Origin of the sequence: Actinomadura hibisca NBRC 15177 (genome assembly GCF_001552635.1) — a bacterium.
GTDB classification, from domain to species: Bacteria; Actinomycetota; Actinomycetes; order Streptosporangiales; family Streptosporangiaceae; genus Spirillospora; species Spirillospora hibisca.
In genome coordinates, this window is the sequence record NZ_BCRO01000026.1 from 1 (window position 1) to 56,168 (window position 56,168).

Consider the following 56,168-nt stretch of genomic DNA (forward strand, 5'->3'; position numbering starts at 1 on the left):
TCTACAGCCGACCAACCTACCCCAGCCCCGCGCTCCGCGCCCGATCACCTACCCCAGCCCCGCGCCCCGCGCTCGACCACCTACCCCAGCCCCGCGCTCCGCGCCCGATCACCTACCCCAGCCCCGCGCCCCGCACTCAATCAACAACCCCAGCCCGTGCGGGGTTGGTGCAGGAGCTCAACAACCCCACCCCCGCGCCCGACCACCAACCCCAGCCCCGCGCCCAACCACCAACCCACCTCGCACGGCGTTGGTCCAGATATCCAGCACCCCCAACCCGCGCGGCTTTTCTCACAAGCCCACCACTCAGCTCTCTGTGCCAGGGGTGCCCGCCCACGCGGTCAGTTCCCGCGCGCGCTCGGCCCGCCGTTCGGCCGTGTCTCTGCTCCGGCTTGCCCAGGCGATATGGCCGTCGGGGCGCACCAGGATCTCGGACACGCCCGCCAGTTCGGGGTGGTGGTCCCACCCGGTCACCGTCACGGCCTCGACGCGTCGGCTCCACCCCGTCTCGACGGCGGGTGGGAGCGTCTTGTCCGCGGCGAAGTCCAGCAGCACGAAACGGCCGTGGTCGGTCAGCTCGTAGACCCGGGTGGCGGACGATCCCTCGGCGGTCAGGCCGATGTCCGGCATGCGCCGTCCCTCCAGCGGGTCGGCGTCCGGGCGGCGGGCAGGGTAGGTGGTGCCGAGGGCGGACACCTGCGCGGCCAGGTTCCGGTTGACCTCGGCCGTCCTCAGGAACCCGTCGAGCATCCCGCGCAGCGCGGCGGCGGGGCCCGCGTACTGCGGGACGAGCACCAGTTCCGCCAGCAGCGTTTGGACCTCGGTGTTCTCGACGACCGCCGCGCCGACCGGTCGGCGCTCGGCGTCGTAGCCGTCCAGCAGCCCGGGTGGCGCCCAGCCGTTGATCTGGGCCGCCAGCTTCCAGCCCAGGTTGGCTGCGTCCTGCAATCCGGTGTTGAGGCCCTGCCCGCCTGCGGGGAAGTGGATGTGGGCGGCGTCGCCCGCCAGCAGGATCCGGCCCGCGCGGTACCGGTCGGCGAGGCGGCTGGCGTTGCCGAAGCGGGACAACCAGCGCGGTCGGCCGACGCCGCAGTCGGACCCGCAGATGTTGGTCAGGGAGGTCCGAAACTCCTCCAGCGTCACCGGCTCCCGGGAGGGGACGCGCATCCGCGCGGGGTCGAGGTAGACGATTCGGGTGGCCCCGTCTTCCAGCGGTGCGATCAGCACGCCGCGGGCCTGCGCGCGCTGGAGTCCCGGATCGGTCCGGTCCACCGTCTCGAAGTCGCCGAGGACGCCGGTCATCGTCTCGTCCGTCCCCGGGAAGCCGATCCCCGCGGCCGTGCGCACCAGGCTGCGTCCGCCGTCGCACCCCACCGCGTATGCGGCGCGAAGGGTCCGCCGTCCGCCGGGGCCGCGCACGTCCACCTCGACACCGGCGGAGTCCTGGCGCACGTCGACGGTCTCGTGCCCTCGCAGGATCTCGACGTCGAGCTCACCGGCCCGCTCCGCCAGCAGCGCCTCGGTGCGGGCCTGGGCGATGAACAGCGTGTAGGCGTGGCGGCTGTCGAGGGCGGTGAAGTCGAGCCGGGTCTCCAGGCCCGCGAAGTGCCAGCCCGGCATGGTGGTGCCGGCCGCGAGGAAGCGGGGGGCCAGCCCCCGCAGGTCCATCAGCTCGACGCTGCGCGGATGCAGCGTCAGGGCCCGGGAGTCGCGCTGCGGTTCCGGGCGGCGTTCGACGACCAACGGCCGGACGCCCGCCAGCGCCAGCTCGCAGGCGAGCATCAGCCCGGTCGGGCCCGCTCCGACGACGATCACATCGGGGGTCACGGCTTCCTCCATATTAGTGAACAACGTTCACGTGAACGTTGTTCACTATAATCGCCGCCATGAGCGACGTGTCAACCTCCCGCCCGGCCCGCGGCCGCCCGCCCCGCCTCGACCAGGCGCGCACCGTCGAGACCGCGCTGGCGCTGCTGAACGACTCCGGTCTCGACGCGCTGACCATGCGGCGGCTGGCGGACGCGATGGGCGTGCAGGCCGGGGCGCTCTACAGGTACTTCCGGACCAAGGACGACCTGCTGACCGCGATGGCCGAGCGCATGATGGCCGGCGTCGGCGCCCCGGTGAGCGGCGCGGACTGGAGCGACCGCCTCTCCGACCTGGCCAGGGCGCTGCGGCACGCCCTGCTGGCCCACCGCGACGGTGCCCGCGTGTTCGCCGGGACGCACTCCACCGGGCCGGGCACCCTGGGCTTTTCGGAAGTCTGCACAGGCGTCCTGCGCGACGCCGGATTCAGCGACGCGGACGCGGCGCGGGCCCTGATGGCGGTGGTCCACTTCACCGTCGGGCACACCCTGGAAGAGCAAGCCGCACTACGGCCGGATGGCGGTTCCCCGGCCGACCCGGAGGTCCTGCGCGAGGCGGTCTCCTCTGGCGGATATCCCCACCTCACCGCCGCTTTGCCCACCCTTGCCGAACCGGATTATGCGCCCCACTTCGAGTTCGGCCTCGCCCTGCTCGTGGCGGGTCTCAAAGCGCTGCGGCAGTGATAAGGCATCTTGGAGGCTCAATTCGCGGCCTGTGCACCTGTTCCGCGGCGGCGCTTGTAATAGGCGACGGTCAGCACGGCCAGCAGCGGTCCCCACAGGATCAGAGGTGTGTAGCAGAGGTAGAACCAGGCGGCTTCCCAGCCACCGGCCTCGCTGGGGAAGTCAGCGGGTAGGTCGTCGCCGCGGATCGTGGTGCCCTGGATCTCGTTGACGATGACCAGGACGGTGAACGCGAGCGTGAGGATCGTGGCTCCGAGGGCGGCTGGGATGACCGCCGCCTTCGTCGGGACCCGGCTACCGCCCAGGCCGGGGATCCAGCGCGGGAACACCTCGCCCCAGCGGGCGATCAGCCCGATCGCGGCGAAGGCGAGAAGCTCGGAGACGACGGAGAGGGAGAGGATGTACAACCCCTCTCCCCAACTGCTCCCTTGGTCGAACGCCGCTGGAAGCCGCCACAGGCTTGAGGGCAGAACGACGAAAGGCACGGCATAGGCGGCGAGTCGTAGGCGTCGGGACACGCCGGGGGCGGGCTGATGGGCCGCCTGCCAGGCGGCACGGAACCGACCGGGCCGAGCGGCAACGGATTCATCGCGGTATGCGGCTGACGGCATGTGTGACCCCCGGGTTCGGCAGGCCGCTGGCGGGCCCGTTCGGTCATGACGATCGCAACCACCGGTGGGACGGTGGATCCCTCTCTGGAGGGAACCCGCTACGCCGCTCGGGTGATGGGTCGTACGACCGGAACGCGGCAGGGGCTTCGCCGAAGACGATCGTCTTCGGCGAAGCCCCTGGTCACAAGCAGAGGATCGGGGTGACCCCGGACCGCCTCAGTAGTGCGGGTTGTTGGTCTGCGGGATGTCGATGCTGATCGGCAGGTCCCCACCGGACAGCACCACCAGGATCCCCAGACGCAGGATCTCGTCGAACGCCCAGTACGCCTTCTGCAGCGCCCCCGGCGCCTTCTCCAGCGACAGCAGGCCCTCGCGGACCGCGATGAACGGCTCCCACGCCGTCTCGAAGATCGGGTCCCAGAACGGGTCCTTGGGGATCTTCATCCAGTCGGCGATCTCGTCGCCGAGCACGTAGCGGCTCAGCGCGCCGAGGACGGGCTTGCTGAGGATGCCGCCGTCCAGGAAGGACGCCAGGTTCAGCAGGATGTCGGCCAGCTTGACGCCCTCGGGCGTCGGGGCCAGGATCGGCGTCAGCACCTGCGCGGCCTGCGCGTTCGCCTCGGTCCACGAGTCGGGGATGTACTCGTCCTTGATCCCGAGCATGTGCGCGGCCACCTGCCAGGTGTGCAGGAACGCCTCGGACTCGGCGGCGGGGATCGGCACCTTCCACTTGGTCAGGTTCTGCATGACGGTCGTGGGCAGGCTGTGCCAGGTGACCATCATGTCCGCCTGGCTGATCGGGACGCGCTCGTCGGCGACCTTGCCCCAGGCCGCCGACTTCGGCAGCAGGTTGCGCACCCCCGCGTGCGCCAGCCGCGTCTTGACGCAGGTCACGATCATCTCGCCGTCCGGCTTGAACGCGTTGGACGAGCCGATGTCGTAGCCGAGCTTGGCGGTCTTGGTGATGCGGTCGCGCATGTCCGCGCCGCCCTTGGAGTAGTAGACCGCGCGCGCCTCGTGCGGGATGGCGGTGCTCATCATCCCGCTGGCGAAGCCGTAGGTCACCCCGAGGTAGAGCCCGCGCTTCTCGTTGAAGTTCACGGCGGCGGCGAGCTTGCCCTGGTCCACCCACGACGGCAGTCGCCGGGCCCGCTCGATGAAGTCGCGCAGGTCGGCGGGCAGCCCCGACGGCAGGGTCTGGCCGTTCTTGGTCCACTTTCGCAGCAGCGTGTTGACCCTGGTGACCTCTCCCCGTTCGAGCAGCGAGGCCACCAGCTGGTCGGCCTCGGCGTCCCACACCTGCCGGGGGTCGACGCCGGCGCCCGCGCCCGCCACCGAGCCCTTGGGCGACCACGTCCACAGTGCCGACGCCTGCGCGGGCGACGCCGCGCTCAGGGCACCGAGCGCGCCGAGCGTCCCGCCCGCCACCAACACGTTGCGCCTGCTGGGTTTGTCCATGCCTTCGCTCCTCCTCGGGGCCGCGCGCCGCGCTGATACGGTGATACACAACCTGCATCTGCGTATCATCGACGGCAGCCCTATGAGAGCACACTGTGTCGGGCGTCACAAGACCTATCCTGACGGCGAGTGCCGGCGGCTGAGCGAAGCGGTCGCCGCAGGAGGAGACCATGGAACCCGCGCTGCCCTTCCTCGCGAAGGCCCCCGACGCCGAGTCGCTGCTCGAACGCGCCTACACCGACGCCGTCGAGCAGGTCGACGACACCGACGAGACGCGCGCGTGCGTGCTCGACGCGGCCTACGAGCAGTTCTGCCGGATGGGCATCCAGCGCTCCACCATGGAGGACGTGGCGCGCCGGGCCGGGGTCTCGCGGATCACCGTCTACCGGCGGTTCGCCACCAAGGACGCGCTGGTCGAGCAGGTGGTGCGCCGGGAGTTCCGCCGCTACTTCGACCGGTTCCTCACCGACATAGCGCGGGCCGGGACCGCCGCCGACCGGGTGGTGCTGGGCTTCGTCAGCTCGCTGCGCGCCATCCGCGGCAACCCGCTGATCGGCGGCCTGATCGCCACCGAGACGGATCTCCTGGTGGCCTCGATGATCGGCGACGGCGGGCGGACCGTCGCGACCGTGCGGCGGTTCGTCGCGGGCCAGCTCCGGCAGGAGCAGCGCGCGGGCAACGTGCCGGACGCCCTGGACACCGACCTCGTGGCCGAGATGATGGTCCGGGTCTCCGCCTCCTTCCTGGCGATTCCCAGCCACCTCGTGGACCTCGACGACGACGAGCAGCTGGCCGAGGTGGCCCGGCGTTTCCTGGTGCCGATGCTGGAACCGCCCGCCGCCGCGGACTGATCGTCCATTCCGCCGGCCCGGAAAACGCGAAACGCGATTACCGGGCTGATCTTGAATGGCGGCGATCTTCGTATTCCGTTGTCCGGAAACGGTCATCTTCGATCACATCAGCGCGGGTACAGTTCCTTGAGTCCGACTGAGGTTGTCTCGGGTTGTCGAAATGCAGTCAAGAAGACACCGCGGTGGGCACGGGGCGGACAACGGGGAACGGGCGGGGGCCCGTTAAGAGGAGTCGTGGACGACGATGCTCGACATTCCTTTGCTGCATGCCCTGCACGCAGTGCACGAACACGGGTCGCTGAGCGGGGCGGCCGAGACCCTGCACATCACCACCTCGGCGGTGTCCCAGCGCATCACCAAGCTGGAGCGCGAGACCGGCCAGCGCATGATCGAACGGCTCGGCCGCGGCGTGCGGCTCACCGACGCGGCGGTCCTGCTCGTCGGGTACGCCGACCGCATCCTGTCGCTGGTCAACGAGGCCGAGGCGACGCTCGACGGGCACCGCGGCGCGATCGCCGGGCGGTTGTCCATCGCCGGGTTCTCCACCGCCGTCCGGGGGCTGCTGCCCCCGGCGATCGTCGCACTGCGCGAGCGGCACCCGAGCCTGCGCCTGGAGGTCTGCGAGCACGAGCCGGACGTGTCGCTCCCGCGCCTGGTGCGCGGCGACGTCGACATCGCGGTGGTCCAGGACTGGTTCAACGCCCCGCTCGACCTGCCCGACGGGCTGATGAAGGCGCCGCTGCTCGACGACGTCGCCGACGTCGCGCTGCCCGCCGGGCACCCGCTCGCCCAGCGCCACACGCTGGAGCTGGACGAGCTGGCCGGCGAGAACTGGATCACCTGGACGCCGGGCTCGGTCTGCCACGACTGGCTGATGCAGACGTTGCGGGCGCGCGGCGTCGAGCCCCGCGTGGTGCACACCGCCGCCGACTACTCCACCCAGCTCGCGCTGGTCGCCTCCGGCCTCGGCATCTGCGTCATCCCGCGGCTCGGCCGCGACATGGTGCCGCCCGGCGTGGCGGTCAGCGGCGTCCGGCCGCTGCTCAGCCGGCACGTGTACGCGGTGTGGCGGCGCGAGTCGGCGCGGCGGCCCGCGATCCGCGCCGCCGTCGACGCGCTGGTCACCACGGCCCTGCCCACCGAGCTGGACTACAGCACCAAGACCAGCTTCCCCGCCGAGGAACCGGTCTCCAGCATCTGATGGGCGACGTGCGCGTCGGTGAGCGGGAGGTCCCGCCGGACGCAGACCTCCAGCTTCCCTCCGGCCAGCCACCGGAACAGGTCGCCGCTGCGCGCGCGCAGCTCGGCGGGGTCGGCGATGTGGTGCGAGAGGTTCGGCCGGGTGAGGAAGACCGACCCGGCCGCGTTCAGCCGTTGCGGGTCCACCGGCGGCACGGGCCCGCCCGCCTGGCCGTAGAGGGCGAGCACCCCGCGCGGCCGCAACGACGCGAGGCTCGCCTCGAACGTCGGCCCGCCGACGCCGTCGTAGACGGCCGCGACGCCGCGCCCGGCGGTCAGCTCGCGCACGCGCGCGGCCACGTCGGCGTCCCGGTACCGGATGACGTGGTCGGCGCCCGCCTCCTCCGCCAGCCGCTGCTTCGCCGCCGTCGAGACGGTGCCGATCACGTGCCCGCCCAGCAGCTTGACCAGCCGGGTGAGCATCAGCCCCATCCCGCCCGCCGCCGCGTGGACCAGCACGGTGTCGCCGGGCCGCACGCGGTGGGTGTCGTGGGTGAGGTAGTGCGCGGTCATGCCCTGGAGCAGCACGGACGCGGCGGCCGTCAGGTCGAGGCCGTCCGGGATCGGGACGAGCCGGTCGGCGGGGACGACCGCGCGCTCGGCGTACGCGCCGGGCAGGTTGACCCATCCGACCCGATCGCCGACCCGGAACCCGGCTCCGCCGCCCCGGTCGTCGACCCGAAGCTCGTTCCCGCCGCCCCGGTCGTCGGCCCGGAGCTCGTTCCCGCCGACCCGATCGCCGGTTCCGGGCTCGTCCCCGCTCACCCCGGGGCCGACGGCCGTGACGGTGCCCGCGGCCTCCACCCCGGCGACGTAGGGCAGCGGCACCGGGTAGGCACCGCTGCGCTGGTACACGTCGATGAAGTTGACCCCGGCCGCGGCGACGTCCACCAGCACCTCGCCCGGCCCGGGACGCGGGTCGGGGACGTCGGCGGGCCGCAGCACCTCGGGCGGGCCGTACTCGGTGACGAGGATCGCGCGCACGGTCAGCCGATCTCCGACAGCCGCCGGAACTGCTCGTCCGACAGCTCCAGCCCGGCCGCCGCGACGTTCTCGGCCAGGTGGTCGGCCGACCCGGTGCCCGGGATGGGGATCACCACCGGCGACCGGCGCAACAGCCAGGCCAGGCACACCTGCGCCGGGGTCGCGCCCAGCTCGGCGGCGATCCCGGCGACCGGCCCGGACGGGTCGGCCAGCGCGCCCGAGGCGATCGGCACCCACGGGATGAACGCGATGCCCTCGCGCTCGCAGTGGTCGAGCACCGGCTCGTGCCCCCGGTCGGTCAGGTTGTAGAGGTTCTGCACGCTGACCACCTCGATCTGGCGGCGTGCCCGCTCGATCTGCTCGACCGTCACCTCCGACAGCCCGATGTGCCGGATCTTCCCCTCGTCCTGCAGTTGCTTGAGCGCGCCGAACTGCTCGTCCTCGGGGACCTTCGGGTCGATGCGGTGCAGCTGATAGAGGTCGATGCGCTCCAGGCGGAGGCGGCGCAGGCTCAGCTCGGCCTGCTGGCGGATGTACTCGGGACGGCCGAGCGGCCGCCACTCGCGGGCGCTCGGCCGGCTCTGCCCGACCTTGGTGCCGATGACCAGGCCCTCGGGGTAGGGGTGCAGCGCGTCGGCGAGCAGGTCCTCGTTGCTGCCGGGGCCGTAGGAGTCGGCGGTGTCGACGAAGTCCACGCCGAGCTCGACGGCCCGCCGCGCGACCTTGACCGCGGCCTCGCGGTCGGCGGGCGGCCCCCACACGCCGGGGCCGGTCAGGTGCATCGCGCCGAAACCGAGCCGGTGAACGACCAGATCGCCGCCGATCGCGAAGGTGGAAGCGTGCATCAGGGTCTCCTCCTGACGGGGAGTGTCGGCCGGGCTGTCATTGTGCCAAAGAAAGCGACTTTCGCAGGAGGGCGAAGTCGGCCCCGAGGGATGAAAGCTTCTTAAGGGGCACTTCCGGTGCCGCTTAACTCTGGCCTGCGAGCACAATATCGGCGCCTTCGCAAGCCTTTTGTGTTCCTTCAGGAGCGCTGGAGTCCGCCTGGCGCAGCCCTGGAAGAACGAAGCAACGGCTGTAGTGACGCAATATTCTCCGTCACGATTCCAGCGGTGCGCGCCGAAGTCGTCACGCTCCGTCGAAAAACGCCGCCAAGTGGATCGGTTAGACGCGCTATACCTGACCCTTAAAACCTTCTGGGCGCCAGCCGGGAACTCGGTACCAACCGCGTTGACGTCGGCAATGTCCGCTGTGTATCAATCATTCATCCCCCCGCGACAAGGCCGAAAAAACGGCGCCCGCCGCCATGCGCGGACGCCGGGCCCACCTCCGAATCACGGGAGAGAGAATGGCTGCTCGAAAGCTCACCATCGGCGATCACATCGTTTCGGACGACACCGACGCCTACGTCATCGCCGAAATCGGGCACAACCACGAAGGCGATCTCGACAAGGCGAAGGAACTGGTCGTGCGCGCCGCGGAAGCGGGCGCCAGCGCCGCCAAGCTCCAGAAGCGCGACAACCGCTCGTTGTTCACCGCCAGCATGTACGACGAGCCGTACACCGGCCGCAACAGCTACGGCCCCACCTACGGCGCGCACCGCGAGGCGCTGGAATTCGGCCTGCACGAATACACCGAGCTGGCCAAGGTCGCCAAGGACGCGGGGATCGACTTCATCTCCACCGCCTTCGACTTCGCCAGCGTGGACTTCCTGGCCGACCTGGACGTGCCCGCCATCAAGATGGCCTCGGCCGACCTCACCAACACGCCGCTGCTGGCGTACGCCGCCAAGACCGGCAAGCCGCTGGTCATCTCCACCGGCGGCGCGAACATGGAGGACGTCCGGCGCGCGGTCGAAACGATCCTGCCCATCAACCCCGAGCTGGCGGTGCTCCAGTGCACCGCCGTGTACCCGGCGGGCGCGGCCGACCTGCACCTGTCGGTCATCGAGACGTTCCGCCGGGAGTTCCCCGAGGTCGTGGTCGGTTTCTCCGGCCACGACCTCGGGACCGAGCTGAGCATGGTCGCCTACACGCTCGGCGCCCGCGTCGTGGAGAAGCACTTCACCCTCGACCGCACCCGGCCGGGCAGCGACCATCACTTCTCGCTGGAGCCGGCGCAGCTCGCCCGGCTGGTGGCGGGGCTGCGCGAGGCCCGCCGGGCGCTCGGCCGCCCGGAGAAGCGGCAGATGCCGTCGGAGGCCTCGGCGCTGCGCAAGATGGGCAAGAAGCTGGTGGCCGCCCGCGACCTGCCCGCGGGCCAGGTGCTCAGCGAGCGCGACATCGCGATCAAGTCGCCGGGCGACGGGTTGCGGCCCTACCTGATCGGGGAGCTGGTCGGCCGGACGCTGGCCGAGCCGCTGGCCGCCGACGCCGACCTCACCTTCGAGGTCGTCGCCTGACATGGCCGCCCAGAAGACGGACGACACCGCCGCCCCAGGCACCGCGCCGGGCGCTGCCCCGGACGTCGCTCCCGGCGTCGACCTGACCGGCCGGACCGCCGTCGTCACCGGCGCGCTCGGCCGGCTCGGGCCGGTCTGGGCGGGCGCGCTGCTCGGCGCGGGCGCCCGCGTCGTCGGCCTCGATCTGAGCGCCGACGTCCCCGCCCCGCTGGACGCGGCCCTGGACCGCCACGGCCACGACCGGTTCCTGCTGCTCAAGGCCGACGTCACCGAACGCGCGGACCTCGCGGCGGCGCTCGCCGAATGCCTCAGCACCTTCGGCCCCCCGACCGTCCTCGTCAACAACGCCGGCATCGACCAGCCGCCCAGCGCCGACGGCGAGAGCTGGCGCTTCGGCGACATCCCCGGCGAGGTCAGCGCGGGCATCCTCGACGTCAACGCCCTCGGCACCCTGCGCGCCTGCCAGGTGTTCGGCACCGACATGGCCGAGCGCGGACACGGCTCCATCGTCAACATCGGGTCGTTGTACGCGGGCATGGCGCCCGACCCGCGCCTCTACGAACACCTCGCGCAGGACCCGCCGTTCCTCAAGCCCCCCGCCTACGGCATGTCCAAGGCCGGGGTGTGCGCCCTGTCCCGCTACCTGGCCGCCCTGTGGGGACGGCGCGGCGTGCGCGTCAACACGCTCTCGCCCGGCGGCGTGCTCGGCGGCCAGGACCGGCGCTTCCGCGAGCTGTTCGGCGCGCGCACGCCCATGGGCCGGATGGCCGACACGACCGAGCTGACCGGCCCGCTGCTGTTCCTGGCCTCGGACCTCAGCGGCTACGTGACGGGCACCGAACTGCTCGTGGACGGCGGCTACTCGTGCTGGTGACGACATCTCCGGAGGACAATTTGCACTGGTTGCCGACCGCCGAGTTCGAGCGCGTGCTCGGCGGCATCACCGACCGCCACGACCGGCTGCGCGCGTTCTCGGCGCTCAGCCGGATCAACACCCTCTACATGGTCATGCGGGCCGGGTCGGGCCACCTCGGGTCCAGCTTCAGCGCCGCCGACCTCGTGACCTGGCTGCTGCTGGAGGAGACCGGCGGCGACGACGTGTTCTTCTCGTCCAAGGGCCACGACGCGCCGGGCCTGTACGCCGCGCTCATCGGGCTCGGCAAGCTCGACGAGAGCCTGGTCCACCGCCTGCGACGGCTCGGCGGCCTGCCCGGCCACCCCGACGTCCGCACCCCGCACATGCCGTTCAACACCGGGTCGCTCGGCATGGGCATCTCCAAGGCCAAGGGCCTCGTCCTGGCCAACCGCCTGCTCGGCCGCGACCAGCGCGTGTTCGTGCTGACCGGCGACGGCGAGCTCCAGGAGGGCCAGAACTACGAGGCCCTGGGCGGCGCGGCCAACGCGGGCATGGGCGAGCTGACCGTCATCGTCGACCACAACAAGATCCAGTCGGACACCTGGGTCGGCGACGTCAACGACCTGGGCGACCTAGAGGCCCGGTTCGCCGGGTTCGGCTGGGGCGTGCTGCGTTGCGACGGGCACGACTTCGGCCAGATCGAGAAGGCGTTCCGGCGGCGCGCCGAGCAGTACGCGGGCCGCCCGGCCGTCATCATCGCCGACACCGTGAAAGGCGGCGGCTGCCCGACGTTCGCCGCGACGTCCATGCCGCTGGGGGAGTGGCGCTACCGCTTCCACAGCGGCGCGCCCGCGCCCGACGTCTACGCGCAGGCGCACGCCGAGCTGCTCCACACGGCCGACACGATCGTCACCCGCAACGGGCTGACGAAGCTCGCGCCGCGCGCCTCGGACGCCCGCCCGCCCGTCAAGGCGACCGGCCCATCCCTGCCCGAGGTCTACGGCCGCGCCCTGCTCGACGCCGCGCTCCGCGACGAGCGGATCGTCGCGATGGACGCCGACCTCGTCCTCGACACCGGGCTCATCCCGTTCACGGAGAAGCTGCCCGAGCGGTTCATCGAGTGCGGGATCGCCGAGCAGGACATGGTGTCGATGGCCTCCGGGCTGGCGGCGCGCGGGCTGGTCCCGTTCGTCCACTCGTTCTCGTGCTTCCTGCACGCGCGGCCGAACGAGCACATCTACAACAACGCCACCGAGGGCCGCCGCGTGATCTACGTCGGGTCGCTCGCCGGGGTGCTGCCCGCCGCGCCCGGCCACTCGCACCAGGCGGTGCGGGACGTGTCGGCGGTCGGGGCCGTGCCGGGCCTGGTCGTCCTCGAACCGGCCGGGCCGGTGCAGGTGGGCGCGGCCGTCGAGTACTGCGCGTCCACGACCGACAGCGTCTACCTGCGGCTGGTCAGCGCGCCCGTGCCGCCTGAGGTCGTCGCGATGGACGCCGGACCGTCCGGCGCGGCCCCGCTGGAGGTCGGCCGGGGGACGGTCGTCCGCCAGGGCGGGTCCACCGTCGCGATCGGCGCGGGCCCGGTCGTTCTCGGCGAGCTGCTGCGCGCCGCCGAGACGGCCGACCTGACCGTGGTCAACCTGCCCTGGCTGAACCGGGTGGACCCCGCCTGGCTGGCCGACCTGGCGTCCGGCGCCGAACGGATCGTCGTCGTGGAGAACCACTACACGCGCGGCGGCCAGGCCGATCTGGTCGCCCGCGCCCTGCTCGAACTCGACCTGCCCGCCACGCCGCGCTTCCGCGGCGTCGGCCTCACCGGCGTGCCCGTCTGCGGCACCGCCGACGAAGTCCTCGACGCCCACGGCCTCAGCGCCGCGCGGCTCGCCGCCACCCTCGCCCTCCCCGAGGCCCGCCCCGAAGGAGAAACCACGTGGAAACCGTCCGCAACGAGCTGAACCGTCCGCCGCAGGAGCTGGTGGACGCGTTCCGCGACGTGCTCAAGGAGTACAGCCCGAGCTGCCTGGTGACCGACGCCCGCCGCCGCGTGGGCGCGATCGGCGGGCTGCTGCCGGTCAGCCCGCACCACAAGATCGCCGGTCCGGCGCTGACGGTGAACCTGTCGGTGGACGACCTGGTCGACTGCATGCCGGTGCTGGCGAGCGCGCAGGCCGGCGACGTGATCATCGTCGCCTGCCGGGGCGCGTGGGAGACCGCGATGTGGGGCGGCCTGATGTCCACCCTGTCGAAGAAGGCGGGCGTGGCGGGCGGCGTCGTGGACGGCGCGATCCGCGACGTGGACGAGATCCGCGACCTCGACTTCCCCGTCTGGTACCGCGGCACCGTGCCCCGGCCGTCGCCGACCGCCGTGCACGACCGCACCGAACCCGTCCAGGTGAACGTGCCGGTCGTGGTCCGGGGCCAGGTCATCAACCCCGGCGACATCATCGTGGCGGACGAGAACGGCATCGCCGTCGTCCCGCCCGCGCTCGGCGCGGAGGTCCTGGAGCGCACCCGCGTCCAGATCGACAAGGAGCGGGTCATCCGGGAGAAGATCGCCTCCGGCGCGAGCGTGGCCCAGCTCCTCGCCGAGTTCGGGCACCTGTGATGCGCGTCTACGTCACCGGCGCGAACGGCATGCTCGGCAGCGCCCTGCTCGGGGCGCTGCCGGGCGGCTGGCCCGCGCTCGGGGTGTCCCGCGAGGACTTCGACGTCGCCGACGCCGACGCCGTCGCCAAGTCCGTCGAGGCGTTCGCGCCCGACGTCGTGGTGCACGCCGCCGCCAACGCCATCGTGGACGACTGCGAGGCCCGTCCCGCCGACGCCTTCCGGGTGAACCTCGGCGGCACCCGCAACGTGGCCGCCGCCTGCCGGGACAACGGCTGCCGCCTGGTCTACATCTCCAGCGACTACGTCTTCGACGGCGCGGAGACCCCGGCGGGCGGCTACCGCGAGACCGACGTGCCCAACCCGCTGAGCGTCTACGGGGTGACCAAGCTGGCGGGCGAGCGCATCGGCGCGGCGGTCGAGGAACACCTGTCGGTGCGCACGTCGTGGCTGTTCGGCGGCCGGGACGAGTGCACCGACCACGTGCTGGCGCTGGTGCGCCGGGTGGCGCGCGGCGAACGCGTGCAGCTCATCGACGACCAGTTCAGCGCGCCCACCTACACCGAGGACCTCGCCCGCGCGCTGGTCTTCCTGCTGGAACGCCGGACGACCGGCACCGTCCATGTCGCCAACCGGGGTCGCGCGAGCTGGTACGAGGTCGCCGCCGAGGCGCTCGGCTCAGACCATGGGGGCCGGGTCGCGCCGATGCCGCTGGACGAGTGCGGGTTCCGCGGCGAGCGCCCCCGCGACTCCACGCTCGCGGCCGACCGGCTCGCGGCCCTGGGATTCACCATGCCGGACTGGCAGGACGCGGTGCGCCGGTTCACCGGCCGCCTGGCCGCCGGGCACGGCTGACGGGGAAGGAAACCGATGACCGAACGACGACACATCTGGCAGACCTGGTCGCGGACCGTGCGCTGCCGCCCGGCCCAATGGGTCGCGCCCCGCGTCGAGGGGCAGATCGCGGAGGCCGTCCGCGCCGCCGCCGAAGGGGGCCTGGGCGTCCGCGTCGCGGGCGCGGGCCACTCGTTCAACCAGCTCGCCTGCACCGAGGACGTGCTGCTCGACCTGTCCCGCTACACCGGCGTGCTCGACATCGACCGGCACGCCATGACGGTGACCGTGCGCGGGGGCACGCGGCTCGCCGAGATCAGCGCCGCGCTGGACGGGGCGGGCCTCGCGCTGGCCAACATCGGCACGCTCGACGCCCAGTCGGTGGCGGGCGCGATCTCGACCGGCAACCACGGCACCGGCATCGCACACCGCCCGTTCTCCGCGCAGGTGGCGGCGCTGCGGCTGATCACCTCCGACGGCACCGCGCTCGACCTGGCCGACGACACCGACCCCGAACTGTTCCGCGCCGCCCGCACCTCGCTCGGCGCGCTCGGCGTGATCAGCACCGTGACGCTGCGCTGCGTCCCGGCGTTCAACCTGCGCAGCGTGCCCGGCGGCGAACGGCTCGACGGCCTGCTCGACCGGTTCGCGGAGTGGGCGCACAGCGCCGACCACGTCTCGTTCGGCTGGTTGCCGTGGACCGAGGACGTCGCCACCCGGGCCTGGCACCGCACCGACGAACCCCCGACGCGGGGCGCGGGACGGCAACGGTACGCGACCACCGTGGACGAGATGCGCTGCGGCCTAGCCGGTCTCGCGGGCCGGTGGCGGCCCGCCGCCGTGCCCGGCATGAAGCGGATCCTGGCCTCCGGCGCTCCCACCGAGTACGTGGACGCCGGACACCGGATCTTCAGCTTCCCGCAGCCGATCAAGTTCCTGGCGCTGGAGCACGCGCTGCCGCTGGAGAGCGTCCCGACGGCGTTGCGCGAGTTGCGCGTGGCGCTCCGGCGGTTCGGCGCGTACTCGCCCTACTCGGTGCTGGTGCGCGTCGGCGCGGCGGACGACTCCCCGCTGAGCCCCGCCTACGGCCGCGCGACCGGATACGTCAACCTGACCGTGCCCCGGACCGCCCGCTACACCGAGATCCTGCGCACGGCCGAGCACCTGCTGCGCGACCTGGACGGACGGCCGCACTGGGGCAAGGCGCACACCGCGACCGCCGAGGTGCTGCGGCCACGCTACCCGGAGTGGGAACGGTTCCAGGCAGTGCGCGGCAAGCTCGACCCGTCCGGGATGTTCTGCAACGAGTACATCGGCCGGGTGCTCGGCCCGGTGGACGCCGCCCGGCAGGTGTACTCATGAGGCGCGCGCTGTTCTTCGACTTCGACGGCGTCATCTGCGACACCGAGCGCGCCGCCAGGCGTTCGTGGGAAGAGCTCTACGGCCGCTTCGGCCTGGAGTTCCCCGCGACGGTCTGGGCGGCGATGGCCGGGCACGCGGGCGGCCACACCGTGGCGCTCGCCGACGTCGCCGGACGGCTCGGACGGCCGCTCACCGACGCCGAGGCCGCATGGCGGCTGGAGCGCAAGCAGCGGCTCGCCGACCAGGAACCGGTGCGGCCCTGCGTCGCGACGATCCTGGCGGCGGCCGCCCGCCGCGGCCTGTACCTGGCCGTGGTGTCCAGCTCCGGCGAGCCCTGGGTGGGCGGCCATCTCGACCGGCTCGGCCTGCGCGACCGGTTCGACCTGGTCGTGACCGGCGACGGGCTCCTGCCCAGCAAACCCGCTCCCGACCTGTACCTGCGCGCCCTCGAACGCTCCGGGCTGCCACCGGAGACGATCACCGTCATCGAGGACTCCCCGCCCGGCGTCGCGGCGGCCCGCGCCGCCGGACTGCGGTGCGTCGCCGTGCCCAACGCGGCCACAGGCCCGGCGGGCCTCGGCACCGCCGACGCGCTGCTCGACCCGGCCGCCCCCGACCTGGCGGCCCTCGGCCTCGCGGAGGTGGTCGCATGACGCTCGGCTCGCTCGCCGACCCCGCCGCCGAGCACGCCCGCTGGATCTGGCGCAACGGCGAGCTGGTCCCGTGGGAGCGGGCGACGGTGCACGTGAACGCGGTCGGGCACGCGTCGGTCGCGGCGGTGTTCGAGGGCGTCAAGGCGTACCTGGCCGAGGACGGGCGGCGGCTGCTGGTGTTCCGGCTCGACGACCACCTGCGGCGGCTGGCCGACTCGGCGCGCCTGTGCCGCCTCGACCTCCCGTACACGCCCGCCGAACTGGGCCGCGCGGTGCTGGACCTGCTGCGCGCCAACGAGTGCCGCGACGACACCTACCTGCGCCCCTGGGCGTTCCCCGCCGGGATCATCCGCGAGCAGCTGGTGCCCGCGGGCGTCGCGTGCGAGACCGTCATCGACAGCTGGCCGTTCCGCGCGCGCCCGCCCGCCGACGAGGGCTGCCGCGCGGCGGTGAGCTCGTGGCTGCGCATCAGCGACGCGTCCACACCGCCGCGCGCCAAGGCGTTCTCCAACTACCACAACGGCCGGTTGGCGGCGATCGAGGCGCGCACCAACGGGCACGACTGGCCGATCCTGCTGAACGACCGGCACAAGGTCAGCGAGGGGCCCGGCTCCTGCGTGGCGCTCGTGCGCGACGGGACCGTCATCACCCCCTCGCTCACCAGCGGCGTCCTGGACAGCCTCACCCGCGCCACCGCGCTCGACCTGCTCGCGGACCTCGGCGTGCCCACCGAGGTCCGCGAGGTGGACCGCACCGAACTGCACCTGGCCGACGAGCTGTTCTTCCTGGGCACCGCCTGGGAGATCCTCCCGATCCGCGAGATCGACGGCCTGCGCGTCGGCGACGGCAAGCCCGGCGCGCTCACCCGCCGTCTCGCCGAGACCTACCGCGCGGTGGTGCGCGGCGCGGACGGCCACCGCCCCGAATGGCTCACTGAGCTGCCGATTTAAGCGGCGCTGAAAGTCACAGCCCAGAAGGTTTCACGGCACAGCCGTCGATTCCCCGTACACAATTCCGTATCTTCAAAACAAGGTCGCATCCAGGAAGGCGACGAATAAATGAGCATTCTCGTCCTGCACAAAAAGAATCTCAGCCGGCGGCGCCATCTCGCCCGAGCGCGGCAATACGCCCGAGAGAACGGCCAGCGCCTGCTGCTCATCATGAAAGACCCCACCTGGGAAAAGGAGTACGTCGACCAGGTGGTGGTCGCCGACACCTCCAGCATCGACGACACCCTCGCCGCCGCGCGCGGCCTGGCCGAGCCGGTGGACGCGGTGCTGACCTTCGCCGAGGCCCCCGTCCCGGCGGTCGCGCGGGTCGCCGCCGACCTCGGCCTGCCGGCCGTGCCCGAGCGCACCGCCTTCCTGGCCCGCGACAAGCACGCCATGCGCACCGCCGTCGGCGACCGCGCGGGCCAGCCCAGGTTCGCGCTGGCCCGGGACCTGGCGGAGGCCCGCCGCGCGGCGGCCGGGATCGGCTACCCGATGATCCTCAAGCCGATCATCGGCACCGGCAGCATGTACGTGCGCAGCGTCGCCGGCGACGCCGAGCTGGAGCACCACTTCGAGACGGTGCGGCGCGGCTCCTGGGACAGCCTCGACTACGACCCGCTGCACGCCCGCGCGCGCGAGGAGTACGGCGGCGCGCTGCTGCTGGAGGAGTTCGTCCCGGGCACCGAGATCAGCGTCGAGTCGGTGGTGTCGGGCGGCCGCACCACCTGCTTCGCCATCCACGACAAGCCGCTGCCGACCGGGCCGACCTTCGAGGAGGTCTACGCCTGCACCCCCACCCGGCTGCCGCGCGCGACCGTCGAACGGCTCTACGCCGCGACGGCCGAGGTGCATCGGGCGATGGGCATCGAGACCGGCGTCACGCACGTGGAGTTCCGGCTGCGCGGCGACGAGCCGGTGCTGCTGGAGGCGGCGGCGCGCATGGGCGGCGGACCCATCTACCGGTCGGCGCAGCTCAGCACCGGCGTGGACATGGTCGAGGCCGCGCTCGACCTGGCGCTCGGCCGCGAACCGGCCGTCGCGCCCCGCCCCGACCCGGTGGCCGTCGGCTTCCGCAACATCTTCCCCGACCGCGCCGGGACGCTCGCCGCCGTGCACGGAGTGGCGGAGGCGAAAGCCGATCCGCGCATCGACGAAATCGAGATCTACAAGCGGATCGGCGAATACCTGAAGGTGCCCCCGCAGACCTTCCAGGGGCACGGACATCTGATTTTCACGGCCGAATCGACCGGCCGTCTCGACGAGGTCTTCGAGGAATTCCGCAGGCTCGTCCGGCTGGAGGTCGCCGATTAACCGGGCGGGAGCGCCCGAGGGAGAGTGACCATGAAAGACCATATGCGTTCCGTCCACCGCCACGTGGACGACGAGACGCGCGACCTGCTGAAGAAGGAGATCGAGGAAAGGGTCGCCGACAGCGCGCTCGACCCCGACCGCGACACCGAGATCCTGGCCCGCATCGGCGCGTGGGCGCTGCGCCGCACGTTGCCGTCCGAGGCGCTGGGCGCACTGGAGGGCTTCGCCGCCTCCGGCAACCACGCGCTGCTGCTGGACAACCTGCCGCAGCCGGACGCGCCGCCGACGCCGGTGCACGGATTCGCCGACGAGGAACGGCTGCCGGTCCTGAACGCCCTGCACTTCGGGCTGATCCGGCTGCTCGGCCTCACCCCGTACGCGGTGGGCTACGAGAACCGGGGACGCCTCATCCGCAACGTCGTGCCGAACCCCGAGGCCGCCGGGACCGCCAGCTCGTGGGGCGCGGACTCGGAGTTCTTCTGGCACACCGACAACCCCCACCTGCCGTTCGGCGGCCCCGGCGTCAACCCCCGCCTGTACGTCCCGCGCTACCTGACCTTCTGCGTCGGCCGCAACCACGAGCAGGTGCCGACCGAGCTGATGGCGCTGGAGACCGCGCTCGACCACGTCCCCGACGACACGCTGCGCGTGCTCGCCGAACCGCGCTTCGAGGTGGCCGCGCCCGACTCCAACGACCTGGCCGACGACGGCAACCGCCGCGTCTACGGCCGCACCCCCGTCCTGGAACCCGACCGCGACGACGGACCCCGCGTCCGCTACGACCGCGGCACGACCCGGGCCCGCGACCGGGCCGCCGCCGAGGCGCTCGACGCGTGGGCCGACGCGCTCACCGCCGCCCCCTGCTGGCGGCCCGTACTGCGACCGGGCCACTTCCTGGTCTTCGACAACTACCGCGTCGTGCACCGCCGAGGTGCCTTCGAACCGGCGCCCGACCACGAAGCCCGGTGGTTGCGCCGGTGCTACGCCAGCTAGCAGAGGAGAAAGACATGTACCGAGTGGCGGTCATCGGAGGACAGCCCCATGCCGTGGCGGCGGCGAAGGAACTCGGCGTCGAGGTGGTCCTCGTGCACGAGGAGGGCAAGTACGAGGAGGAGTTCGCCGACTACTGCGAACGCATCGTCCACGCGCCCATCACCGACAGCCGGGCGCTGCTGGAGGCGCTCGCCCCGCTGCACCGCGAGCGCCCGTTCGACCGGGTGCTCACCACCAGCGAGGACGGCGCGGTCGCGACCAGCGAACTGTGCGAGATGCTCGGCCTGCCCGGCACGAGCCCGGAGACGTCGCGCATCGTCAAGGACAAGGCGGCGATGCGCAAACGCCTCGCCGAACACGACCTCAGCCCGGTGCGGCACCGCCTGGTGCACAGTGCCGACGACCTGGCCGACTTCCTCTACACCGTGAACGGCCGCATCGTCGTCAAGCCGGTGGACGGCGTCGCCAGCATCCAGATCCACGTGGCCGACACCGTCGAGGACGCCATGACCGCCTGGAAGCGGCTCCGCGAGGCCGGGCACGACGCGGCGCTGGCCGAGGAGTTCCTGGAGGGCCCGGTCGTCAGCGTCGACACCTTCTCCTACCGGGGCCGCCACCTCGCGATCGGCATGTCCGAGTACCGGATGAACGAGTACTTCGCCGAGTGGGAGGTCAGCACGCCGAGCCGCGTCTCGGTCCCGTACCGCGACGAGCTGCGCCGCATGACCTACGCGCTGCTCGACGCGCTCGGCCTGAAGGACGGCCCCGCGCACAGCGAGTTCATCCTGACCCCCGAGGGACCGCGCGTCCTGGAGACCCACAATCGACTGGCGGGCAGCGGCGCGCCCGAGCTGGTCCGCCGGGTGTCGAGCCTCAGCCTGTCGCGCATGTTCCTGTCGGTCACCCTCGGCATCGAGGAGCTGCCGGCCGAACCGCCGGAGTGGACGAGCGGCGCGGCCATCCGCTTCTTCGTACCGCCGCCCGGGAAGATCACCGCGATCGAGGGCGTGGACTCCCTGGCCGAACTGGGCGCGACGGTCGTCGAGGTGCCGCCGGGCGTGACGCTGCCGAACATCGTCCCCTACATCAACCGGCTCACCGGCGCGGAGCTGGGCGTCGTCATCGGCAAGGGCGTCGGCGACGAGGTGCGCGAGCTGCGCTCGGTGGCCGACTGCGTCAACGGCTACGTCATCGCCTCCGGCAAGGACGCCGACGACGCGGTGGCCAGGGGAGACGAGGTCGTGCGCCGCATCCGGATGGAGACACGATGACCACACGCGAGGCGACCACCACCGCCCCGACCGAACCCGAAGCGTCAATCTTCCGCGACACCAACTACCGGTGGTTGTTCACCGCGGCCCTGGTCAGCAAGATCGGCGCGCAGGTCAGCTACATCGCGATCCCCCTCATCGCGGTGACGAAGCTGAACGCCACCGCGGGCCAGGTCGGCCTGCTCGGCGCGCTGAGCTTCGCGGCTTTCCTGCTGGTCGGCCTGCCCGCCGGGGTCTGGGTGGACCGCATGCGCCGCCGCCCCGTCATGATCGCCGCCCAGATCTCACGGGCCGCGCTCATGGCCACGGTCCCGATCGCGTGGGCCCTGGACTCCCTCACCATCTACCAGCTGTACGCCGTCGTGCTGCTGAGCGGCGTCGGCACGGTCTTCGACGACGTCGCCGCGCAGAGCTACCTGCCGCACGTCGCCGGCCGCGACCGGCTCGTGGCCGCCAACACCGGCATGAGCAGCCTGAACGCGGGCAGCGAGGTGGCCGGGCGCAGCGTCGGCGGCTACCTGGTCGCGGCGGTCACCGCCGCCGGGGCCGTCATGGTGGACGTCGCCGGGTTCCTGCTGTCGGCGCTGATGTTGTTGCGCATCCGGCGTCCGGAGGCCAAGCCCGAACGCGCGACCGACCGCGACCTGCGCCGCGAGATGTGGGAGGGGCTGCGGTTCGTCCTCGGCCACCCCCTCCTGCGGCCGATCGCCTTCGCCGGGGCGCTCACCAACTTCTCGTTCCAGGTCAACCTCGTGATCATGCCGATCGTCTTCGTGCGGCAGCTGGAGCTGTCGGAGACCGCGCTCGGCGCGTACCTGTCGCTCGGCGGCGTCGGCGTGCTCATGGGCGCGCTGCTCGCCCGGCGCATCGCGCACCGCGTCGGGCACGGCCGGATGCTCTGGATCGCGGGCGCCGCAGTGGCCCCGATCGCACTGTTCGTCCCGCTGATCGACAACGGCCCGTGGTTGTTCGTCGCCGGGGCCGCGTGGCTGCTGGTGACCATGAAGGCGGGCATCGACAACGTCATCCAGGTCAGCTTCCGCCAGCGGGCGACACCCGACGCCATGCTCGGCCGGATGAACGCCACCATGCGCTTCCTGATGACCGGCGCCCTGGCGATTGGCGCCGCAGTCGGCGGCCTAGTGGCGCAACTAGCCGGCGCACGCGCCGCCCTGTGGGTGAGCGCGGCGGGCCTGGCCTGCATCTGGATGATCATCTATTTCTCACCGCTACGCGGAATGCGCGACCTACCGGGAGAGCCGTAAGCGAAAGGAGGACGCCGTCCGGTCGCCGAACCCCATGACCGGCCCGAGCGGGACCGAACGGTTCGGCGAGTTCGGCGGCCGCTACGTGCTGGAGTCGCTGATACCGGCCTGCACAAAAGTGGAGACGGCATTCCGCGACGCGTGGACCGACCCGTCGTTCCGCCGCGACCTCGACACCCTGCTGCGGGTCTACGCGGGACGGCCGACCGCGCTCACCCCCGCCTGGCGGCTCTCGGTCGAACTCGGCGTCACCCTCTTCCTCAAACGCGAGGACCTGGCGCACACCGGCTCCCACAAGATCAACAACGTGCTCGGCCAAGCGTTTACGCGGTGAGCCTGATGGGCACCACCGGCGAACGCTCCGACCTGGCCGAAAGCGCCGCCGAACTCTGCACCACGATCAAATCAGCGACTGACCGCCCCACCCTGCTGGGCTTCGGCATCTCGACACCGGCTCACGCCGTCCGAGCAGCACAATGGGCCGACGGCGTGGTCATCGCCTCCGCCCTGATGCGCCGAGCCCTGGACGGCGCGTCCTCCGCCGACCTGGCCGCCGACATAGCCGCCATCCGCGAAGCCTTGGACGTCAGCCAAGCCAGGTGAGCATCCCCTCGCGCTCACGAGCAGCAGCCCGAAAGAACTGCCGGAACGGAGCAGACCCCGACCCGCCCCGGCGATCTCCCGCTCCCCGAAAACAACATCGACTGAGCACCCAGCCCGTCCGGGAAGCCGCGCCCGTAACGTCGGGTCACGCGCCGAGCCGTGCCCGGATGAGCCGGTCGAGCCGCCGCCATGCCGGGGACGAGGCGTTGACCGTGCCCTGGATGAGGGCGGGGATCTGGGACGCCGCATCCAACTCGGGCGGGTCGTCGGAGCCGTAGCGGGCCCGGGTCGCCTCGGCGATCCGGCGGGCGAGGTCGTCGAGGCGGGGATCGTCGGCGTCGAGGTCGTGCGCCCGGTCGTAGTCGAGGAACAGCGCCCGCAGGGCGGGGTCGGCCAGGATCTCGCGCTGGTCCTGGAACAGCACCGTCGCCTGGTCGGGATGGGTGGCGAACACCAAGATCCACAGGTCGCGCTGCAGGTTCACCCACCGAGAGGTGAATCCCCAGCGCGCCAGTCGCTCCACGTGGGCGCCGACATCGGCGGGCAGCGGCGCAAGGTCCCCTGCGGCGAGCCGCCGCAACCGCTCCTGGGTCGCCTGCAGCCCGTGGATGCGGGCGGTGAGCCCGTCGTCGATCTCGCGCAGCGCCCGCCGGAACTCCTCGCCGGTCGCCGACCGCAACTCCCGGATGCGGGCCAGCGGGACACCGGCCTCGGCGAGCGTCCGGATCTTGATCAGGTCGATGGCGTCGCGCGCGCCGTAGCGCCGGTAACCCGACGCGTCGCGGCCGGGCTCGGGAAGCAGCCCCTTGTCGTGGTAGACGCGCACGGTCTTGATCGACACCCCGACGTGCCTCGCCAGTTGCCCGATGGTGAACACGCAGCCATCGTCCCACTTGACCTTTCCCCAGGGGCAGGGTCGCACCATGGCGTCATGACGAACACCGACATCGACCGGGAGACCCTGCGCGCGCTGGCCGACGGGGGCAACGAGACCGCTCTGGACCGGCTCGCGGACCTCGCCGACGCGGCCGACGACGTCGAGGAACTCCGCGAATTGCTGGACGAGGGCTCCGCACGCGCCGGTCTCCTGCTCACCCGGCGCGCGGTCGCGGCGGGCGACCTGCGCGAGCTGCAACGCATCTGCGACGCCGGATACGACGAAGCCGGGGACGAGCTGAACCGGCTGCTGGACACATCGACCTGAGAGCCCGAACGGGCGTGGCGGGTGGGTGGTCTGCTCGGTCAGGCGGCGGGCGGCCTCGTCGCCCCACAGACGGACCGGCCGGCGTGGAGGACCTCCAACTCCCAGCCTCCCAACGGCTGGTTGTGCAGCCGCCAGTAGTGCTCGGCGATGTCGTCGGGATCGAAAGCGGTACCGGGTGCGACGGGTCCGGCCACGGTGACGCTCGCGACGTGCACTCCCGACGCTCCGTACCGCTGATCCAACAACGTCACCAGCGTCCGCACCGAAGCCTTGCCGAGGGACAGGCTCAGATAATCAGGCTTGGGTTCCGGCATACCGCCGGTGACAAGGAACGAGCCACCATCCCGCGCGGCCATGGCGGGGATCAGGCGCGCGGCAACACTGTGCGCTCCGACGACGTTCACCGCATAGGCGTCCAGCAACCCGCGCGCCGACAACCCTTCGGTCGTATCGGAACGGATCAACGCGGCGTTGTAGACCACGACCTCGGGCGGCCCCAACTCATCGACCACCTGATCAAGGGCAATCCGCAGCGCAACCTCGTCAGTGACATCGGCAATGGCGCTGACAATCCGCACACCACTGGACGCGACGACCTCAGCAACGGCATCCAGACCTGCCCGACTACGAGCCACCAACGCGACCGGCAACCCCTCACGAGCAAAACGAAGCGCCACGGCCTGCCCGATGCCGGGCCCGGCACCGACGATCACGACTCCCGACATATCCGCCTTCCCTCCTCGATCGGCGATATTGGAAAGCTAAGGCGTCACATCGATGTGAGGGTCAAGCCCGGGGAGCGACATGCGGATCGGCGACCTGGCGGAGGCGACCGGCGTGAACCGGCGCTTGTTGCGCTACTACGAGGAGCAGGGACTGCTGCACCCCACGCGGACGGCCAACGGCTATCGCCGGTACGCGCCGTCGGACGTGGCGGCGGTGCGTCACGTCCGCGCCCTGCTGGCGGCGGGTCTGCCCACGGCCGTCATCGCCCGCATCCTGCACTGCATGCACGACGGCACCGACGGCCCGGCGCCGCCCGCCTGCCCGACCATGATCACCGAACTGCGCCAGGAACGCGGCCGCATCATCGAGATGATCGGTCGGCTCCAGACCTCCCGGCAAGCCCTGGACGCCCTGCTGACCGCCGCCGAAACGCCGGACGGATCATAGAATGACCTGCCCGAATGACAGCTGAAGGAGAGGAAAGTGCTCTTCTCCGGCTCCGAGACCGGCTGGTAGCTGATCGCCGCCGCGGCGACGGTGTTCTCCATGGCCACGATGTCTTCGTTGATCGCCGGAGCGAAGATCCCCGAAGCGGCGCGCAGCGCACTGGGACTGCACGGCAGGCAGGCCAAGCGGGTGTTCTACCGCCTGACGCCGGTGGCCGTCCTCATCGTCCTGGGGCTGTACCTGCTCCAGCCCGGCCCGGCAGCCCCGATCCTCTTCCTGTACAGCACCACGTTCGCCGCCATCCCGATCGCGATCTTCCCGGTCCGCAACCGGATGCTCCGTCTCTACTTCGCCCAGCAGCGCAACCCCGACGCCGAGAACAAGACCGACTGGCTCTCCACCGTCTGGATCTGCGGCTTCCTGTCACTGGTCATCCTGGCGGCCGTGGCCGCGTTGCTGACGACACCCGCGGGCATGCAGCACTGACCCCCGCCCTCACCACGCACCGGCAAAGGGTGCCGTTGAGTCGCTTCTAGATCCCGGTGATGGCTTTGAGGGTCTCCTTCGGGCGCTCGACCAACGGGATGTGCCATCCGCCCTGGCGTCCCTTGATCTCCTCGGTGATCAGTGCGGGGTAGACGGTGCGCCAGCGTGCGATCGCCTGGTCGACTTTGATGAGGGGGTCATGGACGGGCTCGTGCGCGTGGAGATAGACGACGCGGTCCGGGTGCCGGGAAGGGGCGCGGAGACGAAATGCTCCGATGTAGTCCGCTTCGGAGGTGACGGCTGGCATGCCCGCCGTGGCGTAGTGGTGACGGGCGCTGTTGATGATGTCGCGGTCGGCGTCGAGTTCGGGGGTTGGACGGGCCGCAGGCAGGTTCGCCAGGAGACGCCAAACCCCGCTGGCGAGGTATCCCCCTCTGTAGCTCGAAGCGAGGGTGAAGAACCAGCCGGGGCGGCGGACGTCCTGCGATGACGCCGGGGCGGTGTCGAGAACGAGATCCACCGGTGTGGTGAGACCGTCCATGCCGCGTAGCACGTCGTGCGCGCACATCCCGCCCATGGACGCTCCGTAGAAGACGATCCGTTCGGGCCTGAGGTTCCGGAGTCGGAGGGCCAGCGACGCTCGGATCGCCGTAGGGTCGACTCCCCGTTCGGCGTACTGGACGAGTAGGAGGCCGGTTGTCGCGTCGAGATGCGACGCGAAGGCCCGGCCCAGTTCGGCCGCTGGCATCAGATAGCCGGGAAAGACCACGATGAGCGTCGACAGGTCGCCAGAGCGGGGCGGGATGGAGATCAGGCTCGTTTCCTTCCCTCTGTGGTGGAAGGCTCCGGAGGCGGTGTCCGCTGCTACGAGCATGGCCAGGGCTACCGCAGTGAACACCGCACGTCTCATCGCTCGGCGAGCAGTTCCTGGAGACTGCCGTGACGGAACTCGAAGACCGACCCCTTCCGGCGGATGATCCGTTTTTCGTGAGTGTCTTCCAGGAAACTCCACACGAGCCAGGGTAGGTGGCCCCGCAGGACCATCCACCCCCGGACGAGCACCAGCCACCGGCCCCACGCCGTCGTCCCGACACCCCATGCCAGCCCGACGGCCGTTCCGATGAGCGCGCCCTCAGCGGGCCCCGTCACCGTGCCCGCGACCAGCCCGAACGGAACGCCGATGAACGCCATTTGGGCGAGCGCCCACAACCGGTTCGCGCTCAGCAGTCCTCGAGGGGTGGAGATCTCGTGCCCGGGCGCTCCCTCGGCCGCTGCGGGAATCGCGAACGCGAGGCCGAACACGCAGCAGTAACCGATCCATTCCAGGTATCCGACGTCCGGAACCTGGAAGCGCCAGAAGACCAGGGCGACCGCGGCCCCGCCGACGAAGGATCCGCCGGCCCCGAGCCACAGTTCGGTCCACACCGTCTTGGCCGCGCTCCCGAGCTCCCAGCGCCGTGCGAGCCAGGTGAGGAAGCTGCCCGCGAGCGTGCCCGTCGCCGCGGCGAACGGTAGCGTCCACAAGCCGACCGACAGGACGAGCGGCCTGCCCAGAACCCCGACACAGGCGCCTCCGACCAACCCGGCACCGAGCAGCGCCCAGGCGAACCGGGCCCGTCCGATGACGCCGATCCGCTGGATGCGCACGACCTGCGGGGTGGACGTCATGGAGATCACGAGAGCGACGGCGATCAGCAACGCGGCCGCCGCGGCCGCTCCCCCAGCGCCTTGCGCGAGCCAGCCGGTCCCCGCCCCCACCAGTCCCGCAGGGAACGCGAAGGCGGTCATCCGCGCAAGCAGTGGCACGGACGATCCGAACTCCCACCAGGCGAGCTCGGTTCGCCCCTCAGGTATCGCGCGGGCCAGACCGGCGACCCAGCTCGGACCGCGCCTACGCAGGATGTTGCTGGTCTCGTTCCGGTAGCGGCTCGGCACGAAACCGGTCAGCAGGTGCTGTTCGATCGCGTCAGCGGTCGGGAACTCCTCTCGGTCGGCGAACCGCTTGCAGGAAAGATCCCGTCCATAGAGATCGCGGGCCAAGCTCACCATCAGCGGTGACGACAGAGCCAGGCCGAGCCTGCCCGGATCGAGCCGCAACGCCTCGTGCCAGGTGTCCTCGTCCTCGGCCTCATTGGCCAGGTAGGCCGCTGCCGCATGCGGGCTGAGGCGTTCCAACCGGGCGAGCGTCGCAGACGCCAGCGGTCCAGCGGACCCGGCTGCCTTCTGGTACTCGTCGGGACGACTTGCGACGACCAGCGCCACCCTGGCGTTGTTGAGGCCGGACCAGACGAGGCGCCGCAGATCGGCGTCGGTCTCTTCCGTGGTGGTCTCGTCCCCGTTGACTTCGTCGAAGCCGTCCAAGATCGGTAGGATGGCGCCCTCGGTGAGCAGCGCGGCGGTGAGCGACTCGTCAAGGAACGGGTAATCGAGCGTGAGCCGGGAAATGATCCACTCGGTCAGCCCGCCGTTGTCAGATGTCCACGCGGTGAGATTGACGATCACCGGGACGGCCTCTTCCGCGTTCCTGTCCCGTTTCCGCAGCAGGTCGAGACTCAGACGGTCGAGGAAGACCGACTTTCCCGCCCCGGACTCACCGATCAGCACCAGGCGTCCGTGCGCAGCCATCCGGTAGAGCTCGACGGGCCGGTCGCCGGTGGTCCCGTCCTCGGCCCGCCAGTACACCGCGAGCTCGTCCGCGTGCCGGTCGCCCAGGTCGCCCAGACGGTTCTCGATCTCCTGCCGGACGGTCGAGGCGAGCCTGTCGGCCGCGTCGTCGAGGGCCTCGCGCCAGGTCTGTCGCCGCATGACGTTCGTCGTCCACACCTGGACGATGTCGCCCTCGGTATACGAGTTCTCGACCCGCATGACGGGCCGGGTCCACCGCGGCCTAATCACGCTTCTGCTGGAAGTCGCCCTTGACCTTGTTCCGGGAAGCGGACATATCTCCGTCTCCCTTTTGGCTTTGGTGGAAATCCTTGCCCAGGTCGTTGTCGTTCGCCCGCATCGAGGCGGCGCCGGCCGATTCCTGGCGGAGCGACCCACCCACCGTGTTCCCCGAGGCCTCCATGTCGGACATCCTGCTGGTGGGCAGCGGCAACCACCACTGGATGAGGACGCCGAGCAGGAGCACGACGATCCCGGAAGCCCACCACGCCGCTTCCTTGTGATCAGTGAGAAGACCGGTGCCGATGTTCACCGCGGCTCCGACCGCGACCGTTCCGATCGCGCCAAGCACCCTCTGCATCGCTGGACTCATATCAGCTCCTGAAGGAAACGAAACAAAGTCCTCGAAAGGCGCAGTATGCCGTAGCTGTCGCGAGATCCGTCACAACTTCCGGAAGTGCGTATGGGTTGTTTCGGATGGGAACGCGCTTTGGCGACTACCTGAGGCCGGGGCCGCCATCCCATGTCAGGTTCGTAGGGAAGGGACGCCTCGACTGGCCAACTCGCAGGGGCAGCGGGTGCGACGACCTCTTGGCCGGAGACGGGGGTCCTTGTGGCGGGACTTGGCCACGATGAGCCAGAGCAGGCTCTTCTGCTCACCCAAGTGGGTGGCGAGGCTGGTAAGGATCAGAGTTGTTCGCCGGACCTTCTCACCTACCCACAGATCCCCGCGCGACAAGGCCGTCAGATACAACACCCGCAAACCTGTAGCCAGTGCACCTCCGTTGACGGCACCCTGCCTCCTGCCGGTCTCAAGTCCTGCGATCTGGCGTTGCGGTTTCAGGGCGTGGTCCCATGCCGGTGAAGAGGGCGTGGAGGACGCGATCGACGTAGTCGTGGGTCAGGGGTTCCTGGGTGACCAGGAAGCGGTAGTACAGCGGGCCGGACAGCAGCGCCATCCCCAAGTCCCGGTCGAAGTCGGGTGCCAGTTGTCTCTGCTGCTGGGCCGTCTTCAGGCAGGCGAAGGTCTTCTATGGTCTTGCTGCGAGCGCTCGTGCACCACCAGCGTGCCCGCCACGCCAACGCTGCACATCTCTCACGCTGGCGCCACCACTCGCTCCAGCCTGGGACGCACAGTGGCGCGGATGGAGATCTTCTCGGCGGACACCCCCGTCACGGCTGGAGCTTCCAACGAGGCCTTGTTCGGCCGATCATGAGCGTCGGTGGTCAGGCATGATGCCCGGGTGAGCATCATCGTCAAGTTCTTCGTGGCGCCTGACCGGGTGCACTCGTCCATGTCCGCTGGAGTGTCCGTGATTCCGATGACGTTGACCGAAGTCGCCCGTCTGGCCGGTGGGCGTTTGGACGCGGCTCCTGATCCGGATGCCATGGTCACTGCTCCGGCGGTGATTGACTCTCGGCTGGTGCAGCCCGGGGGATTGTTCGCCGCGTTGCCTGGTGAGCATGTCGATGGGCATGACTATGCCCGGCAGGCGGTGGAGGCAGGGGCTGCGCTGGTTGTGGCGGCCCGTCCGGTTGGGGTGCCCGCCGTCATTGTGGAGGATGTCACCGCTGCCATGGGGCGCCTGGCCAGTGCGGTCGCCGCGCGTCTGGCCGACACCATCGTGATCGCTCTTACCGGGTCTTCGGGCAAGACCTCGACCAAGGACCTGCTGCTCCAGGTGCTGCGGCAGGACGCTCCGACGGTGGCGACCGAGCGGTCTTTCAACAATGAGATCGGGTTGCCGCTGACCGTCCTGCGTGCCGAGGCCAGCACCCCTTACCTGGTGTTGGAGATGGGTGCGCGTCATGCCGGGCACATTGCTTATCTCACTAGTCTGGTTCCGCCGCAGATCGGTCTGGTGCTCAACGTCGGCACCGCCCACGTTGGTGAGTTCGGTAGCCGCGAGGCCATCGCCCAGGCCAAAGGCGAACTCATCGAAGCGCTCCCTGATGCGGCCGATGGTGGTCTGGCCGTCCTCAATGCCGACGACCCTCTGGTGGCGGCCATGCAGACCCGGACCCGGGCTGTCATCGCGACCTTTGGGCGCGCCCCGCACGCCGACGTCCGTGCCGACGAGGTCGAACTCGACCGTGGCCGCGCCCGCTTCACCCTGACCACCCCGCACGGCACGGCCCCGGTCGCACTGCGGGTCGTGGGCGAGCATCAGGTGTCCAACGCGCTGGCCACGGCCGCCGTCGCCCACGGTGTCGGGATGGCACCGGCCGCGATCGCCGAGGCGCTCAGCGACGCCGAACCACTGTCGTCCGGTCGGCTGGAAGTGGTTGAGCGTTCCGATGGCGTGACCGTTATCAATGACGCCTTCAACGCCAATCTCGACTCCATGGCCGCTGGCCTGCGCACCTTGACCGCCATGGCCGACGGTCGCCGTGCCATTGCCGTGCTGGGTGAGATGCGCGAGCTGGGGGAGGAGACCACCTCCGCCCATGCCGAGGTCGGTCGTCTGGCCGCCGAGCTTGGTGTCGACCTGCTGATCACCGTCGGGGCCGCCGATGCCCAGACCATTGCCGTAGCCGCCCGCGCCGCTCGCCCGGACCTGGTCGTTGAGCAGGCCACCGACCGGCACACCGCCCAAGACCTGCTCAACGACGCCCTCAAGCCCGGCGATGTTGTTTTCATCAAGGCCAGCCACGCCCTGCACCTGGAACAACTCGCCACCGACCTCATCAACCAGCGCTGACGCTGGACCGCGTCTGATCACCTGCGGCGGCGGAAGGCCAGGAACCGTCGCCAGAAGCCGTTCTTCCTTCCAGTGTGGTCGGACCGTTCTGCCGATGCCTCGCTCTGGCTCTGCTGATCGTGAGTATCGGCAAAGCGGCGACCGGTTCGAGCAGGAGTGACGTGGACCGGCGTGGTCGCCGCGATGGCCAGTTGCCCCCTGGGGCTGTCAGACGCGGCTCGGAGAGTGTGGAGCCGGGTGAGTTGCTGGACGAACAGTCCCGCAGTTGCGGCTTCGAGAAGGCGTTCACCAGTGTTCGTGCGGACGAAAGCCCAGTAGGAGCCGGTGAAGTCGCCCCACCACATCATGACGTCGGGGAAGCACTGGCGGAGTTCGGCGAGTACTTGCTCAGGGTCTGGTTCTCGTTGGGCCCAGGCGGTCGGAGGCCGTGGGCGGGGTGGTGCGTTGTGGAACTGCACCTGTACTGGTGGGGGCGGCAGGTCGTGTTGGGCGAGCGATTGGCGGATGCGGGGAAAGCAGTGGCCGGGCATGGTGCTGGGCTCCCAGATCGTCGGTGAGTGGGGTGGTGGCCTTCTGCTCAGGACCGCGTTTCCAGCGAGCAGATGATGTGCTCGGCCGTCTCCTGGAGGTCGAGCAGCGGGTGGCGGCACGGCGTGCCGTCGTCGTTGCGCCAGGAGAACGCGTCCTGGTCGATGTGGACTTTCAGGTCGCCGGCCATGACGACCGATGTGCCGGTGAGGTCACTGTGGCGCTTTCCCTCGAAGCCGCGTACGGCCAGGAGCATCAGGAGCCGTTGCGCGGCGACCGCTGAGTGAAGGGGGCGACGAGAGCGCGGCCATGAGGGCGGCAGCGGCATTGCGAACCAGGTCGCTTTCCCGGCGACACGTTGCTTGCCGAGTTGTGAACGCGAGAGGTGGCAACCCCAGGCCGAGGACAGGGCGGCGACAATGCCCAGCCCCTTGCCGTGGCCGTCCAGCAGGTCCCCGGCTGCGAGCTGGGGGAGCTTGTCGCGGTCGGTGTCGAAGAGCGTGACCACCAGTTCCTTGCGGGGGTTGGTCCGCGCCCAAAGCCATAGTTCGGGCACGCGGATCGGCTCGAAACGCGCGGGCGGCTCAGCGTGCAGGAAGGCGTTGGTGGCCAGTTCGCTGACGGCCAGGACGCCGTCGTCTATCGCCCCTTCGGAAAAGGCGAGGGACCGCATCGCCGAGGCCAGCACGGTCCGGGCGTAGGAGCTGCAACAGCCGTCGGGCGGGAGTTGCCAGGCGCAACATCCGCCGAAAGGAAGGTCTGCGGGCTTTCCGTTGATCATCATCGCCTCCGTCGAGGGGGAGATCCGCTCATCGGAGCGGAATCAGGAGGTCAGACCCGGGGTCTTCCGCAATCGTGTACCGTCGTCCTAAGATTCGCAATACAGAGATTCAAAGTCGCCCGTTTGGCAATGAAATGTCTGGTTGCGCAGAGTCATCTACGATCGTCGCTACGTCAGCACGACGGAGGAGGAGCAGGTGACCGACCTGAGGCGAAGCCCGACGGTGCGCCGTCGCCGACTCGGCATCGAGTTGCGGAAGTTGCGCGAGGACGCTGGGATGACGGCTCATGAGGTGACGACGTCCCTGGAATGGTCACCCGGCAAGGTGACCCGTCTGGAGAAGGCGCAGGCGGTCAAGCCGATGGTCGCCGACACCCGGATGCTCCTCGGCCTGTACGGCGTGCCCCAGGACGACCCCCGCTACGAGGAACTGCTCACCCTCACCCGGCAGGCCCGCCAGCGCGGTTGGTGGAACTCCTACAAGGACGTGCTGGGGGACTCATATGTGGAGTTCGAGGCCGGGGCGGAGAAGATCCACGCTTACGAGCTCTCGGTCATTCCCGGGCTGTTGCAGACCCCGGCGTACGCCGCCGCCGTCAATCGGGGGCGTCTCATCCGGGATCCCGAGGAGAATGAACGGCTGGTGCAGCTCCGTATGGAACGGCAGCGCATCCTGGCCCACCAGGACCCGCCCTATCTGTGGGTGGTCATCGACGAAGCCGCCATCCTGCGACCGTTCGGCACTCTGGACGATCGGCAGGAGCAGTTGCGGCGGCTGATCGACACCGAACTGCTCGACCATGTCACCGTGCAGATCCTGCCGTTGCAGGTGGGGCCGCATCCGGGTCTGGCCGGTTCGTTCGTCATCCTCGATTTCCCCGAAGGGGATCCCAGCCTCGTCTACACCGAGACCCAGCACCTCAGCGTGTATCTCGAAGAACGAGGGGAGCTTCAGCGCTATAGCATGCTCTTTCAGCATCTGAGCGCGACCGCGCTGAGCCCCGATGAGAGCAACGCGTACCTGGCAAGGACACTTGCAAGTCTCAAGTAGAGAAGGTGCCCTCGTGACTTCCTCGCCCACGGGCAAGCCCGGGACCGGATGGCGTAAGTCCAGCCGCAGCCAGGGAGGCAGCGGCAACTGCGTCGAGACCGCCCACTTCCCCGCGCACGGCATCCTGATCCGCGACTCTAAGAACCCTGACGAACGGCCGCTAGCGCTCGCGCCTGGCATGTGGCGGGTGCTCGTCACCGCCATCAAGGACAACCAGTACGACCTGTGAAGCCCGGCTCGGCACCTCTGCCGAGCCGGCCTCGGTCTGCTCCCGCCTGATCAGCCGTGTCCAGGAGTGGGTCTAGACCCACCCGGCCGTGTGGATAGGCGCATACCGGGCTGGTCGCGTGCTCCGTAGCGTCGATAGCACATCGACACGAAGGAGCAAGGATCATGGCGAACACCGGCACCGACACCGCGACGGCGCAGCTCAACACCCAGGGCGCGTTCGACACGGTGCACAAGTACGTCGCGCTCTTCGGTGCCGTCGGCGTCATCGTCCTCGGCACGGTCGCCGTGATGGCGTTCACCGGTCACGAGGCGAACCCGTTCATGTGGATCCGGGGGACGATCCTGTTGCTGGTCACCTATCCGCTGCACCGGTTCGCCGTCCGGGCTTCCCAGGGGGAGGACAAGGCGTTCGACCGGCTGCGCACCCTCGCGACCGTCCTGCCGATCGCGATCATTGCCGTGGACCTGATCCCCGGTCTCTGCCCGGCGTGGTACGCCGTGCTTCAGGGACTGTCCGCCCTCGCTCTGATCGGCGTCGCGGTCCTCACCCGTGGGTCCGCGCTGACCGCCGCCTTCCCCGCTCCCGGCAAGAAGTGAAGAGCCAAGACCTGCCGCTCGGTTGGCGGTCGCGCGGGGCAGGGGCCGCGATCAGTTCAGCGTGAAGAGCCTGTTCAGGCCCGTGGCGTTCAGGACCTGCTGCAACGAGTGGTCGACGCCCGTCAGCAGGAGATCGCCGCCCTGCTGCCGCAAGCGGGTCAGGGTGTCGACGAACAGCCCCACGCAGCCGAGATCGACGAAGGTCAGTCCGGTCAGGTTCAGGCACACGCAGCGCTCACCGTTCTGGACGGCCTCGTCCAGCAGTTCGACGAGGTCGCCCTTGGTGGCCAGGTCCAACTCGCCGACGATGTTGATCACTACCACCGGTCCCGCCCGCCGCACCGAGAGCTGGAGTAGGTCCATGGGCTTCTCACTTCCCGTGCCAAGTCCCGGCCGGACGCTCGCCGGGCCGACTCCGACGTGACCCGAACGAAGCGCCGAACGCGCATTCCGTCACAACCAGTGATCATCTGCTTGCGCGTCCAGCATAAGCCCGCTCGGCCGGAAGTCGCCGGAAAACCGGCAACGCGGCCGTCATGGTCCCGGGGCGGTCCGCAACTCGATGACCGGGTCGGCGCAACCGTCGAGTTCGAGGACGACCAGTTCGTTGTCCCCCGCGTGCAGCAGCGGCCAGGGCAGGTAGAGGGTGTGCTGCGGGCCGCGGTCCCAGTAGCGGCCGAGGCAGAAGCCGTTCACCCACACGTAGCCCTTGGTCCAGCCGGGCAGGGCGAGATGGCCGTCACGGGGTTCGGTGACCGTGAGGACGCCCCGGTGGAACAGCGGGCCGCGTCCGGCGGTGTCCGGAGTTCCCCAGGGCAGACCGGAGATGTCCCCGACGGGGTAGGTCGACGCCGTCCAGCCGTGCACGTACTGCTGGTCGTGCCGGACGCCGCCGACCAGCCCCTTGCGGTCGCCGAGCCCGGGACCGTAGTTCACCCGGCCCATCGACTCCACCAGGATCTCCACCGTCGCCGACGCGCCGGGCACGGCGACGCCCACCGATGTGCGGCCCGACCGTTCGGCCACGGCCACCTGCTCGCCGTCGACGTAGACGTGCGCGCGGTCGGCCAGACCGTCCAGGTGCAGGTCGCGGGCCTGGCGGGGGCCGGGGAGTTCCGCCCGGTAGAGGACCAGGCCGTGGTGCAGGCCCAGTTCCTCGAACGTCGGCGGCACGGCGGCCTCGGCGGTGGCCGCCGGGGGCACGTCCAGCAGCCGCAACGTCTCGGTCAGCCGGACCGACGCGGCGGGCAGCGGCGGCGGCAGCGGTTCCGGCTCGGGGATCTCCCGGGTCTGGTGGCGCGACAGGACCTCGCGGAAGGCCCAGAACTTGGCGGTCGGCGCGCCGCGCTCGTCGATGGGGGCGTCGTAGTCGTAGGAGGTGACGGTCGGCAGGTAGGTCCCATCCTCCAGGTTGGCGCCCGCCCACATGCCGAAGCTGGTCCCGCCGTGGGCCATGTAGAGGTTGACCGAGGCGCCCGCCCGGAGGATCCGCGCGAGCGTCCCGGCGGCGTCGGCGGGATCGCGGACATTGTGCTCCCGGCCCCAGTGGTCGAACCAACCGTCCCAGAACTCCATGCACATCGGCGGGTCGTCCGGCCGGAACCGGGCCAGCGCGGCGAACGCCTCATCCGGCTCGGAACCGAAGTTGACGGTCGCGGCCGCGCCCGCCAGCGTGCCTGCGGCCAGCATGAAGTCGGCGGGACCGTCGGAGGTCACCAGCGGCACGTCAATGCCGCGCTCGCGCAACGCGTCGCCGAGCCAGGCCAGGTAGCGGCGGTCCGAGCCGTAGGATCCGTACTCGTTCTCGGCCTGCACCATGATGACGTTCCCGCCGCGGGTGGCCTGCCGCTCGGCGACGATCGGTAGGACGGCGTCGAAGAAGCGGGCGACGTGCCCGAGATAGGTCGCGTCGTGGCAGCGGAGCCGCGCGCCCCGGTCGGCCAGCAACCAGGACGGCAGGCCGCCGTTGTCCCACTCGGCGCAGATGTAGGGGCCCGGACGCACGATCGCGCGCAGCCCGGCCTCGGCGGCCGCGTCCAGGAAGCGCCCCAGGTCGGCGTGCCCGGTGAAGTCGAACCGGCCGGGTTCGGGTTCGTGCAGGTTCCAGGCGATGTAGGTCTCGACGGTGTCGAGCCCCATGGCCCGCACCATCGCCAGCCGGTGCGGCCACTGCTCGGGCAGCACGCGGAAGTAGTGCAGTGCCCCGGAAAGGATCATCTTGTGGTTCCCGTCATCGGTCGGAGTGCGGAGGCGGCGCGGCCTGCCGGGCCCTGCTCAGCCGTGGCCCGCGCCGGTGTAGAGGTCGAGTTCCCCGTCGAGTTCGACGGCGATGACCGTGGCGTACGGGTCCAGGTCGGCTTCCCCGGGCGCGTCGAGGTAGAGCACGCCGGGGACCTCCTGGAACCCGCCGACCGTGCGGTGGGCCAGTTCCCGCCCGGAGCCCAGCACGCGCGCCACGCGGACCGCGTTGCGGATCCCGCGCACGGCGACGAACTCCCGGGGGACGTCGAAGAGGGTCAGGTAGAGGGTCCGCCGGTCGGCGGACAGGGTGGACGGCCCGTAGTGGTGCCCGTGCGGCAGGCCCGCGCCGGTGCCGTACACGGCCTCCTCGTGCCGCCTGATCCAGTCGCCGAGGCCCTCCATGCGTTCGACCTGCTCGGGGACGAGCGTGCCGTCCTCCCGTGGCCCGATGGCGAGCAGGAGGTTGCCGTCCGCCCCGATCGTCTCGGTGAAGACGCGGATGATCTGCCGCAGCGACTTGTGGTTGTGGTCGGCGTGCCGGTGGCCCCACGAGTCGTTCATCGTGAGGCACAACTCCCAGGGGCCCTCCGGTCGGGCGATCGGGACGCCCTGCTCGGGGGTGGCGTAGTCGCCGTGGCCGAGCATGCGCCCGTTGAGGACGGCCTGCGGCGCCCACGCGGTGAGCAGGTCGCGCAGTTCCGCCATCCGCCACTGCCGCTCGTCTAGCTCCCACTGGCCGTCGAACCAGAACAGGTCGGGCCCGTAGCGGTCGGCGAGTTCGCGGAGCTGGGCGCGGTGGAAGGCCAGGAAACGCTCCCAGTGCTCGCCCCGGTCGAGCGCGGACTCCTCGTGCCCGCCGGGTGGTCCTCCGCCCTCGGGGTCCTGGTCATGCGGCCGCGCGGCGATGTAGTCGGGGTGGGACCAGTCCAGGTGGGAGAAGTACAGGCCGACCTTCACGCCGTGCCGGCGCATGGCGCGGACGTACTCGCCGACCAGGTCGCGGCCCGCAGGGGTGCGGCGGGCGACGTTCAGGTCACCGGCCGCGCTGTCCCACAGCGCGACGCCGTCGTGGTGCTTGGCCGTGAGCACGGCGTAGCGCGCGCCCGCGGCGGTGAAGACCCGCCCCCACTCGTCGGGGTCGAACCGCGCGGCGGTGAACCCGTCGAGCTGCCGCATGTACTCCGCGTAGGTGATCTCTCCGGTGAAGAAGGACCAGGACTCGGTCACCCCCTGCACCGCGTAGATCCCCCAGTGCAGGAAGACGCCGAGTTTGGCGTCCGGGAACCAGGGTCGCATCGTCATGGGGCGGCGCCTTTCCGCGTTCGTCGGGTGGTCATCGGGTGAAGGGGCGTCCGGGCAGGGCCCATTCGGGCCGTGGGGTGATGCCCAGAGCGCGCAGTACGTGGGCGTGGACGTCGACCTGCCGCAGTCCGGACGGTGCCCGGCGCGGCACGTGCGGGCCCGTGGCGGCGATCCAGGCGGTGCGCTCGGCGTCGCTGTCGCCGTCGTGACGCCCGTCCTCGCCGTGGCCGTGGTCGGTGGTGACGATGACGGTCCACCGCTCGTCCGCGAACCCGGGCCGGGCGCGGATCGCGGCGAGCACGCGGCCGATGCGCTCGTCGCTGGTGGTGACCGCGGCGGTGTAGTTCGGTGTGGGGCCTTCGGCGTGGGCGATGGTGTCGGGCAGGCCGAAGTAGACGAACGCGGCGGCGACGTCGCCGCCGCCGAGGGCCTCGCACGCGTGCTCGGCGACCGCTCCGTCGAGCACGTTCCAGTCCTCGGCCTGGCCGGGCAGGAAGCCGCCGCCGAGAAAGATCGGACCGCCGTGCGTCTCGTGCACGAGCTGCGGCCAGGCACCGGCCGCGTAGGTGCGGGCGCCGGGGAGCAGGGTCCGCGCGCGGGTCAGGAAGTCGGGGTGCTCGTGGATCCGGTGGCCGGTCAGGTCGTTGCCGTAGACCAGGTGCCGGTCGGCCGGGACACCGGTGGCGACGGTCGTCCAGCCGGGCCCGGAGATCGGCTGCGCGACGTCGTCCACCCGCACCGGCGCGAGGAAGCCCTCGGCCGCGATCGTGTCGATCGCCGGGGTGCGCGCCGCCAGCAGGGTGTCGTAACGGACGCCGTCCACGCCGAAGACGATGACGCGGTCACGGGGGCGCTCGGTCATGTTCCTTCCCTTCCGGCCGCGGACGCCGGCTCCGCGCGAGGTGTTGACAGTGATGCTCGACACACGGTACTAAATGCGTTTAGCAGCGTACATAAATGGTTTTAGCGCTGACAAGACATCGTGGAGGCCGGGCATGGACGAGCAAAGCGGCGGCGCGCCGGCGACCCCGACGATCGCCGACGTCGCCCGGCTGGCCGGGGTCTCCAAGGGCGCGGTCTCGCTCGCCCTCAACGACAAGCCGGGGGTGAGCGAGGAGACGCGGCAGCGGATCAGGGAGGCCGCCGAGACGCTCAACTGGCGGCCGAGCATCCACGCCAGGGCGATGTTGCGGTCCCGGGCGTTCGCCGTGGGCCTGGTGCTGGCCCGCGATCCCCGCCACCTGGCCCTGGACCCGTTCTTCGCCGGCTTCCTCGGCGGCGTGCAGACCGTGCTCGCGGACAGCAACTCGGTGCTGGTGCTCCAGGTCGTGGGGCAGGGCGAGGAGGCCGAGGCGGAGGGCTACCGGCGGCTGGCGCGCGAGCGCCGCATCGACGGGGCGTTCCTGCTCGACGTCCGCACCGACGACCGGCGCCCGGCGCTGCTGCGGGAACTCGGCCTGGCCGCGGTCGCCGTCGGCCCGGACGGCGCGGACTACGACGGCACCCCGTTCGTCGGGGTCCGCGACGGCGACGGCATCCGCGACGCCGTCGAGCACCTGGCGGGGCTCGGCCACCGCCGGATCGCGTTCGTCGAAGGGGCGCCCGCCTACCTGCACTCGGCGTCCCGGCTCGCGGCCTGGCGGGACGCGATGCGGGCCCACGGCCTGCCCGCCGGACCGCACGCGGCGGGGCACTTCACCGGCGAGGGCGGGGCGGCGGCCACCCGGCTGCTGCTGGAGCGGCGCCCCACGGCGATCGTGTACGCCAGCGACCTGATGGCGATCGCCGGGATGTCGGTGGCCCGGGAGGCGGGGCTCGACGTCCCCGCGGACCTGTCCCTCACCGGCTTCGACGACAACCCCGAGGCGGCGCACCTGCACCCGCCGCTGACCACGGTCCGCCAGGACCCGGTCGCGGTCGGCGCGGCGGCGGCCGAACTGCTGATGGCCCGCATCGACGGCCGCCGGGTCACCCCCGTGTCGCCGTCCCCCCGGCTCATCGTGCGCGGCTCCACGGCCGCCCCGCCCGCCGCACGCTGACCCCCACCCCCACCCCCACCCCTATTCCTTCACGAAGGAAGGAACGACCATGTCCGAACCTCGTATCCCCTCGGTGTCCCGGCGGGGTTTCCTGTCCGGCGCCGCCGGACTCGGCGGCCTCGCGCTGCTGGCGGCCTGCGGCGGCAGCGGCGGCTCGTCCGCCGGCGGCAAGGGCACGATCACCCACTGGGACAAGTGGACCACCCAGCAGTCCTGGGTGAAGAAGGAGATGGAGCGCTTCCAGAAGGCGACCGGCATCCAGGTGAACCGCACGCTCCAGGCGTCGGGCAACCTGGAGGACCTGCTCAACCTCGCCGCCCGCGGCGACAACCTGCCCGACGTGTTCATGGTGGCGCGCGACCGGCTGGACGAGCACATCAAGCAGGGGCACCTGCTGCCGCTGAACAAGTACGCCACCGCGGACTGGCAGAAGACCTTCCCGGCGCACTCGTTCGTCAACGGCGTCAACGCGGCCGACGGCAAGATCTACTCGGCGCCGTTCACCGGCTTCGGGCCCGAGCTGCAGCTCTACGTCAACAACAAGGTCTTCAAGGACGCCGGGCTGGTCGACTCCGGCGGCCAGGTGCTGCTCCCCAAGACCTGGGACGAGGTGACCCGGGCCGCCGAGCAGATCACCCGCAAGGGCAACGGGAGCGTGCACGGGATCGGCTTCGGCAACAGCGCCTTCCCGATCATCAACTGGTGGATCAAGCCCTTCCTGGCGGGCTCGGGCAACCCCGTCTCGGTCCCGCCGAGCGTCCCCGACGGCCTGGACCTGCGCACCGGCAAGTTCACGCGGTACACCGACCGCACCTACACCGACTTCCTCACCCTGTTCCTGGAGTGGAAGAACAAGGGCTACATCATGCCCAACTCGCTCAGCGTCGACGACGAGATCGCCCGCCAGCAGTTCGCCCGCGGCAAGTTCGGCATGACCGTCGGCGGCGTGTGGAACCAGCCCGGCTGGACCGAGCTCGGCTTCACCGACTTCTCCACCGTCTCGATGGTGACCCCGGACGGGCAGCAGAAGAGCAGCTACTACCACGGCGCGGGCTCGGTCATGCTGGCGCTCTCCGCCGACTCCAAGCGCCCCGACGAGGCGTGGGAGTGGTTCAAGTGGTGGCACGGCAAGGACGCCGCGACGCGCTTCGTGCAGGACCTCAAGGGCGACATCTCGATCCACCCCGAGGCCAACGACCCCGGCAAGATCGACCTCGCGCCGTTCAAGCAGTACGTGGAGGCCGCCAAGCTGGTGATCCCCGGCCCCCAGCCCTCGCTGCGCAACCCCGCCACCATCCACGTGGTGCCCGACCAGGCCAAGCCCACCTTCGACGACTTCTGCACCGGCGTGTACACCGGCCAGATCAAGGACGTGCCCGGGGGCCTGCGGACGCTGGCCGAGGACCTGGAGGGCAAGTTCGAGGACGCGCTGAAGAAGGCCAAGGACAAGGGCCACAAGGTCAGCCGGGACGACTACGTCTTCGCCGACTGGGACCTGACCAAGCCCTACAAGTGGGACATCCCCCAGTACCTCGGCGCCTGAGCGCCCCGACCGCCTGACAGGAGGTTCCCCGATGTCGACGACCCGGCTCGCCCGGACCGGCGGGCCGCGCCCGGCGGCCGCCGCCGGGCGCGGACGGTCGCTGTGGCGCACGGTTCGCGCCAGCGGCTGGTCCTACGCCTACCTGGCGCCGTTCGTGGTGCTCACCGCGGCGTTCGTGGTCTACCCCATCTTCGCCTCGCTGGGGTACACGTTCTACGACTGGGACGGCATCGGGGAACCGTCCGACTTCGTCGGCCTGGCCAACTTCAAGCAGGTGGCCACCGACGGGTACTTCTGGCGCGCCCTCGGCAACTCGGCCCTGTACACGCTGGTGCTGGTGCCGGTGCAGCTCGTCCTCGCGCTGGTCCTGGCGCTGGTGCTCAACAACCCCAGGCTGCGCGGCTCCACGTTCTACCGCGCGCTCTACTTCCTGCCCGCGATCACCTCGATCGCGATCGTGGGCATCGTGCTGAAGCTGATGCTGGCCAACTTCGGCGACGCGGTCAGCAAGCCGTTCCTGAAGCTGGGCCTCACCGACGAGCCGCTCCAGTTCCTCGGCAGCCCGCACCTGTCGATGTGGACGGTCATCGCCATCGGCATCTGGAACACCCTCGGCTACAACATGATCTACTTCCTGGCCGGGCTGCAGACCATCCCCAAGGACCAGTACGAGGCCGCGCAGATCGACGGCGCGGGGAGGTTCGCGCAGTTCGTGCACGTCACGATCCCCGGCCTGCGCAACGTCGGCCTCGTCATCGTGTTCCTGGCGATCGTCGGGAGCCTCCAGGTGTTCGACCTGGTCATGGTGCTCACCGGGGGCGGCCCCTTCTACTCCTCCGACGTCATCACCACCTACATCTACCGCGAGGCGTTCGGGCAGGTGGGCACCGGCGTCGCGGTGGAGCCCCACATCGGACTGGCCTCGGCGGCCTCGTTCCTGTTCGGCCTGCTGCTGCTGGTCGTCACGTCCGGGCAGATGCTGGCGATCCGCAGGCTGCGCGCCCGCAAGGAGGGCAAGTGACCGAGCTTAAGGGCGCGCGGGCCCGCCGCGGCCTCACCCACCTCGTGCTGCTGGCCATCGGGTTCGCCTACGTCTACCCGTTCCTGTGGGCGGTCGGCAGCTCGCTGAAGACCAAGATCGACTTCCTGGACGGCGGGCTCGGCCTGCTCCCGTCCCGCCCGGTGTGGGAGAACTACGCCCAGGCGTGGCGGGAGGCCAGCTTCGGGACCTACTTCGTCAACACGCTGGTCATCTCGGTGACCACCGTGGCCTTCACCCTGCTGTTCACCGCGATGGCGGGCTACGCCCTGGCCCGGCACACCTTCCCCGGCAAGAAGATCATCCTCGGCGTCATCCTGGCGACCTACCTGCTGCCGCACGGCTACACCATCGTCCCGATCTACGACCTGATCAACTCGCTCGGCCTGCTCAACACGCTGACCTCGGTCATCCTGGCGCAGGTCGGCGGCGGCCTGGTGTTCGGCACGTTCATGTTCATGGCCTACTTCTCCACCCTGCCGCGCGAGCTGGAGGAGGCCGCCCGGGTGGACGGCGCCGGCTTCAACACGCTGTTCTTCCGCGTGATGTTGCCGGTGTCCAAGCCCATGATGGCCACGCTCGGCCTGTTCACCTTCATCAGCTCCTGGAACAACTTCTTCCTGCCGCTGGTGTTCACCCTCGGCCGCCCCGAACTGCGCACCGTCGGGGTCGGGCTCTACGCGTTCACCAACCAGACCACCACCGACTGGACCCTGCTGTGCGCCGGCGCGGTGATCTCGCTCGCCCCCATCGTGGTGGTGTTCGTCGTCGCCCAGCGCTACATCGTCGAGGCCATCGCCGGCGCGGTGAAGGCATGACCCGCCCCCAGCCGACCCCCGAGGAGGTCCCGATGCACCTGATCCCGCGCCCGGCCGCACTGACCGAGACCGCCGGGACCTGGCGGTTGACCGAGGCCACCGGCGTGCTGGCCGGTCCCGGCGCGGCGGGGGTGGACGATCTGGTGCGCGAGCTGCTGGGCCGCCCCACCGGATACGGGCTGCGGCCCGCCGCCGGGCCGGGGCCCGACACGATCGTGCTGCGCGTGGACCCGGCCCTGGGCCGCGAGGCGTACCGGCTCTCGGTGGACGCCGACGGCGTGACAGCCACCGGCGGGGACGCGCAGGGGCTGCGGCACGCCGTGCAGACGCTCCGGCAGATGTTGCCCGCCGAGATCTTCGCCGCCGAGCCGCCGCCCGGCGTGGCCTGGACGGTGCCGTACGCCGAGATCGAGGACGCCCCCAGGTTCGGCTGGCGCGGCGTGCTGGTGGACGTGGCCCGGCACTGGTTCCCCCTGGAGTTCCTGTTCCGCATGGTGGACCTGGCGGCGCTGCACAAGCTGAACGTGCTGCACCTGCACCTGACCGACGACCAGGGCTGGCGCATGGAGATCGAGCGCTACCCCCGGCTCACCGAGGTCGGCGCGTGGCGGGCCGAGTCGATGCTCGGCCACCTGGAGGACGACCGGTACGACGGCGTCCCGCACGGCGGCTTCTACACCAAGCGGGAACTGCGCGCGCTGGTGGCGCACGCCGAGGCGCGCGGCGTCACGATCGTCCCCGAGATCGACATGCCCGGACACATGACCGCGGCCATCGCCGCCTACCCCGAACTCGGCGACGACCCCGCCGACCCGCCCGCGGTGTGGACGCGCTGGGGCATCAACGACCGGGTGCTCAACGTCGAGGAGACCACCGTCGCGTTCTTCCAGGGCGTGCTGGAGGAGGTGCTGGAGGTCTTCCCCGGCCCGTGGATCCACCTCGGCGGCGACGAGTGCCCCAAGACGGAGTGGAACGCCTCGCCCCGGGCCCGGGAGCGGATGCGCGAGCTGGACCTGCCCGACGCCGCCGCGTTGCAGAACTGGTTCATGGGCCGCATGGCCGCGTTCCTGAGCGAGCGCGGGCGGCGCGTCATCGGCTGGGACGAGATCCTGGAGGCCGATCTGCCCGCGGACGCGACCGTGATGTCCTGGCGCGGGGAGGAGGGCGGCGTCGCCGCCGCCGCGCTCGGCCACGACGCCATCATGTGCCCGGACACGCACCTGTACCTGGACTTCTACCAGGCCGATCCGGAGACCGAGCCGCTGGCCATCGGCGGCCTCACCACGCTGGAGAAGGTCTACGGCTACGAGCCGGTGCCCGCCGGGCTCCCCGCGGAGGCCGCCGCCCGCGCCCTCGGCGCGCAGGGGAACCTGTGGAGCGAGTACATGCCGGACGCGCGCCACGTCGAGTACATGGCCTTCCCCCGCCTGTGCGCCCTGGCCGAGGTCACGTGGGGCACGGCCGGGGAGTTCGCCGAGTTCACCGGACGCCTGGACCGGCATCTGCGCCGCCTCGACCACCTCGGCGTCCACTACCACCGCTGACGGCGCCGCCTGCGCTCCCACCGCGCTCCGGCCGGAGCCGGGCAGAGTACCGCCGTGCGCCCGGCGGCGGCGCGTCCGCGCCCCGTCCGGGCCGTCCCACCGGCGCGGTCCGCCGTGGTCACGGCGGACCGTGTCGTTCACCAGAGAAGGAGTTCTCGTGTCGTTGTCGATTCCGCTTACGGACGGTTGGACGTTGCGCCCGGCCTCGCCGGGCCCGCTTCCGGACGGGACCGCCGTCCCGGCGACGGTGCCCGGGTGCGTGCACACCGACCTGATGGCCGCGGGGTTGCTGCCCGACCCGTTCCTGGACGACAACGAGGCGGAGGTCGCCTGGGTGGGCCGCGCCGACTGGGCCTACACGACGCGGCTGCCGGAACCCGACGGGGCGTTCGGGCGGACGGACCTGGTGTTCGAGGGCCTGGACACGGTCGCCGAGATCCGGGTCGGGGACCGGGTGCTGGGCCGCACGCGGAACATGCACCGCTCCCACCGCTTCGACGTGACGGGCCTGTCGGGGGACCTGGCGGTGCGGTTCACCTCCGCCTACACCGAGGCCGAGGCCGTGCGGGCGAAGCTGGGCGACCGGCCGACCACCTACACCGAGCCGTTCAACTTCGTGCGGAAGATGGCGTGCAACTTCGGCTGGGACTGGGGTCCCACGCTGGTGACCGCCGGGATCTGGCGGCCGGTGCGGCTGGAGCGGTGGAACACCGCGCGGCTCGCGCGGGTGCGCCCCCTGGCTGAACCGACCGGCGAGGGCGGCCGGGTCGAGGTCCGCTTCGACGTGGAGCGGCTCGACCCGGACGCGCCGCTGGAGGTCCGGGTACGGGTCGCCGGAGCGTCGGCGCAGGCGGCCGTCGCGCCGGGTGCCACCACCGGGACCGTCGTCGTCACGGTGCCGGACGCCGAGCTGTGGTGGCCGCGCGGGTACGGCGCGCAGCCGCTGTACGAGTGCGTCGTCGAACTGTCGTCGGGCGGCGTGGAGCTGGACCGGTGGACGCGGCGGATCGGGTTCCGCACGGTCGAGCTGGACACCCGCCCCGACGAGCACGGCACCGGGTTCACGCTGGTGGTGAACGGAGAGCGGATCTTCGCGCGCGGAGTGAACTGGATCCCCGACGACGCCTTCGTGACCCGGGTCGGCGCGGATCGCTACCGGCGTCGGCTCCGCCAGGCCGCCGACGCCAACGTGGACCTGGTGCGCGTCTGGGGCGGCGGCATCTACGAGGACACCGCGTTCTACGACGCGTGCGACGAGCTGGGCCTGCTGGTCTGGCAGGACTTTCCGTTCGCGTGCGGGGCCTACGCCGAGGAGGAGCCGCTGCGCTCGGAGGTGGAGGCCGAGGCGCGGGAGAACGTGGTCCGGCTGATGCCGCACGCCAGCCTGGTGTTGTGGAACGGCAACAACGAGAACCTGTGGGGGTTCCGCGACTGGGGCTGGGAGGAGGCCCTGGACGGGGCGTCCTGGGGCGAGGGCTACTACCTGGGCCTGCTGCCCCGCGTCGTCGCCGACACCGACCCCACCCGTCCCTACTGGGCGGGCAGCCCGTGGTCGGGTTCCTGGCGGCACCACCCCAACGACCCCGCGCACGGCACCACCCATTCCTGGGAGGTGTGGAACGAGACCGACTACACCGGCTACCTGCTCGACGTGCCGCGCTTCATGGCCGAGTTCGGCTGGCAGGCACCGCCCGCGTGGGCGACGTTGCGGCGGGCCGTGACCGGCGGGGACCCGTCGGTCGACTCACCGGCGCTGGCTCACAGGCAGAAGGCCGAGGACGGCATGGGCAAGCTCGCGCGCGGCCTGGCGCGCCGCTTCGACGAGCCGGAGTCGTTCGACGAGTGGCACCACCTGACCCAGGTGGTGCAGGCCCGCGCCGCCGCCGCAGGTATCGAGCACTGGCGCTCCCACTGGCCGGTGTGCGCCGGGACGGTCATCTGGCAGCTCAACGACTGCTGGCCGGTCATCTCCTGGTCCGCCGTCGACGGCGACGGCCGCCCCAAGCCGCTGTACTTCGAGCTGCGCCGCCTGTACGCCGACCGCCTCCTCGCCCTGGCCGAACGCGACGGGAACCTGGTCGTCGCCGCCGTCAACCAGGCGGCGGACCCCTGGACCGGCACGATCACCGTCCGCCGCCTGGACACCGGCGGCGCGGTGTCCGCCGGTGTGCAGCAGTCCTTCGAGGTGGCGCCCCGCACGGTGGCCGTCCTCGACCTGCCCCCGGCGGTGGCCAAGGCCGACGACCCGTCCCGCGAGTTCTGGCTCGCCGAGACCGGCGGCCACCGCGCCTGGCGCTTCGACGTCCCCGACGGCGACTTCGCCTACCCCGAGCCCCGCATGGACGTCCGAGCGGTACCGGCGGGCGACGGCACCGACGTGACCGTCACCGCGCGCACCCTCGTCCGCGACCTGTACCTGCACGCGGACCGGCTCCACCCCGACGCCGTCCCCGACCGGGGCCTGACCACCCTGCTGCCCGGCGAGTCGTGCACCTTCCACGTCACGGGCTGGACCGGCGCGGCGGACGCGGCGCGCGCAGCCCTGCGGTGCGTCCGATGAATCCCCCCGACCGGAGCGCCGAGGAGCGACGAGTGCGACCGATCATCCTGCCCGCCAACCAGCCGCGGCACTTCTACCGGGGCGGGGCCGCCATCGCCCGCTTCCGCGGGGAGCCGCCCGCCGACGACCACCGGCCCGAGGACTGGGTCGGCTCGGTGACCGGGCGGTTCGGCGCGGGACCGGTCGGGGTGAGCGTGCTCCCGGACGGCCGTCCCCTGCCCGAGGCGATCGCCGCCGACCCGCAGGGCTGGCTCGGCCCCGCCCACGTGGCCCGCTGGGGCGACTCGACGGCCTTCCTGGTCAAGCTGCTGGACGCCGGGCAGCGGCTGCCGGTGCACTGCCACCCGACCCGGGCGTTCGCCCGCGAGCACCTGGGCTGCGCGTTCGGCAAGACCGAGGCGTGGCTGGTGCTGGACACCCCCGGCCACGGCGACGGGCTGGTGCGGCTGGGCTTCCGGGAGGAGGTCTCCGCGGAGCGGTTGCGCGTCTGGTCCGCCACCCAGGACCGCGCGGCCATGATCGAGGCCACCCGTCCCGTCCGCGTCCGGCCGGGCGACGCGGTGCTCATCCCCGCCGGGCTCCCGCACGCCATCGACGCCGGGGTGTTCGTGGTCGAGCTCCAGGAGCCCACCGACTTCAGCGTGCTGCTGGAATGGGAGGGGTTCGCCCCCGCCGGGGACGAGACGGGGCATCTGCGGCTCGGCTGGGACACCGCGCTGGAGTGCGTGGACCGGCGCGCCTGGTCGTCCGACCAGGTGGCCGGGCTGATCCGTACCCGCGCGGACATGCCCGAGACGGCGCCCGGGGTGCGGCGCGTCCTACCCGAGAGCGCCGACCCGTTCTTCCGCGCCGAACTGGCCGGGCCGGGAGCGGAGCTGTCCGCCGGGTTCGCGGTGCTGGTCGTGCTGCGCGGCGCGGGCGAGCTGCGCCACGGCACGCAGCGGGTGGAGCTGCGCGCCGGGCAGACCGTCCTGGTGCCCTACGGGGCCGGGGACACCACGCTGCACGGTTCCGACCTGGAGGTTCTGCGGTGCCTGCCGCCCGCGCCCGGCGCGGAGAGCACGCCATGACCCCGACGGCCGCCCAGATCACGGTGCTGGGCGAGGCGATCGTCGACCTGGCCGGTAGCGCCGACGGCCGCACCTTCCGGGCCGACCCCGGCGGCAGCCCCGCCAACGTCGCGGTGGGCCTCGCCCGGCTGGACGTGCCGGTGACGCTGGTGACGGGCCTGGGCGACGACGCTTTCGGCCGGTTGCTCGACGCGCACCTGACCGGTGCGGGCGTGCGCCTGGCCGCCCGCCCGGCGGCGTTCACCAGCCTGGCGGTGGTGACCCTCGAAGGCGCCGGTATCCCCGCCTACGATTTCGTCCTGTCCTGGGAGCAGGACGAGACCCCGCTCCCGCCCGGCACCCTCGCGCTGCACACCGGCTCGCTGGCCGCCGCACTGAGCGCGGACCGCGTGGAGGAGGCCATGGCCGCCGCCCGCGCCACCGCTTCGGTGACCTACGACCCCAACATCCGTCCCGCCCTGGCGGCCGACCCGGCGGTCGAACGTGCCCGCGTCCAACGCCAGATCGCCTTGAGCGACGTGGTCAAGGCCAGCGAGGAGGACATCGCCTGGCTCTACCCCGGCACCGACCCGCTGGAGGCGGCCCGGCGCTGGCGGGCGGCCGGACCGGCACTGGTGGTGGTCACCCACGGCCCGGACGGGGCGACCGCGCTGGGGGCGGGCGAGCCGGTCCACGTCCCGGCCCCGGCGGTGCCCGTGGTCGACACCGTGGGCGCGGGGGACGCGTTCATGGCGGCGCTGCTGGCGGGCTTGTGGTCGGCCGACCTGCTGGGTGCCGACCGCCGCACCGCGCTGGCCGCCATGCCCGCCGGGCCGTTGGCGGCGCTGCTGGAACGCGCGGTGCGGGCCGCCGCCCTGACCTGCGCCCGCCCCGGCGCCGACCCGCCCACCACGGCGGAACTGACCGCCGCGAGCGGAGCGCGCCAGCGATGAGCGCGCCGGGAACGGTGGAGGCACCGTTCCCGGCTTCGTCAGGTCTGCGGGCTCAGTCCCGCCACGGTCAGCCGGAACAGCCGGTCCGCTCGGGCGGCGGGGTCGGGGTGGTGCTCGGTGGCCAGGGCGATGCCGACGACCAGCGTGATCAGGTCGGCGACGGTGACGTCCGCCGCCACCGCGCCGTCCCGCACGGCGCGGCGCAGCAGCGGGCCTGCCGCCTCTTCCAGCGCCGCTGAGCAGGCGTTCTCGTGCGCGGGGTCGGCCCCAGCGCTGTCGTAGGCCAGCGAGGCCGCCAGGCCCCGGGCCGAGACGCAGTAGGCGACGACGTCGCTCAGCCATTCCAGTAGCGCGCTCCGGCTGTCGTCCCTGCCGGTCAGTTCCTGGGCGCGGACGCACAGGGCCTCGATCCGTTTCCGGGAGACCGCCTCCAGCAGCGCGCGGCGGGTTGGGAAGTGTCGGCGCACGGTCGCCGAGCCGACGCCCGCGATGCGGGCGATCTGTTCCAGGGAGGCACCGGCGCCGTGGGCGGCGACCTCCTCTTCGGCCACGGCGAGGATGCGCGTGTAGTTGCGCCGGGCGTCCGCGCGCTGGTGGCCGGACATGGCGTCACCTCCGGGATTGCTAAGTGGCGGGCCCCGCCATATCGTACCGGAGTAGAAACGGCGGGCCCCGCCGTTTAGCTGGACGAGTACCCGAGGAGCACCATGTCCACAACGTCCGCGCCCGTCCTGGTCACCGGTGCCACCGGCAAGCAGGGCGGGGCCACCGCCCGCGCCCTGCGCGCGGCGGGCGTTCCCGTCCGCGCGCTGGTACGCGACCCGGGCACCGACCGGGCCAGGGCCGTCGAGGCGCTCGGCGTCGAACTGATTACCGGCGACCTCCACGACCGCGCTTCGGTGATCCGGGCCGCCGAGGGCGCCCGCGCCGTCTTCTCCGTGCAGATGCCCGGCATGACCGCGGAAGGATTCGACTTCGACGGCGAGGTGACCCAGGGCGTCAACCTCATCGAGGGCGCGAAGGCGGCCGGGGTGCCGCAGTTCGTGCACACGTCCGTCACCGGCGCAGGTCAGCACACCCAGGCTCCCGGCTGGGCCGAAGGCCGCTGGGCTTCGATGGAACCCACCCTGGGCGCCAAGAGCACGATCCAGGACCGGGTCCGCGCGGCAGGCTTCCCCCACTGGACAATCCTCAAGCCGGGCTTCTTCATGGAGAACTTCCTGCCGTCCATGGCGTTCCTGTTCCCGCGCGGCGTCGAGGGCGGCCTGGTGAGCGTCCTGAACCCCGACACCCGACTGTCCCTGGTCGCGGTGGACGACATCGGCAGGGCAGCCGCCGCGGCCGTCGCCGCGCCGGAACGGTTCGACGGGATCGAACTGGAACTGGCCAGCGACCACCTGTCGATGACGGAGATCGCCGAGATCCTCTCCCGCGCCCTGGGCACGCCGCTGCCCGCACCGGACATGACCGAACAGGAGGCCCTCGCCGCCGGAATGCCGCCGATGGGCGCCAACCACGAGTGGCTGAACGCGGTCGGCCAGCCGGCCCGCCCGCAGTACGCGAGGGACCTCGGCATCCCGCTCACCGGCTTCGAGGAATGGGCACGGGAGCACATGCGGGCCACGGCCTGACCCGGCCCCGCACGTCGTCCGGGAGGATTTCGCGCTGGTCAGCGGCAGGCTGGGCGAACGCGCCCATGCCGGTCCGCCTTCCTGGTGGGCGGACGGGATCCACCTGGCCCTGCCGTTCGCTTTGGCGGCTGGGCCAAGCTCCGTTCCGACCACCCACGCCCGTTCATCGCCCGCAGAGAGCAGGGACGGCTCCGAGCGGGTGTGGCGGCAACCGGCCATCCAGAAGCCTGCGGCAACCGTCCGACCGGCCGAGACGGTCAGGTCGGGCGCGTGGCCGGTTAGCGCCACGCGCACGCCCTTGCAAGCGATGGGGCACGCTCGAATACTCAAGGCCGGTGACGAGTTCCGCGGCGCATCCTCCTACCTGTAAGGACGTGATCGCATGACCGACGAGAACACGACCAGAGCCGAGACCCCCGGCACCCCTCCGCTGTGGGGACCGTGCCGTACGCCGTCTCCCACGAGGAGGCGCAGCGGATCTCCCAGGAGTATCTGGACGAGGCCCGCAAGCAGTTCGAGGAGCAGACCGCCCGGCTCACCCACGCGAGGCAGGACACCGTCCGCCGGGCCGAACTGGAGCTGAACGCCAACGGCCGGCAGGTGTACGTCAACACGAAGTGGTGGGGCTTCGAGATCGTCCTCAACGCGGCGGCCGCCCAGGCCGCCGCCGACATCGTGGAGACGATCGGGGAGATCGCCGGGCACGTCCTCGGCAAGACGATCGGCGCGGTGGTCGAGGCCGCCTGCAAGATCCGCGCGTTCATCATCCGGGAGATCGGCAAGGACTACGGCTGCCGGCTGGTGTCGCCCTGGACCGCCCCGCTGATGCTCATCCCCATCCCGCTGGCCCCCACGCAGGACACCTCCCTGTGGTGGACGGTCATGAACGCCTCGCACAACTGGAGCCAGGACGAGAAGTTCCCCGGCCACCTCTCCAAGGCCAACCCGGCGCTGGCGGAGTTCCGCGGCAAGCTGTACTGCGTGCACCGCGGGGACCAGGACAGCAAGCTCTGGTGGACCGTCTACGACCCCGTCCGCAACAACGGCTGGAGCACCGACACCGCCTTCCCCGACCACTACAGCGGCGACGGCCCGGCCCTGGCGGTCTACAACGACCGCCTGTACTGCGTGCACCGCGGAGCCGGCTCCGACCGGCGACTGTGGTGGACCCGCTTCGACGGCACCAGCTGGAGCCGCGACACCCAGATGAACGGGGCGACCAGTCGAGGTCCGGCCCTGGCGACCTTCGGCAACAACTTGTACTGCGCCTACAAGGACGCCAACGGCACCCAACTGTGGTGGACCCGCTTCAACGGCACCAGCTGGAGCAACGATGCGCTGTTCGGAAGCCACAACACGGCTTCCAACCCCGCCCTGGCCGTCTACAACAACTCGTTGTACTGCGTGCATCGCGGCGCCGGCTCCGACGAGAACCTGTGGTGGGCCCGCTTCAACGGCACGAACTGGAGCACCGACACCCGGCTGCCCGCCCACCAGAGCAAGGAAGGCCCTGCCCTGGCCGTCTACAACAACCACCTGTACTGCGTGCACCGCGGCGGCGGCTCCAACCAGCGCCTGTGGTGGACCCGCTTCAACGGCACGAGCTGGAGCACCGACACCCAACTGCCCGCCCACCAGAGCGCACAAGGTCCCGCCATCGTCGCCTACCGCGACCCCAACGGCACCGAAACCCAGCTCTTCTGCGTCCACCGCGGCTCTTCGTAGAAGCCGGGCACGGTCGACGTGCCCACCGGCAACGCCGCACGCCGCAAGGGCCCGCCAGGGCCGATCCACGACCGCAACGGGCCCTTCGACACGCTTGAACTGACCAGGACCGAGATGTACACGGGCAACCTGGGACGACCACCCGGGAGATCGAGACCTGCCATCCTGCCGAGTGGATCCAGATTCAGGGCAAGCCGAAGCGGTCAGGCGGTAACGGCCCCCTTCGCGTAGCGAGTTGCTACGTGATGGGCCTGACCACACGGGAGGGGGAGTTCATGCAGCGCCAGACCGCTGTGCCCTTCACGACATCGGCAACGGCTGGGTGCTGGTGGCCGGGACATGCCGGAGCCGGACGCCCCTGCGTCGTCTCCATCACGTGCTGCTGGAGTTGGTCGGCAAGCCGGGCGAGGGCTTCCACCGGTGGCTCGGGGCTGACGAAGGCCACGCCGCTGGCATTGCCGTCGAGGTCCAGCCATATCCGGTATCCGGCGTAGGGGTCGTCAGATTCGACCCAGAGGGCATAGGGCCGGTCTGGAGCGAGCTGGGCCATGACCAGTTCGGCCCACGCCAGTACTTCGTTCGGGTCAGGAATCAATTCCGCCATGCCTGCATGCGCCCCGCCCAGGTGATTGGTTCAGTGCCGGTGCGTCGGCCGATCCTCACCCGGGATCGTCTGTAGTGCTGCGAGGCTACAACATCGAAACTCTGTCTCGTGATTCGTCGGCGGCGCGCGGAGTTGGGTCTGGTTTTGCTGCTCAGAGCAGATCTGCCGTGGGCAGATCTGGCTGTCTCCGGTGTCCGAGCTGGCGCAGAGTGAAAGGCATGAGCGAGCAACAGAAGTTCCCCCTGTTCAACGAACGTGTGCGCAGTGAGCTCTACAGTCAGCGCGTCCTCGTGCTGGACGGTGCGCTCGACGACGACAACGGCACGCTGCTGGCCACCCAGATGCTCAGCCTGGCGGGGGAGAACCCGTCGGACGACATCGCGCTCTGGATCCATTCGCCCGGCGGGTCCGTGCCGTCGATGCTCGCGATACGCGACGTCATGCGGCTCATCCCCTGCGACGTCGCCACGGTGGTGCTCGGCATCGCCTACAGCGCGGGGCAGTTCCTGCTGTCGTCCGGTACCCCTGGGAAGCGGCGCGCCATGCCGCACGCCCGCGTCCTCATGCACCAGGGGTCCGCCGGGATCGCCGGTCCCGCCGTCGACATCGAGCTCCAGGCCAACGACCTGCGCCACACCCGCGACACCGTGCTCGGGCTCATCGCCGAGGACACCGGCCAGCCCCTCGACCGGATCTTCGAGGACTCCCTGCACGACCGCTGGTACACCGCGCAGGAAGCGCTGGAGTACGGGTTCATCGACACGATCGTCAGCACCTACGACGAGGTCGTGCCGCCCCGTCGCCGCACCGTCGGGCTCACCGCCCCGGCCGAAGGAGCCACCCGATGAGCACCTACACGATCCCCAACGTCATCGCGCAACACTCCCGCGGTGAGCGGATCATGGACGTCTACTCGCACCTGCTGACCGAGCGGATCATCTATCTCGGCACCGGCATCGACGCGGGTGTCGCCAACGCCCTCGTCGCGCAGCTGCTCCACCTGGAGGCCGACAGCCCCGACCGCGACATCCAGCTCTACATCAACTGCGAGGGCGGCGACCCGAGCGCGATGCTCGCCGTGTACGACACGTTGCGCTACATCCGTCCGCAGGTGGCGACGACGTGCGTGGGGCAGGCCGTCTCGGTCGGCGCGGTGCTCCTCGCGGCGGGCGCTCCCGGCAAGCGGGCCGCGCTGCCGCACACCCGCGTCGTCCTGCACCAGCCGACGGGGCAGGGACGCGGGCCGATCCCGGACCTCATCCTCCAGGCGGACGAGGTCGTGCGCGTGCGCGCCGACATCGAGCAGATCCTCTCCCGGCACACCGGGCAGGACACCAAGACGCTCCGCGCCGACACCGATCGCGACCGCGTGTTCACCGCGCAGACCGCGCTGAAGTACGGCCTCATCGACCACGTCATCGAGGAGCGGAAGCCGTTCTCCGTGTCGTGACTAGGCGGCCAGCGAGTAGGAGACCTGGCAGGTCGGGCCCGCCGGAGCGGTTCCGGCGGGCACCGCGGTCAGGAGGCTCGTGGCGACCGTGAGGGTCAGGTCGGCGAGCGTCATGTCCAGGGCGCCGGCGACCGCGGCGATCATCTCGCTCGACGGCTCCTTGACGCCGCGCTCGATCTCGGAGAGGTACTGCGGGGAGAGCCCGGCGCGGCGGGCGGTCTCGGTCAGGATCTCGCCGCGTTCGGTGCGCAGGCGTCGCAGGCACCGGCCGAGCGCGTCGCGCCACAGCGGCTCCGACGGCCGGGGCTCCGTGGCCGGTCCGTCCGGCGTCTCGTCGGCGGGCTTGAGCGGGCGGGTGATCTCGGCCATGCGCACACCGTAACCCGGCGAAGTGAAGGGGCACCACGCGTTCCGCTCACCGCAGAACGGGATTCTGCGCCGTCAGCGGGCCAGGAAGGGGGCCAACAGGGTCAGCAGCGCGTCCGGGCGGTGCTGGGGGATGATGTGCCCGCATCCGTCGATCAGGTGTCCGGTGAGGTCGTCGGTGATCGGGCGTAGTTGGCGTTCCAGCGTCCGGCCCACCGGGTGTGAGCCGATGGCCATGGTCGGGACGGTCAGGCGTGTCGTGGCGGCCTGCTCGATCTGCGCCGCGCTGGCGGGCAGGGCGCGGTAATAGGAGAAGGCGCAGCGCAGGGCGTCGCGGCCGGTGTAGGCGCGAACGAAGGCGTCCCGTACGTCGGGGCGTACGCCTTCGCCCAGCGTGCCGGCGTTCAGGAACCAGTCGATGTACGGGGCCTCGTTGCCGACCAGCACGGTCTCGGCGAGGTCGGGTACGGCGTGGAAGCCGAACCACCAGGGCGCACCGTTGGCGAGGAAGTCCTCTGCGCCGGGCAGGCGGCCGAGCAGCGACTCCATGAGCACCAGCTTCCCGACGAGGTCGGGCCGGTTCATCGCCAGCAGGAAGGCGGGCGGGGCCCCGGCGTCGATCCCTACGACGGCGGCCGAATCATGGCCCAGTGCGTGGAGGAGTTCGGCCGCGTCGTCGGCCAGGGACTGCGCGTCGTAGCCCGTCTCGGCTCGGGTGCTGTCGCCGAGGCCGCGCAGGTCCGGCGCGATCACGCTGTAGTCGTCGGCGAGGCGGGGGAGCACGTCTGCCCACAGCCGCCACGTGTGGGGGAAACCGTGCAGGAGCAGGAC

General features: G+C 71.1%; 56 protein-coding genes and 1 pseudogene (1 of these 57 running past the window's edge). 36 read left to right on the forward strand and 21 right to left on the reverse strand.

Features of this window, described 5'->3' with window-relative positions:
* Positions 1-306: 306 nt before the first annotated feature.
* Positions 307-1,827: a monooxygenase gene (locus AH6_RS12325; protein ID WP_067479131.1), complete on the reverse strand. Its 1,521-nt coding sequence runs from the start codon at positions 1,825-1,827 to the stop codon at positions 307-309.
* A 59-nt stretch (positions 1,828-1,886) separates the two neighbouring features.
* Between AH6_RS12325 and AH6_RS12330 the strand changes: the two genes are divergently transcribed.
* Positions 1,887-2,549 carry a TetR/AcrR family transcriptional regulator gene (locus AH6_RS12330; RefSeq protein ID WP_067478624.1) on the forward strand — a complete coding sequence of 221 codons (663 nt, stop codon included), beginning with the start codon at positions 1,887-1,889 and terminating at the stop codon, positions 2,547-2,549.
* A 17-nt stretch (positions 2,550-2,566) separates the two neighbouring features.
* Here AH6_RS12330 and AH6_RS12335 read toward each other — a convergent pair whose 3' ends face one another.
* Both AH6_RS12335 and AH6_RS12340 read right to left on the reverse strand, forming a co-directional pair.
* Complete coding sequence (locus AH6_RS12335; protein ID WP_218005788.1) at positions 2,567-2,956, reverse strand: hypothetical protein; 390 nt, start codon at positions 2,954-2,956, stop codon at positions 2,567-2,569.
* A gap of 420 nt (positions 2,957-3,376) precedes the next feature.
* Positions 3,377-4,618, reverse strand: a complete 1,242-nt coding sequence (locus AH6_RS12340) for an oxygenase MpaB family protein (RefSeq protein ID WP_067478631.1) — start codon at positions 4,616-4,618, stop codon at positions 3,377-3,379.
* Between the two features lie 170 nt (positions 4,619-4,788).
* Between AH6_RS12340 and AH6_RS12345 the strand changes: the two genes are divergently transcribed.
* Together AH6_RS12345 and AH6_RS12350 are read left to right on the forward strand one after the other, a co-directional pair.
* Complete coding sequence (locus AH6_RS12345) at positions 4,789-5,469, forward strand: TetR/AcrR family transcriptional regulator (protein WP_067478634.1); 681 nt, start codon at positions 4,789-4,791, stop codon at positions 5,467-5,469.
* A 244-nt stretch (positions 5,470-5,713) separates the two neighbouring features.
* Positions 5,714-6,670, forward strand: a complete 957-nt coding sequence (locus tag AH6_RS12350; protein ID WP_083982684.1) for a LysR family transcriptional regulator — start codon at positions 5,714-5,716, stop codon at positions 6,668-6,670.
* Here AH6_RS12350 and AH6_RS12355 read toward each other — a convergent pair.
* Together AH6_RS12355 and AH6_RS12360 are read right to left on the reverse strand one after the other, a co-directional pair.
* Entirely contained in the window at positions 6,619-7,692 is a 1,074-nt protein-coding gene (locus AH6_RS12355; protein WP_067478640.1) for a quinone oxidoreductase family protein, read from the reverse strand. The genes AH6_RS12350 and AH6_RS12355 overlap by 52 nt on opposite strands.
* 2 nt (positions 7,693-7,694) lie before the next feature.
* Positions 7,695-8,537 (reverse strand): aldo/keto reductase, encoded by an 843-nt coding sequence (locus AH6_RS12360; protein WP_067478643.1) that lies wholly within the window; start codon positions 8,535-8,537, stop codon positions 7,695-7,697.
* Between the two features lie 503 nt (positions 8,538-9,040).
* On the opposite strand from AH6_RS12360, the gene AH6_RS12365 reads away from it, so the two are divergent.
* The 14 genes from AH6_RS12365 (at position 9,041) to AH6_RS45845 (ending at position 22,837) form a co-directional block, all read left to right on the forward strand.
* On the forward strand, positions 9,041-10,093 hold the full coding sequence (locus AH6_RS12365) for an N-acetylneuraminate synthase family protein (RefSeq protein WP_067478646.1): 1,053 nt from the start codon (positions 9,041-9,043) through the stop codon (positions 10,091-10,093).
* A gap of 1 nt (position 10,094) precedes the next feature.
* A complete protein-coding gene (locus tag AH6_RS43665) occupies positions 10,095-10,967 on the forward strand; it encodes an SDR family oxidoreductase (RefSeq protein WP_157431422.1) in 873 nt (290 codons plus the stop codon).
* Complete coding sequence (locus tag AH6_RS12375) at positions 10,964-12,904, forward strand: thiamine pyrophosphate-binding protein (protein WP_067479136.1); 1,941 nt, start codon at positions 10,964-10,966, stop codon at positions 12,902-12,904. The genes AH6_RS43665 and AH6_RS12375 overlap by 4 nt, the downstream gene beginning before the upstream one ends.
* Positions 12,880-13,554 carry an RraA family protein gene (locus AH6_RS12380; RefSeq protein ID WP_067478649.1) on the forward strand — a complete coding sequence of 225 codons (675 nt, stop codon included), beginning with the start codon at positions 12,880-12,882 and terminating at the stop codon, positions 13,552-13,554. Before AH6_RS12375 ends, AH6_RS12380 begins: the two co-directional genes overlap by 25 nt.
* Positions 13,554-14,408, forward strand: a complete 855-nt coding sequence (rfbD, locus tag AH6_RS12385; protein WP_067478652.1) for a dTDP-4-dehydrorhamnose reductase — start codon at positions 13,554-13,556, stop codon at positions 14,406-14,408. Before AH6_RS12380 ends, rfbD begins: the two co-directional genes overlap by 1 nt.
* A 15-nt stretch (positions 14,409-14,423) precedes the next feature.
* Positions 14,424-15,749 carry a D-arabinono-1,4-lactone oxidase gene (locus tag AH6_RS12390; protein ID WP_067478655.1) on the forward strand — a complete coding sequence of 442 codons (1,326 nt, stop codon included), beginning with the start codon at positions 14,424-14,426 and terminating at the stop codon, positions 15,747-15,749.
* The gene (locus AH6_RS12395; protein WP_067478657.1) at positions 15,746-16,402 is read left to right on the forward strand and encodes an HAD family hydrolase; all 657 of its coding nucleotides are present in this window, start codon (positions 15,746-15,748) and stop codon (positions 16,400-16,402) included. The genes AH6_RS12390 and AH6_RS12395 overlap by 4 nt, the downstream gene beginning before the upstream one ends.
* Positions 16,399-17,352, forward strand: coding sequence for an aminotransferase class IV (locus AH6_RS12400; RefSeq protein WP_067478660.1), 954 nt, complete (start codon positions 16,399-16,401; stop codon positions 17,350-17,352). Before AH6_RS12395 ends, AH6_RS12400 begins: the two co-directional genes overlap by 4 nt.
* A 210-nt stretch (positions 17,353-17,562) precedes the next feature.
* Entirely contained in the window at positions 17,563-18,705 is a 1,143-nt protein-coding gene (locus tag AH6_RS12405; protein ID WP_218005789.1) for an ATP-grasp domain-containing protein, read from the forward strand.
* A 30-nt stretch (positions 18,706-18,735) separates the two neighbouring features.
* Positions 18,736-19,698 carry a TauD/TfdA family dioxygenase gene (locus AH6_RS12410; protein WP_067478666.1) on the forward strand — a complete coding sequence of 321 codons (963 nt, stop codon included), beginning with the start codon at positions 18,736-18,738 and terminating at the stop codon, positions 19,696-19,698.
* 14 nt (positions 19,699-19,712) lie between these two features.
* Positions 19,713-20,969: an ATP-grasp domain-containing protein gene (locus AH6_RS12415; protein ID WP_067478669.1), complete on the forward strand. Its 1,257-nt coding sequence runs from the start codon at positions 19,713-19,715 to the stop codon at positions 20,967-20,969.
* The gene (locus AH6_RS12420; protein WP_067478671.1) at positions 20,966-22,234 is read left to right on the forward strand and encodes an MFS transporter; all 1,269 of its coding nucleotides are present in this window, start codon (positions 20,966-20,968) and stop codon (positions 22,232-22,234) included. The genes AH6_RS12415 and AH6_RS12420 overlap by 4 nt, the downstream gene beginning before the upstream one ends.
* Positions 22,235-22,268: 34 nt before the next feature.
* Positions 22,269-22,568, forward strand: a complete 300-nt coding sequence (locus tag AH6_RS45840; RefSeq protein WP_067478672.1) for a PALP domain-containing protein — start codon at positions 22,269-22,271, stop codon at positions 22,566-22,568.
* A 5-nt stretch (positions 22,569-22,573) separates the two neighbouring features.
* Positions 22,574-22,837: a tryptophan synthase subunit alpha gene (locus tag AH6_RS45845; RefSeq protein ID WP_067478673.1), complete on the forward strand. Its 264-nt coding sequence runs from the start codon at positions 22,574-22,576 to the stop codon at positions 22,835-22,837.
* Positions 22,838-22,982: 145 nt separating this feature from the next.
* On the opposite strand, the gene AH6_RS12435 is transcribed toward AH6_RS45845, so the two are convergent.
* Positions 22,983-23,714 carry a MerR family transcriptional regulator gene (locus AH6_RS12435; protein ID WP_067478674.1) on the reverse strand — a complete coding sequence of 244 codons (732 nt, stop codon included), beginning with the start codon at positions 23,712-23,714 and terminating at the stop codon, positions 22,983-22,985.
* A 54-nt stretch (positions 23,715-23,768) separates the two neighbouring features.
* Here AH6_RS12435 and AH6_RS12440 point away from each other — a divergent pair, with 54 nt between their 5' ends.
* The gene (locus tag AH6_RS12440; protein WP_067478676.1) at positions 23,769-24,041 is read left to right on the forward strand and encodes a hypothetical protein; all 273 of its coding nucleotides are present in this window, start codon (positions 23,769-23,771) and stop codon (positions 24,039-24,041) included.
* Positions 24,042-24,079: 38 nt separating this feature from the next.
* Here AH6_RS12440 and AH6_RS12445 read toward each other — a convergent pair whose 3' ends face one another.
* On the reverse strand, positions 24,080-24,766 hold the full coding sequence (locus tag AH6_RS12445; RefSeq protein WP_067478679.1) for an SDR family NAD(P)-dependent oxidoreductase: 687 nt from the start codon (positions 24,764-24,766) through the stop codon (positions 24,080-24,082).
* Positions 24,767-24,845: 79 nt separating this feature from the next.
* On the opposite strand from AH6_RS12445, the gene AH6_RS12450 reads away from it, so the two are divergent.
* The gene (locus AH6_RS12450; protein WP_067478682.1) at positions 24,846-25,214 is read left to right on the forward strand and encodes a MerR family transcriptional regulator; all 369 of its coding nucleotides are present in this window, start codon (positions 24,846-24,848) and stop codon (positions 25,212-25,214) included.
* A gap of 99 nt (positions 25,215-25,313) precedes the next feature.
* Positions 25,314-25,700 carry a hypothetical protein gene (locus tag AH6_RS12455; protein ID WP_067478685.1) on the forward strand — a complete coding sequence of 129 codons (387 nt, stop codon included), beginning with the start codon at positions 25,314-25,316 and terminating at the stop codon, positions 25,698-25,700.
* A gap of 46 nt (positions 25,701-25,746) precedes the next feature.
* On the opposite strand, the gene AH6_RS12460 is transcribed toward AH6_RS12455, so the two are convergent.
* The 4 genes from AH6_RS12460 to AH6_RS42320 all read right to left on the reverse strand — a co-directional run bounded on the left by AH6_RS12460 (position 25,747) and on the right by AH6_RS42320 (position 29,599).
* Positions 25,747-26,598 (reverse strand): hypothetical protein, encoded by an 852-nt coding sequence (locus AH6_RS12460; protein ID WP_067478687.1) that lies wholly within the window; start codon positions 26,596-26,598, stop codon positions 25,747-25,749.
* Between the two features lie 8 nt (positions 26,599-26,606).
* Entirely contained in the window at positions 26,607-28,565 is a 1,959-nt protein-coding gene (locus tag AH6_RS12465; RefSeq protein WP_067478690.1) for an NACHT domain-containing protein, read from the reverse strand.
* A gap of 22 nt (positions 28,566-28,587) precedes the next feature.
* Positions 28,588-28,956 (reverse strand): hypothetical protein, encoded by a 369-nt coding sequence (locus AH6_RS12470; protein ID WP_157431423.1) that lies wholly within the window; start codon positions 28,954-28,956, stop codon positions 28,588-28,590.
* Positions 28,957-29,395: 439 nt separating this feature from the next.
* Positions 29,396-29,599 carry a TetR-like C-terminal domain-containing protein gene (locus AH6_RS42320; protein ID WP_157431424.1) on the reverse strand — a complete coding sequence of 68 codons (204 nt, stop codon included), beginning with the start codon at positions 29,597-29,599 and terminating at the stop codon, positions 29,396-29,398.
* 297 nt (positions 29,600-29,896) lie between these two features.
* On the opposite strand from AH6_RS42320, the gene AH6_RS12475 reads away from it, so the two are divergent.
* Entirely contained in the window at positions 29,897-31,285 is a 1,389-nt protein-coding gene (locus AH6_RS12475; RefSeq protein ID WP_067479138.1) for a UDP-N-acetylmuramoyl-tripeptide--D-alanyl-D-alanine ligase, read from the forward strand.
* 577 nt (positions 31,286-31,862) lie between these two features.
* Here the strand turns inward: AH6_RS12475 and AH6_RS12480 are convergent.
* Positions 31,863-32,501 (reverse strand): ATP-binding protein, encoded by a 639-nt coding sequence (locus AH6_RS12480; RefSeq protein WP_067478696.1) that lies wholly within the window; start codon positions 32,499-32,501, stop codon positions 31,863-31,865.
* A gap of 289 nt (positions 32,502-32,790) precedes the next feature.
* Here AH6_RS12480 and AH6_RS12485 point away from each other — a divergent pair, with 289 nt between their 5' ends.
* From AH6_RS12485 to AH6_RS12495, 3 genes are all read left to right on the forward strand, one after another.
* On the forward strand, positions 32,791-33,645 hold the full coding sequence (locus AH6_RS12485; protein ID WP_067479140.1) for a helix-turn-helix domain-containing protein: 855 nt from the start codon (positions 32,791-32,793) through the stop codon (positions 33,643-33,645).
* Between the two features lie 13 nt (positions 33,646-33,658).
* Positions 33,659-33,874 (forward strand): DUF397 domain-containing protein, encoded by a 216-nt coding sequence (locus AH6_RS12490; RefSeq protein WP_067478699.1) that lies wholly within the window; start codon positions 33,659-33,661, stop codon positions 33,872-33,874.
* Between the two features lie 164 nt (positions 33,875-34,038).
* Complete coding sequence (locus tag AH6_RS12495; protein WP_067478703.1) at positions 34,039-34,473, forward strand: hypothetical protein; 435 nt, start codon at positions 34,039-34,041, stop codon at positions 34,471-34,473.
* A 51-nt stretch (positions 34,474-34,524) separates the two neighbouring features.
* Here AH6_RS12495 and AH6_RS12500 read toward each other — a convergent pair whose 3' ends face one another.
* The 5 genes and pseudogenes from AH6_RS12500 to AH6_RS12515 all read right to left on the reverse strand — a co-directional run bounded on the left by AH6_RS12500 (position 34,525) and on the right by AH6_RS12515 (position 38,878).
* Positions 34,525-34,836 carry an STAS domain-containing protein gene (locus tag AH6_RS12500; protein ID WP_067478706.1) on the reverse strand — a complete coding sequence of 104 codons (312 nt, stop codon included), beginning with the start codon at positions 34,834-34,836 and terminating at the stop codon, positions 34,525-34,527.
* 171 nt (positions 34,837-35,007) lie between these two features.
* Complete coding sequence (locus tag AH6_RS47055; protein WP_373861773.1) at positions 35,008-35,676, reverse strand: glycoside hydrolase family 35 protein; 669 nt, start codon at positions 35,674-35,676, stop codon at positions 35,008-35,010.
* A gap of 108 nt (positions 35,677-35,784) precedes the next feature.
* Positions 35,785-36,693: pseudogene (locus AH6_RS47060) on the reverse strand (glycoside hydrolase family 35 protein); the annotation flags it as partial.
* Positions 36,694-36,747: 54 nt separating this feature from the next.
* Positions 36,748-38,016 carry an alpha-L-fucosidase gene (locus AH6_RS12510; protein WP_067478712.1) on the reverse strand — a complete coding sequence of 423 codons (1,269 nt, stop codon included), beginning with the start codon at positions 38,014-38,016 and terminating at the stop codon, positions 36,748-36,750.
* Between the two features lie 31 nt (positions 38,017-38,047).
* Positions 38,048-38,878 (reverse strand): alkaline phosphatase family protein, encoded by an 831-nt coding sequence (locus AH6_RS12515; RefSeq protein ID WP_067478715.1) that lies wholly within the window; start codon positions 38,876-38,878, stop codon positions 38,048-38,050.
* A gap of 133 nt (positions 38,879-39,011) precedes the next feature.
* On the opposite strand from AH6_RS12515, the gene AH6_RS12520 reads away from it, so the two are divergent.
* The 8 genes from AH6_RS12520 (at position 39,012) to AH6_RS12555 (ending at position 49,561) form a co-directional block, all read left to right on the forward strand.
* Complete coding sequence (locus AH6_RS12520) at positions 39,012-40,055, forward strand: LacI family DNA-binding transcriptional regulator (protein WP_067478718.1); 1,044 nt, start codon at positions 39,012-39,014, stop codon at positions 40,053-40,055.
* Between the two features lie 49 nt (positions 40,056-40,104).
* Entirely contained in the window at positions 40,105-41,598 is a 1,494-nt protein-coding gene (locus AH6_RS12525) for an ABC transporter substrate-binding protein (RefSeq protein ID WP_067478721.1), read from the forward strand.
* A gap of 31 nt (positions 41,599-41,629) precedes the next feature.
* On the forward strand, positions 41,630-42,619 hold the full coding sequence (locus AH6_RS12530; RefSeq protein ID WP_067478724.1) for a carbohydrate ABC transporter permease: 990 nt from the start codon (positions 41,630-41,632) through the stop codon (positions 42,617-42,619).
* Positions 42,616-43,455 (forward strand): carbohydrate ABC transporter permease, encoded by an 840-nt coding sequence (locus AH6_RS12535; RefSeq protein WP_067478727.1) that lies wholly within the window; start codon positions 42,616-42,618, stop codon positions 43,453-43,455. The genes AH6_RS12530 and AH6_RS12535 overlap by 4 nt, the downstream gene beginning before the upstream one ends.
* Positions 43,452-44,999, forward strand: a complete 1,548-nt coding sequence (locus AH6_RS12540) for a beta-N-acetylhexosaminidase (RefSeq protein ID WP_245679288.1) — start codon at positions 43,452-43,454, stop codon at positions 44,997-44,999. The genes AH6_RS12535 and AH6_RS12540 overlap by 4 nt, the downstream gene beginning before the upstream one ends.
* 157 nt (positions 45,000-45,156) lie before the next feature.
* A complete protein-coding gene (locus AH6_RS12545) occupies positions 45,157-47,559 on the forward strand; it encodes a glycoside hydrolase family 2 protein (RefSeq protein ID WP_067478733.1) in 2,403 nt (800 codons plus the stop codon).
* Positions 47,560-47,591: 32 nt separating this feature from the next.
* Entirely contained in the window at positions 47,592-48,629 is a 1,038-nt protein-coding gene (locus AH6_RS12550; RefSeq protein ID WP_218005792.1) for a class I mannose-6-phosphate isomerase, read from the forward strand.
* A complete protein-coding gene (locus AH6_RS12555; RefSeq protein WP_067479142.1) occupies positions 48,626-49,561 on the forward strand; it encodes a carbohydrate kinase family protein in 936 nt (311 codons plus the stop codon). Before AH6_RS12550 ends, AH6_RS12555 begins: the two co-directional genes overlap by 4 nt.
* 38 nt (positions 49,562-49,599) lie before the next feature.
* Here AH6_RS12555 and AH6_RS12560 read toward each other — a convergent pair whose 3' ends face one another.
* Entirely contained in the window at positions 49,600-50,166 is a 567-nt protein-coding gene (locus AH6_RS12560) for a TetR/AcrR family transcriptional regulator (RefSeq protein WP_067478739.1), read from the reverse strand.
* Between the two features lie 102 nt (positions 50,167-50,268).
* Here AH6_RS12560 and AH6_RS12565 point away from each other — a divergent pair, with 102 nt between their 5' ends.
* Positions 50,269-51,192: an NmrA/HSCARG family protein gene (locus AH6_RS12565; RefSeq protein ID WP_067478742.1), complete on the forward strand. Its 924-nt coding sequence runs from the start codon at positions 50,269-50,271 to the stop codon at positions 51,190-51,192.
* A 432-nt stretch (positions 51,193-51,624) separates the two neighbouring features.
* Complete coding sequence (locus AH6_RS12570; RefSeq protein WP_067478745.1) at positions 51,625-52,917, forward strand: PLL family lectin; 1,293 nt, start codon at positions 51,625-51,627, stop codon at positions 52,915-52,917.
* Between the two features lie 238 nt (positions 52,918-53,155).
* Here AH6_RS12570 and AH6_RS12575 read toward each other — a convergent pair whose 3' ends face one another.
* On the reverse strand, positions 53,156-53,521 hold the full coding sequence (locus AH6_RS12575; protein ID WP_067478748.1) for a hypothetical protein: 366 nt from the start codon (positions 53,519-53,521) through the stop codon (positions 53,156-53,158).
* A gap of 218 nt (positions 53,522-53,739) precedes the next feature.
* Here AH6_RS12575 and AH6_RS12580 point away from each other — a divergent pair, with 218 nt between their 5' ends.
* Both AH6_RS12580 and AH6_RS12585 read left to right on the forward strand, forming a co-directional pair.
* Positions 53,740-54,369: a ClpP family protease gene (locus tag AH6_RS12580; protein WP_067478751.1), complete on the forward strand. Its 630-nt coding sequence runs from the start codon at positions 53,740-53,742 to the stop codon at positions 54,367-54,369.
* Entirely contained in the window at positions 54,366-54,971 is a 606-nt protein-coding gene (locus AH6_RS12585) for a ClpP family protease (RefSeq protein ID WP_067478753.1), read from the forward strand. Before AH6_RS12580 ends, AH6_RS12585 begins: the two co-directional genes overlap by 4 nt.
* Here AH6_RS12585 and AH6_RS12590 read toward each other — a convergent pair whose 3' ends face one another.
* Together AH6_RS12590 and AH6_RS12595 are read right to left on the reverse strand one after the other, a co-directional pair.
* A complete protein-coding gene (locus AH6_RS12590; protein WP_067478756.1) occupies positions 54,972-55,340 on the reverse strand; it encodes a helix-turn-helix domain-containing protein in 369 nt (122 codons plus the stop codon).
* Positions 55,341-55,412: 72 nt separating this feature from the next.
* Positions 55,413-56,168, reverse strand: the 3' portion of a protein-coding gene (locus tag AH6_RS12595) for an alpha/beta fold hydrolase (RefSeq protein ID WP_067478759.1). It continues 72 nt past the right edge of the window; the window shows 756 of its 828 coding nt (coding positions 73-828); its start codon lies off the right edge, out of view; the stop codon is at positions 55,413-55,415.

Bases quoted from the DNA above. Each gene is read 5' to 3' on its own strand.
- AH6_RS12330 (WP_067478624.1), top strand. From the start codon at position 1,887: ATGAGCGACGTGTCAACCTCCCGCCCGGCCCGCGGCCGCCCGCCCCGC.
- AH6_RS12340 (WP_067478631.1), bottom strand. From the start codon at position 4,618: ATGGACAAACCCAGCAGGCGCAACGTGTTGGTGGCGGGCGGGACGCTC.
- AH6_RS12345 (WP_067478634.1), top strand. From the start codon at position 4,789: ATGGAACCCGCGCTGCCCTTCCTCGCGAAGGCCCCCGACGCCGAGTCG.
- AH6_RS12350 (WP_083982684.1), top strand. From the start codon at position 5,714: ATGCTCGACATTCCTTTGCTGCATGCCCTGCACGCAGTGCACGAACAC.
- AH6_RS12360 (WP_067478643.1), bottom strand. From the start codon at position 8,537: ATGCACGCTTCCACCTTCGCGATCGGCGGCGATCTGGTCGTTCACCGG.
- AH6_RS12365 (WP_067478646.1), top strand. From the start codon at position 9,041: ATGGCTGCTCGAAAGCTCACCATCGGCGATCACATCGTTTCGGACGAC.
- AH6_RS43665 (WP_157431422.1), top strand. From the start codon at position 10,095: ATGGCCGCCCAGAAGACGGACGACACCGCCGCCCCAGGCACCGCGCCG.
- rfbD (WP_067478652.1), top strand. From the start codon at position 13,554: ATGCGCGTCTACGTCACCGGCGCGAACGGCATGCTCGGCAGCGCCCTG.
- AH6_RS12390 (WP_067478655.1), top strand. From the start codon at position 14,424: ATGACCGAACGACGACACATCTGGCAGACCTGGTCGCGGACCGTGCGC.
- AH6_RS12395 (WP_067478657.1), top strand. From the start codon at position 15,746: ATGAGGCGCGCGCTGTTCTTCGACTTCGACGGCGTCATCTGCGACACC.
- AH6_RS12400 (WP_067478660.1), top strand. From the start codon at position 16,399: ATGACGCTCGGCTCGCTCGCCGACCCCGCCGCCGAGCACGCCCGCTGG.
- AH6_RS12405 (WP_218005789.1), top strand. From the start codon at position 17,563: ATGAAAGACCCCACCTGGGAAAAGGAGTACGTCGACCAGGTGGTGGTC.
- AH6_RS12410 (WP_067478666.1), top strand. From the start codon at position 18,736: ATGAAAGACCATATGCGTTCCGTCCACCGCCACGTGGACGACGAGACG.
- AH6_RS12415 (WP_067478669.1), top strand. From the start codon at position 19,713: ATGTACCGAGTGGCGGTCATCGGAGGACAGCCCCATGCCGTGGCGGCG.
- AH6_RS12420 (WP_067478671.1), top strand. From the start codon at position 20,966: ATGACCACACGCGAGGCGACCACCACCGCCCCGACCGAACCCGAAGCG.
- AH6_RS45840 (WP_067478672.1), top strand. From the start codon at position 22,269: ATGACCGGCCCGAGCGGGACCGAACGGTTCGGCGAGTTCGGCGGCCGC.
- AH6_RS45845 (WP_067478673.1), top strand. From the start codon at position 22,574: ATGGGCACCACCGGCGAACGCTCCGACCTGGCCGAAAGCGCCGCCGAA.
- AH6_RS12440 (WP_067478676.1), top strand. From the start codon at position 23,769: ATGACGAACACCGACATCGACCGGGAGACCCTGCGCGCGCTGGCCGAC.
- AH6_RS12445 (WP_067478679.1), bottom strand. From the start codon at position 24,766: ATGTCGGGAGTCGTGATCGTCGGTGCCGGGCCCGGCATCGGGCAGGCC.
- AH6_RS12450 (WP_067478682.1), top strand. From the start codon at position 24,846: ATGCGGATCGGCGACCTGGCGGAGGCGACCGGCGTGAACCGGCGCTTG.
- AH6_RS12455 (WP_067478685.1), top strand. From the start codon at position 25,314: ATGGCCACGATGTCTTCGTTGATCGCCGGAGCGAAGATCCCCGAAGCG.
- AH6_RS12465 (WP_067478690.1), bottom strand. From the start codon at position 28,565: ATGCGGGTCGAGAACTCGTATACCGAGGGCGACATCGTCCAGGTGTGG.
- AH6_RS12470 (WP_157431423.1), bottom strand. From the start codon at position 28,956: ATGAGTCCAGCGATGCAGAGGGTGCTTGGCGCGATCGGAACGGTCGCG.
- AH6_RS12495 (WP_067478703.1), top strand. From the start codon at position 34,039: ATGGCGAACACCGGCACCGACACCGCGACGGCGCAGCTCAACACCCAG.
- AH6_RS12500 (WP_067478706.1), bottom strand. From the start codon at position 34,836: ATGGACCTACTCCAGCTCTCGGTGCGGCGGGCGGGACCGGTGGTAGTG.
- AH6_RS12510 (WP_067478712.1), bottom strand. From the start codon at position 38,016: ATGACGATGCGACCCTGGTTCCCGGACGCCAAACTCGGCGTCTTCCTG.
- AH6_RS12515 (WP_067478715.1), bottom strand. From the start codon at position 38,878: ATGACCGAGCGCCCCCGTGACCGCGTCATCGTCTTCGGCGTGGACGGC.
- AH6_RS12520 (WP_067478718.1), top strand. From the start codon at position 39,012: ATGGACGAGCAAAGCGGCGGCGCGCCGGCGACCCCGACGATCGCCGAC.
- AH6_RS12525 (WP_067478721.1), top strand. From the start codon at position 40,105: ATGTCCGAACCTCGTATCCCCTCGGTGTCCCGGCGGGGTTTCCTGTCC.
- AH6_RS12530 (WP_067478724.1), top strand. From the start codon at position 41,630: ATGTCGACGACCCGGCTCGCCCGGACCGGCGGGCCGCGCCCGGCGGCC.
- AH6_RS12540 (WP_245679288.1), top strand. From the start codon at position 43,452: ATGACCCGCCCCCAGCCGACCCCCGAGGAGGTCCCGATGCACCTGATC.
- AH6_RS12555 (WP_067479142.1), top strand. From the start codon at position 48,626: ATGACCCCGACGGCCGCCCAGATCACGGTGCTGGGCGAGGCGATCGTC.
- AH6_RS12560 (WP_067478739.1), bottom strand. From the start codon at position 50,166: ATGTCCGGCCACCAGCGCGCGGACGCCCGGCGCAACTACACGCGCATC.
- AH6_RS12565 (WP_067478742.1), top strand. From the start codon at position 50,269: ATGTCCACAACGTCCGCGCCCGTCCTGGTCACCGGTGCCACCGGCAAG.
- AH6_RS12575 (WP_067478748.1), bottom strand. From the start codon at position 53,521: ATGGCGGAATTGATTCCTGACCCGAACGAAGTACTGGCGTGGGCCGAA.
- AH6_RS12580 (WP_067478751.1), top strand. From the start codon at position 53,740: ATGAGCGAGCAACAGAAGTTCCCCCTGTTCAACGAACGTGTGCGCAGT.
- AH6_RS12585 (WP_067478753.1), top strand. From the start codon at position 54,366: ATGAGCACCTACACGATCCCCAACGTCATCGCGCAACACTCCCGCGGT.
- AH6_RS12590 (WP_067478756.1), bottom strand. From the start codon at position 55,340: ATGGCCGAGATCACCCGCCCGCTCAAGCCCGCCGACGAGACGCCGGAC.